51 protein-coding genes and 1 pseudogene (2 of these 52 only partly in view) are annotated in these 56,638 nt (G+C 60.3%); 26 read left to right on the top strand and 26 right to left on the bottom strand.

The window, feature by feature from the left end; translation table 11 throughout:
• The 7 genes and pseudogenes from pqqB to ACYZTY_RS15370 form a co-directional block, all read left to right on the top strand.
• Positions 1-666 carry the 3' portion of a pyrroloquinoline quinone biosynthesis protein PqqB gene (gene pqqB / locus ACYZTY_RS15400; protein WP_461954417.1) on the top strand. The gene continues 249 nt to the left of window position 1, outside the view, so 666 of the gene's 915 nt are visible here — the last part of the coding sequence; its start codon lies beyond the left edge, outside the window; its stop codon occupies positions 664-666.
• Between the two features lie 154 nt (positions 667-820).
• The gene (pqqC, locus tag ACYZTY_RS15395) at positions 821-1,573 is read left to right on the top strand and encodes a pyrroloquinoline-quinone synthase PqqC (RefSeq protein ID WP_461954416.1); all 753 of its coding nucleotides are present in this window, start codon (positions 821-823) and stop codon (positions 1,571-1,573) included.
• Positions 1,570-2,703: a pyrroloquinoline quinone biosynthesis protein PqqE gene (gene pqqE / locus ACYZTY_RS15390; protein ID WP_461954415.1), complete on the top strand. Its 1,134-nt coding sequence runs from the start codon at positions 1,570-1,572 to the stop codon at positions 2,701-2,703. Before pqqC ends, pqqE begins: the two co-directional genes overlap by 4 nt.
• 259 nt (positions 2,704-2,962) lie before the next feature.
• Positions 2,963-4,126 (top strand): alcohol dehydrogenase-like regulatory protein ErcA, encoded by a 1,164-nt coding sequence (gene ercA, locus ACYZTY_RS15385; RefSeq protein WP_461954414.1) that lies wholly within the window; start codon positions 2,963-2,965, stop codon positions 4,124-4,126.
• Positions 4,110-5,837, top strand: a complete 1,728-nt coding sequence (locus ACYZTY_RS15380; RefSeq protein WP_461954413.1) for a hybrid sensor histidine kinase/response regulator — start codon at positions 4,110-4,112, stop codon at positions 5,835-5,837. The genes ercA and ACYZTY_RS15380 overlap by 17 nt, the downstream gene beginning before the upstream one ends.
• 24 nt (positions 5,838-5,861) lie before the next feature.
• Positions 5,862-6,002: pseudogene (locus ACYZTY_RS15375) on the top strand (IS110 family transposase); the annotation flags it as partial.
• A 214-nt stretch (positions 6,003-6,216) separates the two neighbouring features.
• Complete coding sequence (locus ACYZTY_RS15370; RefSeq protein WP_084320882.1) at positions 6,217-6,837, top strand: TetR/AcrR family transcriptional regulator; 621 nt, start codon at positions 6,217-6,219, stop codon at positions 6,835-6,837.
• A 126-nt stretch (positions 6,838-6,963) separates the two neighbouring features.
• Here ACYZTY_RS15370 and preA read toward each other — a convergent pair whose 3' ends face one another.
• From preA to ACYZTY_RS15350, 4 genes are all read right to left on the bottom strand, one after another.
• Positions 6,964-8,238 (bottom strand): NAD-dependent dihydropyrimidine dehydrogenase subunit PreA, encoded by a 1,275-nt coding sequence (preA, locus tag ACYZTY_RS15365; protein WP_461954412.1) that lies wholly within the window; start codon positions 8,236-8,238, stop codon positions 6,964-6,966.
• Positions 8,239-9,606, bottom strand: coding sequence for an NAD(P)-dependent oxidoreductase (locus tag ACYZTY_RS15360; protein WP_461959328.1), 1,368 nt, complete (start codon positions 9,604-9,606; stop codon positions 8,239-8,241). It abuts the gene before it with no gap.
• A gap of 157 nt (positions 9,607-9,763) precedes the next feature.
• Positions 9,764-11,203 (bottom strand): dihydropyrimidinase, encoded by a 1,440-nt coding sequence (hydA, locus tag ACYZTY_RS15355; RefSeq protein WP_438662133.1) that lies wholly within the window; start codon positions 11,201-11,203, stop codon positions 9,764-9,766.
• Between the two features lie 402 nt (positions 11,204-11,605).
• Positions 11,606-11,758 carry a hypothetical protein gene (locus ACYZTY_RS15350; protein WP_461954411.1) on the bottom strand — a complete coding sequence of 51 codons (153 nt, stop codon included), beginning with the start codon at positions 11,756-11,758 and terminating at the stop codon, positions 11,606-11,608.
• Here ACYZTY_RS15350 and ACYZTY_RS15345 point away from each other — a divergent pair.
• The 5 genes from ACYZTY_RS15345 (at position 11,757) to ACYZTY_RS15325 (ending at position 17,986) form a co-directional block, all read left to right on the top strand.
• On the top strand, positions 11,757-13,241 hold the full coding sequence (locus ACYZTY_RS15345; RefSeq protein WP_461954410.1) for an NCS1 family nucleobase:cation symporter-1: 1,485 nt from the start codon (positions 11,757-11,759) through the stop codon (positions 13,239-13,241). The two genes, ACYZTY_RS15350 and ACYZTY_RS15345, sit on opposite strands and share 2 nt — an antisense overlap.
• A gap of 156 nt (positions 13,242-13,397) precedes the next feature.
• Positions 13,398-14,681, top strand: coding sequence for a Zn-dependent hydrolase (locus tag ACYZTY_RS15340; protein WP_461954409.1), 1,284 nt, complete (start codon positions 13,398-13,400; stop codon positions 14,679-14,681).
• A 321-nt stretch (positions 14,682-15,002) separates the two neighbouring features.
• The gene (locus ACYZTY_RS15335; RefSeq protein ID WP_461959227.1) at positions 15,003-16,499 is read left to right on the top strand and encodes a helix-turn-helix transcriptional regulator; all 1,497 of its coding nucleotides are present in this window, start codon (positions 15,003-15,005) and stop codon (positions 16,497-16,499) included.
• 195 nt (positions 16,500-16,694) lie between these two features.
• Positions 16,695-16,949, top strand: coding sequence for a DUF1652 domain-containing protein (locus ACYZTY_RS15330; RefSeq protein ID WP_461959226.1), 255 nt, complete (start codon positions 16,695-16,697; stop codon positions 16,947-16,949).
• 410 nt (positions 16,950-17,359) lie between these two features.
• Positions 17,360-17,986 (top strand): trimeric intracellular cation channel family protein, encoded by a 627-nt coding sequence (locus tag ACYZTY_RS15325; RefSeq protein WP_461959225.1) that lies wholly within the window; start codon positions 17,360-17,362, stop codon positions 17,984-17,986.
• A 3-nt stretch (positions 17,987-17,989) separates the two neighbouring features.
• Here the strand turns inward: ACYZTY_RS15325 and ACYZTY_RS15320 are convergent, their stop codons facing one another.
• Positions 17,990-19,105, bottom strand: coding sequence for a Gfo/Idh/MocA family protein (locus ACYZTY_RS15320; RefSeq protein WP_461959224.1), 1,116 nt, complete (start codon positions 19,103-19,105; stop codon positions 17,990-17,992).
• 307 nt (positions 19,106-19,412) lie between these two features.
• Here ACYZTY_RS15320 and ACYZTY_RS15315 point away from each other — a divergent pair, with 307 nt between their 5' ends.
• The gene (locus tag ACYZTY_RS15315; RefSeq protein ID WP_461959223.1) at positions 19,413-19,826 is read left to right on the top strand and encodes a hypothetical protein; all 414 of its coding nucleotides are present in this window, start codon (positions 19,413-19,415) and stop codon (positions 19,824-19,826) included.
• The gene (locus tag ACYZTY_RS15310; RefSeq protein WP_461959222.1) at positions 19,826-20,422 is read left to right on the top strand and encodes a hypothetical protein; all 597 of its coding nucleotides are present in this window, start codon (positions 19,826-19,828) and stop codon (positions 20,420-20,422) included. The genes ACYZTY_RS15315 and ACYZTY_RS15310 overlap by 1 nt, the downstream gene beginning before the upstream one ends.
• Positions 20,423-20,522: 100 nt before the next feature.
• On the opposite strand, the gene ACYZTY_RS15305 is transcribed toward ACYZTY_RS15310, so the two are convergent.
• Entirely contained in the window at positions 20,523-21,290 is a 768-nt protein-coding gene (locus ACYZTY_RS15305) for an SDR family oxidoreductase (RefSeq protein ID WP_219093920.1), read from the bottom strand.
• A 45-nt stretch (positions 21,291-21,335) separates the two neighbouring features.
• The gene (locus ACYZTY_RS15300; RefSeq protein WP_461959221.1) at positions 21,336-22,403 is read right to left on the bottom strand and encodes a phosphotransferase family protein; all 1,068 of its coding nucleotides are present in this window, start codon (positions 22,401-22,403) and stop codon (positions 21,336-21,338) included.
• Positions 22,404-22,592: 189 nt separating this feature from the next.
• Here ACYZTY_RS15300 and ACYZTY_RS15295 point away from each other — a divergent pair, with 189 nt between their 5' ends.
• The gene (locus tag ACYZTY_RS15295) at positions 22,593-22,988 is read left to right on the top strand and encodes a DUF4280 domain-containing protein (protein ID WP_461959220.1); all 396 of its coding nucleotides are present in this window, start codon (positions 22,593-22,595) and stop codon (positions 22,986-22,988) included.
• Positions 22,989-23,158: 170 nt separating this feature from the next.
• Here the strand turns inward: ACYZTY_RS15295 and ACYZTY_RS15290 are convergent, their stop codons facing one another.
• From ACYZTY_RS15290 to tssB, 11 genes are all read right to left on the bottom strand, one after another.
• The gene (locus ACYZTY_RS15290; RefSeq protein WP_461959219.1) at positions 23,159-23,701 is read right to left on the bottom strand and encodes a toxin-antitoxin system YwqK family antitoxin; all 543 of its coding nucleotides are present in this window, start codon (positions 23,699-23,701) and stop codon (positions 23,159-23,161) included.
• Positions 23,702-23,715: 14 nt separating this feature from the next.
• Positions 23,716-25,725, bottom strand: a complete 2,010-nt coding sequence (locus ACYZTY_RS15285; RefSeq protein ID WP_461959218.1) for a type VI secretion system Vgr family protein — start codon at positions 25,723-25,725, stop codon at positions 23,716-23,718.
• Positions 25,726-25,798: 73 nt separating this feature from the next.
• Entirely contained in the window at positions 25,799-26,125 is a 327-nt protein-coding gene (locus ACYZTY_RS15280) for a hypothetical protein (RefSeq protein WP_461959217.1), read from the bottom strand.
• Between the two features lie 207 nt (positions 26,126-26,332).
• A complete protein-coding gene (locus ACYZTY_RS15275) occupies positions 26,333-26,695 on the bottom strand; it encodes a hypothetical protein (protein WP_461959216.1) in 363 nt (120 codons plus the stop codon).
• A 69-nt stretch (positions 26,696-26,764) separates the two neighbouring features.
• On the bottom strand, positions 26,765-29,308 hold the full coding sequence (gene tssH, locus ACYZTY_RS15270) for a type VI secretion system ATPase TssH (RefSeq protein WP_461959215.1): 2,544 nt from the start codon (positions 29,306-29,308) through the stop codon (positions 26,765-26,767).
• A complete protein-coding gene (gene tssG, locus ACYZTY_RS15265) occupies positions 29,309-30,334 on the bottom strand; it encodes a type VI secretion system baseplate subunit TssG (RefSeq protein ID WP_461959214.1) in 1,026 nt (341 codons plus the stop codon). It lies immediately after the preceding gene.
• Positions 30,298-32,091 (bottom strand): type VI secretion system baseplate subunit TssF, encoded by a 1,794-nt coding sequence (gene tssF, locus ACYZTY_RS15260; protein ID WP_461959213.1) that lies wholly within the window; start codon positions 32,089-32,091, stop codon positions 30,298-30,300. The genes tssG and tssF overlap by 37 nt, the downstream gene beginning before the upstream one ends.
• Positions 32,075-32,518, bottom strand: a complete 444-nt coding sequence (tssE, locus tag ACYZTY_RS15255) for a type VI secretion system baseplate subunit TssE (RefSeq protein WP_461959212.1) — start codon at positions 32,516-32,518, stop codon at positions 32,075-32,077. The genes tssF and tssE overlap by 17 nt, the downstream gene beginning before the upstream one ends.
• Before the next feature lie 15 nt (positions 32,519-32,533).
• Positions 32,534-33,031, bottom strand: a complete 498-nt coding sequence (locus ACYZTY_RS15250) for an Hcp family type VI secretion system effector (RefSeq protein WP_461959211.1) — start codon at positions 33,029-33,031, stop codon at positions 32,534-32,536.
• Between the two features lie 77 nt (positions 33,032-33,108).
• Entirely contained in the window at positions 33,109-34,590 is a 1,482-nt protein-coding gene (gene tssC, locus ACYZTY_RS15245; protein ID WP_461959210.1) for a type VI secretion system contractile sheath large subunit, read from the bottom strand.
• Between the two features lie 28 nt (positions 34,591-34,618).
• Positions 34,619-35,173, bottom strand: coding sequence for a type VI secretion system contractile sheath small subunit (tssB, locus tag ACYZTY_RS15240; RefSeq protein ID WP_461959209.1), 555 nt, complete (start codon positions 35,171-35,173; stop codon positions 34,619-34,621).
• Between the two features lie 225 nt (positions 35,174-35,398).
• On the opposite strand from tssB, the gene ACYZTY_RS15235 reads away from it, so the two are divergent.
• The 5 genes from ACYZTY_RS15235 to tssA are packed head-to-tail and all read left to right on the top strand — an operon-like array spanning position 35,399 to position 42,920.
• The gene (locus ACYZTY_RS15235) at positions 35,399-35,848 is read left to right on the top strand and encodes a type VI secretion protein (RefSeq protein ID WP_461959208.1); all 450 of its coding nucleotides are present in this window, start codon (positions 35,399-35,401) and stop codon (positions 35,846-35,848) included.
• Between the two features lie 54 nt (positions 35,849-35,902).
• On the top strand, positions 35,903-37,234 hold the full coding sequence (tssK, locus tag ACYZTY_RS15230; protein ID WP_461959207.1) for a type VI secretion system baseplate subunit TssK: 1,332 nt from the start codon (positions 35,903-35,905) through the stop codon (positions 37,232-37,234).
• 18 nt (positions 37,235-37,252) lie between these two features.
• Complete coding sequence (locus ACYZTY_RS15225) at positions 37,253-38,020, top strand: DotU family type IV/VI secretion system protein (RefSeq protein WP_461959206.1); 768 nt, start codon at positions 37,253-37,255, stop codon at positions 38,018-38,020.
• Positions 38,017-41,835 carry a type VI secretion system protein gene (locus ACYZTY_RS15220; RefSeq protein ID WP_461959205.1) on the top strand — a complete coding sequence of 1,273 codons (3,819 nt, stop codon included), beginning with the start codon at positions 38,017-38,019 and terminating at the stop codon, positions 41,833-41,835. The genes ACYZTY_RS15225 and ACYZTY_RS15220 overlap by 4 nt, the downstream gene beginning before the upstream one ends.
• Positions 41,832-42,920, top strand: coding sequence for a type VI secretion system protein TssA (tssA, locus tag ACYZTY_RS15215; protein WP_461959204.1), 1,089 nt, complete (start codon positions 41,832-41,834; stop codon positions 42,918-42,920). The genes ACYZTY_RS15220 and tssA overlap by 4 nt, the downstream gene beginning before the upstream one ends.
• On the opposite strand, the gene ACYZTY_RS15210 is transcribed toward tssA, so the two are convergent.
• The 3 genes from ACYZTY_RS15210 to ACYZTY_RS15200 all read right to left on the bottom strand — a co-directional run bounded on the left by ACYZTY_RS15210 (position 42,921) and on the right by ACYZTY_RS15200 (position 45,040).
• Positions 42,921-43,889 (bottom strand): 2-hydroxyacid dehydrogenase, encoded by a 969-nt coding sequence (locus ACYZTY_RS15210; protein WP_461959203.1) that lies wholly within the window; start codon positions 43,887-43,889, stop codon positions 42,921-42,923. It abuts the gene before it with no gap.
• Positions 43,890-43,983: 94 nt separating this feature from the next.
• Positions 43,984-44,586: a TetR/AcrR family transcriptional regulator gene (locus tag ACYZTY_RS15205; RefSeq protein WP_461959202.1), complete on the bottom strand. Its 603-nt coding sequence runs from the start codon at positions 44,584-44,586 to the stop codon at positions 43,984-43,986.
• Positions 44,587-44,656: 70 nt separating this feature from the next.
• On the bottom strand, positions 44,657-45,040 hold the full coding sequence (locus ACYZTY_RS15200) for a tautomerase family protein (RefSeq protein WP_461959201.1): 384 nt from the start codon (positions 45,038-45,040) through the stop codon (positions 44,657-44,659).
• 267 nt (positions 45,041-45,307) lie between these two features.
• Here ACYZTY_RS15200 and ACYZTY_RS15195 point away from each other — a divergent pair, with 267 nt between their 5' ends.
• On the top strand, positions 45,308-46,588 hold the full coding sequence (locus ACYZTY_RS15195; RefSeq protein ID WP_461959200.1) for a serine/threonine transporter: 1,281 nt from the start codon (positions 45,308-45,310) through the stop codon (positions 46,586-46,588).
• A 181-nt stretch (positions 46,589-46,769) separates the two neighbouring features.
• Here the strand turns inward: ACYZTY_RS15195 and acnB are convergent, their stop codons facing one another.
• A complete protein-coding gene (acnB, locus tag ACYZTY_RS15190; RefSeq protein ID WP_461959327.1) occupies positions 46,770-49,379 on the bottom strand; it encodes a bifunctional aconitate hydratase 2/2-methylisocitrate dehydratase in 2,610 nt (869 codons plus the stop codon).
• A gap of 510 nt (positions 49,380-49,889) precedes the next feature.
• Between acnB and ACYZTY_RS15185 the strand changes: the two genes are divergently transcribed.
• A complete protein-coding gene (locus tag ACYZTY_RS15185) occupies positions 49,890-50,360 on the top strand; it encodes a DUF1289 domain-containing protein (RefSeq protein WP_131062789.1) in 471 nt (156 codons plus the stop codon).
• 126 nt (positions 50,361-50,486) lie between these two features.
• On the opposite strand, the gene ACYZTY_RS15180 is transcribed toward ACYZTY_RS15185, so the two are convergent.
• Complete coding sequence (locus ACYZTY_RS15180) at positions 50,487-51,350, bottom strand: universal stress protein (protein ID WP_461959199.1); 864 nt, start codon at positions 51,348-51,350, stop codon at positions 50,487-50,489.
• A 161-nt stretch (positions 51,351-51,511) separates the two neighbouring features.
• On the opposite strand from ACYZTY_RS15180, the gene ACYZTY_RS15175 reads away from it, so the two are divergent.
• The 3 genes from ACYZTY_RS15175 to ACYZTY_RS15165 all read left to right on the top strand — a co-directional run bounded on the left by ACYZTY_RS15175 (position 51,512) and on the right by ACYZTY_RS15165 (position 54,350).
• Positions 51,512-52,120, top strand: a complete 609-nt coding sequence (locus ACYZTY_RS15175) for a MiaE family protein (protein WP_201202602.1) — start codon at positions 51,512-51,514, stop codon at positions 52,118-52,120.
• A 235-nt stretch (positions 52,121-52,355) separates the two neighbouring features.
• Positions 52,356-53,063, top strand: a complete 708-nt coding sequence (locus ACYZTY_RS15170) for a response regulator (RefSeq protein ID WP_461959198.1) — start codon at positions 52,356-52,358, stop codon at positions 53,061-53,063.
• A complete protein-coding gene (locus tag ACYZTY_RS15165; RefSeq protein ID WP_461959197.1) occupies positions 53,064-54,350 on the top strand; it encodes an ATP-binding protein in 1,287 nt (428 codons plus the stop codon).
• A gap of 113 nt (positions 54,351-54,463) precedes the next feature.
• On the opposite strand, the gene ACYZTY_RS15160 is transcribed toward ACYZTY_RS15165, so the two are convergent.
• The 3 genes from ACYZTY_RS15160 to ACYZTY_RS15150 all read right to left on the bottom strand — a co-directional run bounded on the left by ACYZTY_RS15160 (position 54,464) and on the right by ACYZTY_RS15150 (position 56,294).
• Positions 54,464-55,252, bottom strand: a complete 789-nt coding sequence (locus tag ACYZTY_RS15160) for a MipA/OmpV family protein (RefSeq protein WP_461959196.1) — start codon at positions 55,250-55,252, stop codon at positions 54,464-54,466.
• A 102-nt stretch (positions 55,253-55,354) separates the two neighbouring features.
• Positions 55,355-55,843 (bottom strand): GFA family protein, encoded by a 489-nt coding sequence (locus tag ACYZTY_RS15155; RefSeq protein WP_461959195.1) that lies wholly within the window; start codon positions 55,841-55,843, stop codon positions 55,355-55,357.
• Between the two features lie 46 nt (positions 55,844-55,889).
• Entirely contained in the window at positions 55,890-56,294 is a 405-nt protein-coding gene (locus tag ACYZTY_RS15150) for a PaaI family thioesterase (protein WP_461959194.1), read from the bottom strand.
• Between the two features lie 263 nt (positions 56,295-56,557).
• Between ACYZTY_RS15150 and ACYZTY_RS15145 the strand changes: the two genes are divergently transcribed.
• Positions 56,558-56,638, top strand: the 5' portion of a protein-coding gene (locus tag ACYZTY_RS15145) for a LysR substrate-binding domain-containing protein (protein ID WP_461959193.1). It continues 804 nt past the right edge of the window; 81 of the gene's 885 nt are visible here — the first part of the coding sequence; it begins with the start codon at positions 56,558-56,560; its stop codon lies beyond the right edge, outside the window.

Raw genomic sequence — 56,638 nt, 5'->3', positions numbered from 1 at the left:
GTGGTGCTGCTGGACAGCCAGATCGACCATTGCACCGGCCTGTTGAGCCTGCGCGAAGGCTGCCCGCATTCGGTCTGGTGCACTGAACGCGTCCATCAGGACCTGAGCAGTGGTTTTCCCTTGTTCACCATGCTCGAGCATTGGAACGGCGGGTTGCAGTGGCAACCGGTGGGGCTGGACCGTGAACCGTTCAGCATCGCGGCCTGCGAGCATCTGCAATTTCGCGCGATTCCCCTGGTGAGCAACGCACCGCCGTACTCGCCCAATCGCGGCAATCCGCAGCCGGGCGACACCATCGGTTTGTTTATCGAAGACCTGCGCAATGGCGCCAGCGTGTTCTATGCCCCTGGCCTTGGGCAAGTCGACGACGAAGTCTTGAGCTGGATGCAGCGCGCCGATTGCCTTCTTCTGGACGGCACCTTGTGGCGCGACGATGAGATGCGCGTGTGCGAAGTCGGCCAGAGCCTTGGCAGCGAAATGGGGCACCTGCCGCAGAGTGGGCCTGGCGGGATGCTTGAGCTGCTGGAGGGGTTTAGCCGCCAGCGCAAGGTGCTGATCCACATTAACAACACCAATCCGATCCTCGATGAAGACTCGGCGGAGCGGGCGTTGCTGGAGCGGCGGGGTATTGAAGTGGCCTTTGATGGCATGAGTATTGAGCTGTAGCTCATGGCCCCTTCGCGGGCAAGCCTCGCTCCTACTAGGTTTCGCCGTACGCAGGAGTGGCGAACGACACAGAACCTGTAGGAGCGAGCGATGCGGCGACCCGACTTGCCCGCGAAGGCGTCAGACGTAACACCGCGAATCCCGGAGAACCCCAATGACTGACCAAGCCATGTCCCCCACCGAATTCGAAGCCGCCCTGCGCGCCAAAGGCGCCTATTACCACATCCACCACCCCTTCCACCAAGCCATGTACGCCGGCCGCGCCACCCGCGAGCAGATTCAGGGCTGGGTCGCCAATCGCTTCTATTACCAGGTGAACATCCCACTCAAGGATGCCGCGATCCTCGCCAACTGCCCGGACCGCGACGTGCGCCGTGAATGGCTGCAACGCATCCTCGACCACGACGGCGTCCCCGGCAGCGAGGGCGGCATCGAAGCCTGGCTGCGTCTGGGCGAAGCCGTGGGGTTGGACCGTGAACAAATCCTGTCTCAGGAATTGGTGCTACCCGGCGTACGTTTCGCCGTGGACGCCTACGTCAATTTCGCCCGTCGCGCCTGTTGGCAGGAAGCGGCCAGCAGTTCGCTCACCGAGCTGTTTGCGCCGCAGATCCACCAGTCCCGTCTCGACGCCTGGCCCGCTCATTACCCGTGGATCGACCCGGCCGGTTACGACTATTTCCGCACGCGCCTGAGCCAGGCGCGGCGCGATGTCGAGCATGGTTTGCGCATTACCCTGGCGCACTACGTCACGGTCGAAGGCCAGCAACGCATGCTGGAGATTCTGCAATTCAAGCTCGACGTGTTGTGGAGCATGCTCGACGCGATGAGCATGGCTTACGAGCTGGATCGCCCGCCGTATCACACCGTCACCACCGAGCCTGTCTGGCACCGGGGGATCGCCCTGTGAACCTGACCGAACAGCCACCCGGTCCGCCATTGTGGTTACTGGCAGAGCTGACGTATCGCTGCCCGTTGCAATGCCCGTATTGCTCCAACCCGCTGGATTTCGCCCAACAGGGCGAGGAGCTGAGCACCGAAGAGTGGATTCGGGTGTTCCAGGAAGCCAGAGAGATGGGCGCGGCGCAACTGGGTTTTTCCGGCGGAGAGCCGTTGGTTCGCCAGGACCTGGCCGAGCTGATCAAAGCCGCGCGGGACATGGGTTACTACACCAACCTCATCACCTCGGGGATCGGCCTGACCGAGCAAAAAGTCCGCGACTTCAAGGTCGCCGGGCTGGACCACATCCAGATCAGCTTTCAGGCCGCCGACGAGCAGGTCAACAACATGCTCGCCGGTTCGCGCAAAGCCTTCGCGCAGAAACTCGCGATGGCCCGGGCGGTGAAAGCCCAGGGTTACCCGATGGTGCTGAACTTCGTCACCCACCGGCATAACATCGACCAAATCGCGCAGATCATCGATCTGTGCCTGGAGCTGGAAGCAGATTTCGTTGAACTGGCCACGTGTCAGTTCTACGGCTGGGCCGAGCTCAACCGCGTCGGACTGTTGCCGACCCGCGAACAATTGCAGCGTGCCGAGCGCATCACCAACGAATACCGCGAGCGTCTTGAAGCCCAGGGCCATCCCTGCAAGCTGATCTTCGTCACCCCGGATTACTACGAAGAGCGCCCCAAGACCTGCATGAACGGCTGGGCCAACCTGTTTCTCGACATCACCCCGGACGGTACGGCGCTGCCGTGTCACAGCGCCCGCCAGCTACCGGTGGAATTTCCCAACGTACGCGAGCACAGCATCTCGCACATCTGGACTGAATCATTCGGCTTCAATCGCTTTCGTGGCGATGACTGGATGAAAGAACCGTGCCGCTCGTGCGATGAAAAGCACAAGGACCTGGGCGGGTGCCGCTGCCAGGCGTTCATGCTGACCGGCGATGCCGAAAATGCCGACCCGGTGTGCAGCAAGTCAGCGCACCACGGGGTGATCCTCAAGGCCCGCGACGAAGCGGACGCGCCGGGGCAAGGCATGGAACACCTGACCTTGCGTAATGAGAAGGCTTCACGGCTGATCTATCGCGGATGAGTCCAGGACGACACAAATCCCCTGTAGGAGTGAGCCTGCTCCGGGCGGCGTTCCGACGATAGCGGACTTCCAGTTAAAAATGATGCTGACTGACACTCCGTCATCGTCGGAACGCCGCCCGGAGCCGGCTCACTCCTACAGGGGATCTGCGGTGAATACAAAATCCCCAGGCGATGGCTACCCATTGGTCTGATTGCATTCACAGCCGGATGGGTTAGTGTGGCTCTTACCTTCCAAAACAATAAAAACAGGCTTTCCAATGAGCCAGAGTCTCAGCCAGCTGCGTAAATTCGTTTCGCCTGAAATCATCTTTGGTGCCGGATGCCGGCACAACGTCGGCAACTGCGCGAAGACCTTTGGTGCCCGCAAGGTTCTGGTGGTCAGCGACCCCGGTGTGATTGCCGCCGGTTGGGTCGCCGATGTCGAAGCCAGCCTGCAAGCCCAGGGCATCGATTACTTTTTGTATAGCGACGTTTCGCCCAACCCGCGGGTCGAGGAAGTCATGCTCGGCGCCGAGTTGTACAAGGAAAACCACTGCGATGTGATCGTCGCGGTCGGCGGTGGCAGCCCGATGGATTGCGGCAAAGGCATTGGTATCGTCGTCGCCCACGGACGCAACATCCTTGAATTCGAAGGCGTCGACACCATCCGCGTGCCCAGCCCGCCGTTGATCCTGATTCCGACCACCGCTGGCACTTCGGCAGATGTCTCGCAATTCGTGATCATTTCCAATCAGCAAGAACGCATGAAGTTCTCGATCGTCAGCAAGGCCGTGGTGCCGGACGTGTCGCTGATCGACCCGGAAACCACCCTGAGCATGGACCCGTTCCTGTCGGCCTGTACCGGCATCGACGCGCTGGTGCATGCCATCGAAGCGTTCGTCTCCACCGGTCACGGGCCGCTGACCGACCCGCATGCACTGGAAGCGATGCGCCTGATCAACGGCAACCTGGTGCAGATGATTGCCAACCCGACGGACATCGCCCTGCGCGAGAAGATCATGCTCGGCAGCATGCAGGCCGGCCTGGCGTTCTCCAACGCGATCCTCGGCGCGGTGCACGCGATGTCCCACAGCCTCGGTGGGTTCCTCGATTTACCCCACGGCTTGTGCAACGCGGTGCTGGTGGAACACGTGGTGGCGTTCAACTACAGCTCGGCGCCGGATCGCTTCAAGGTGATCGCCGAGACCTTCGGTATCGATTGCCGTGGCCTCAATCACCGGCAGATCTGCGGGCGCCTGGTCGAACACCTGATCGCCCTGAAACATGCGATCGGCTTCCACGAAACCCTCGGTTTGCACGGGGTCAGCACCGCAGACATTCCGTTCCTGTCGCAACACGCCATGCACGACCCGTGCATCCTCACCAACCCGCGCGAATCCAGCCAGCGTGATGTCGAGGTCGTCTATGGCGAAGCCCTCTGATGAGCAGCAACGCGCGCTCGCCGGGCTACTGGGATTAGGCAGTCACTCGGCGCGCAAGAGCCATTATCCGGAACTCTCCGCACGGCTGGACGAGCTGGAAGCCGAGCGCAATCGCTACAAGTGGCTGTTCGAAAACGCCGTGCACGGGATCTTCCAGGCCAGCCTCACGCAAGGCATGCGCGCCGCCAACCCGGCGCTGGCACGGATGCTCGGCTACCAGGACCCGCAAGAGGTGCTGTTTTCGTTGGCGGACCTGGCGAGTAACTTATTTGTCGGCGGTGCCGGGGAGCTGGAAAACATCGGCGAAATCCTCCGCCACCAAGGCAGCCTGCACGGTTATGAAACCCAGTTGCGGCGCAAGGACGGCAGCAGCCTTGATGTGTTGATGAACCTGCTGCTCAAGCCCGATCAGGAAGGATTGGTCGAGGGCTTTGTCGCCGACATCACCGAACGCAAACTCGCCCAGCAACGCCTGCAACAACTCAATGACGAACTGGAGCAGCGGGTGACTGCGCGCACCGATGAATTGCTGGAAGCCAACCGCAACCTGCAACAGCAGATCACCCAGCGCAAACAGATCGCAGAAGCCTTGCGCGACGCCCGGGATGCCGCCGAGGCTGCCAATCGCAGCAAGGACAAATACCTCGCTGCCGCCAGTCATGACCTGCTGCAGCCGCTCAACGCCGCGCGTTTGCTGATCTCGACCTTGCGCGAGCGCAAGTTGCCGGATGTCGAGCAGGTGTTGGTGGAGCGCACGCACCAGGCGCTGGAAGGGGCTGAAGATCTGCTCACCGATTTGCTGGATATTTCACGGCTCGATCAGGCCGCTGTCAAACCAGACGTCGCGTTGTACCGCCTCGACGAATTGCTCGCGCCGCTGGTCTCGGAGTTCCAGTCGGTGGCCGAGGCCGCCGGGCTGAACCTGCGGGTGCACATGGGCGATTACGCCATTCATACCGACTTGCGTTTGATGACGCGGATCCTGCGCAACTTCCTCAGCAATGCCTGCCGTTATACCGATGAGGGCAGCATTCTGCTGGCAGCCAGACGGCGTGGCGACATGCTGCGCCTGGAAGTGTGGGACACCGGGCGCGGGATCGCCGCGGACAGGCTGGAGTCGATCTTCCTGGAGTTCAACCAACTGGATGTCGGGCGCGCCGCTGACCGCAAGGGCGTGGGGCTGGGGTTGGCCATCGTTGAGCGGATCGCCAAGATCCTCAATTACCGGATCCAGGTTAAGTCGCGGCCGGGACGCGGTTCGGTGTTCAGCATCGACGTGCCGATTTCCCATGAGGTGCCGCTGCCGATCAGCCTGGCAGCGCCGCAACCCGGCACGGGTAATCCGTTGCCGGGCCGGCGCTTGCTGGTGCTGGACAACGAAGTGAGCATTCTTGAGAGCATGAGCGCGCTGCTCGGGCAGTGGGGCTGCGAGGTGGTCATTGCCACGGATGAGCACTCAGCGTTGGCAGCTTTGAAGGGGCGGGCGCCGGAACTGATTCTGGCGGACTATCACCTCGATCACGGGGTGGTGGGTTGTGATGTGGTGCGGCATTTGCGCGAGCATTTCCATCAGGCGATTCCAGCGGTGATCATCACCGCTGACCGCACCGACCAGTGCCGACGCTCGTTGCAGCGACTCGACGCGCCGCTGCTGAACAAACCGGTGAAACCCGGCAAATTGCGTGCGGTGCTGAGTCAGATGCTGGGCTAGTCAAGCTTGCGATAGTGCAGGCTGAAACCGTACTACGAGTCCAATTAGGCCAGAGGCTTGGCTAAAACCCAGGCCTTGGTCATTCTTGCCCGCAAGCTTTGCCGGGTGGCATTCGCACTCATGAAAAACCAGAGCGAATACCAGCCGAGTTCCCCTGCAACATAGAATCTCCCACAGGGAATCCGGTTTCAGCTCACGATCATCGGGGGCATGGTGCCCAGCAGGGAAACGGCCGCCACCGCCCCCATCCCTCAGAGGCAAGTTCGAAGAGGCGTCAGTTTGCCTGCGAGAACCTGGGTGCACGAAGTTTCGTTTTCCCTTGTCGCCGCGAGCTAGAGCGGATGCTAGTCTTGGCCAACGCTGTTGTCAGGGAGCCCTCATGGGCAATCACAAGATCGAGATTCGTCGCAGTAACGTCGAGAAGATTTTGCTGGGGGCCGAAAAGGTCTTCGCCGAAAAAGGTTTCGGTGGCACCGCCATGGCCGACATTGCCGCTGAAGTGCAACTGCCGCGCTCCAACCTGCATTACTACTTCAGCACCAAGACCGAGCTGTACAGCGCGGTGCTGTTCGATCTGCTGGAAGTCTGGAAGCAGGACGCGTTGTGCTTCGAGATGTTCGACGACCCGCGCGTGGTGCTCAGCAGTTACATCCGCGCCAAGATGAACCACTCCCGCAGCCGGCCTTATGGTTCAAAAGTCTGGGCCAACGAAATCATCCATGGCGCCCCCACATTGGGCGTGGCGCTGGACGCGAGCCTGTACGACTGGGCCAAGATGAAGGAAGCGAAAATCCGTCAGTGGGTGGACGACAAACGCATCCTGCCGGTGGAGCCTTCAAGCCTGTTGTACATGATCTGGGCGTCGACCCAGCATTACGCGGATTTTGATCATCAGGTGAACATTCTCAATGATCATCAGCCGCTGTCGGACATGCAGTTCGAGCGGGCGGTGCAGACGGTGACGAGTGTGATATTGCGGGGGATCGGGTTGGAGCCTTGATATCTCCGTGGTTGCTGCTGGCCTCATCGCGAGCAGGCTCACTCCCACATTGATCTCGGGTGCACACAGCATTTGTGTGCGACAACAATCCAATGTGGGAGTGAGCCTGCTCGCGATGGCGTCCGTTCAGACGGCGACATGATAGGGATTACGCGGATCATGATTCCAATCCAGAAACGGCTTCCCATTCTCCATCGGCACCATCTCAATGCAATCCTCCACCGGGCAGGTGATCTGGCACAAATTGCAGCCCACGCACTCATCATCGATCACTTCATACTTATGCGTCCCGTCCGCCTGCTTCAGGCTGGCGACGGCCTGGTGTGAAGTGTCTTCGCAAGCGATGTGGCAGCGTCCGCAACCAATGCACGCTTGCTGGTCAATCTTCGCAATCACCTGATAGTTGATGTCCAGGTACTTCCAGTCCGTGGTATTGCCCACCGCACGCCCGGAAAAATCTGACACGCTGGCGTAGCCTTGACTGTCCATCCAGCGTGACAACCCGTCCTTCATCTCCTCGACAATCCGGAAGCCATGCAGCATCGCCGCGGTGCACACCTGCACCGAGCCGCTGCCCAAGGCGATGAATTCCGCCGCATCGCGCCAACTGCCGATGCCGCCAATGCCGGAGATCGGCAGGCCTTGGGTCTGTGGGTCACGGGCGATTTCGGCGACCATGTTCAGTGCAATCGGCTTCACCGCCGAACCGCAATAACCGCCGTGGGTACTTTGGCTACCGACGGCGGGATTGGCGACCATGCGCTCCAGGTTGACGCTGGTGATCGAATTAATGGTGTTGATCAGCGACACCGCATCGGCCCCGCCGCGATGGGCCGCACGGGCGGCGACGCGGATGTCGGTAATGTTCGGCGTGAGCTTGACGATCACCGGCAGCGAGCAATACGTCTTGCACCAGCGGGTGACCTGCTCGACGTACTCCGGCACCTGGCCGACCGCCGCGCCCATGCCCCGTTCCGGCATGCCGTGCGGGCAGCCGAAGTTCAGCTCGATGCCGTCGGCGCCGGTGGCTTCCACCAGCGGCAGGATGAATTTCCATGATTCTTCGACGCAGGGCACCATCAGCGAAACGATCAGCGCACGGTCCGGCCAGTCCTTTTTGACCTGGGTGATTTCCCGCAGGTTGATCTCCAGCGAACGGTCGGTGATCAGCTCGATATTGTTGAAGCCCACCACTTCTCGGTTGGCACCGAAGAGCGCCGAGTAACGCGACGACACGTTGACCGCCGCCGGGTCTTCACCCAGGGTTTTCCAGACCACGCCGCCCCAGCCGGCCTCGAAGGCGCGGACCACGTTGTAGGCCTTGTCGGTCGGCGGCGCGGAGGCCAGCCAGAACGGGTTGGGGGATTTGATGCCGGCGAAGACAATCGAAAGATCGGCCATTTACGCAGCCTCCACGTTGAGCATCAGTTGAGCGTTGATGGCTTCGGCAGCTCGTTTGCCATGCTGCACGGCTTGCACGGTGAGGTCCTGATCGAGGCTGGTGCAGTCGCCGCCGGCATACACGCCGGGGATGCTGGTGCGCAGCTGTTCATCGACCTCGATTCGATCGCCCTGACGCTTGAGTTCGCGTGCCAGCGGATCGGCGAGGGCGCTTGCATCGAAGGCCTGGCCGATGGCTTTGAAAATCGCGTCGGCGGCCAGCTCGAAGGTTTCGCCAGTGCTTTGCAGGCGACCTTCTACCAGATGCGTGCGGGCGAAGCGCATGCCGCGCACGTTGCCCTGGTCGTTGAGCAGCACTTCTTCGGGCTGGGCCCACGTCAGCAAGCGCACTTGATTGGCCTTGGCGATGTCCTGTTCGTGGCGGGTGGCGCCCATTTCCTCGACACCACGGCGGTACACGAGATTCACATCGCGTGCCCCGAGGCGGGCCATTTGCACGGCCATGTCGATGGCCGTGTTGCCGGCGCCGAGGACGATGCAATGATCCGCCAGTGGCAGTTGGCTCAGGTCATCCGCCTGACGCAGTTCGCGGATGTAGTCGGTGGCAGCGAGCAGGCCGGGTGCGTCTTCGTGAGGCAAGCCGAGTTGTTTGCTTGCAGCCAGGCCGAGGCCTAGAAACACCGCGTCGAATTGCTGATGCAGTTCGCTGAGGGTCAGGTTCTCGCCGAGTTTCTGGCCGTGGCGGATTTCGATGCCGCCAATCGCCAGGAGAAAATCCAGTTCCTTCTGCGCGTAGTCGTCCACCAGTTTGTACTTGGCGATCCCGTATTCGTTGAGGCCGCCAGCCTTTTCCCGGGCCTCGAAAATCACCACGTCATGGCCATGCATTGCGCTGCGGTGAGCGCAGGACAACCCGGCCGGGCCGGCACCGACCACCGCAATGCGTTTGCCAGTGGTGGCGGCGCGCTGGAAGGGGTGTTCGCTGAAGTGCGCGTTGTCGACGGCGTAACGCTGCAACAGGCCGATCAATACCGGTGCGCATTCGTGATCGTTGTTGCGCACGCAGGCTTGCTGACAGAGGATTTCCGTCGGACACACCCGGGCGCAGCTGCCGCCGAGGATGTTCGCCGAGAGGATTTTCTGTGCGGCGCCCTGAACGTTTTCCTGATGGATATTGCGAATGAACGACGGAATATCGATCTCGCTCGGACAGGCATTCACGCACGGCGCGTCGTAGCAATACAGGCAGCGCGAGGCTTCCAGGTGCGCCTGACGGTCGTTGAGTGGCGGCGCAAGGTCGGTGAAGTGGCCGGCGAGGGCGGCTGCATTCTCATAGGGATGCGGGAGGTGGTTCAGGGTCTTGATCACGGTGTTGGCCTCACGGTTATTTGAGGTGATGCCTCTATCGGGCATTGGTATTTGTTCTGCCTGGGCCGGCCTCTTCGCGGGCAAGCCTCGCTCCTACTTTTGGAATGCGTTCCCCTGTAGGAGCGAGGCTTGCCCGCGAAGGCCGAAGGCCTCGATCTCAGCGTTTCACAGCCGTCGGCCTGTTCAACTCAGCCCGCTTGCTCAGCAAATCAAACACCGCCGGATACGCCGGCCGTTCGACATACCGCCCCGCACCACGCTCAGCCCGCAGATCACCATCGGCCCACACCACCCGACCCTGGCTCACGGTATGGCTCGGTACACCGCGTACGGTCTTGCCTTCGAAGATGTTGAAGTCGACCTGCTGGTGATGGGTCTTCGCCGAAATCGTCCTCGTTCCCTCCGGATCCCACAGGACGAGATCCGCATCCGCACCCACGCGAATCGCCCCTTTACGCGGGTAGAGATTGAAGATCTTCGCGGTATTGGTAGAGGTCAGCGCGACGAAGTGCTGCATCGACAAACGCCCGGTGTTGACCCCTTCATCCCAGAGCACGGCCATGCGGTCTTCGATACCGGCGGTGCCGTTGGGGATCTTGCTGAAGTCATCCCGGCCGGCAGCTTTTTGCTCGGCGCAGAAGCAGCAATGGTCGGTGGCGGTGGTGTGCAGGTTGCCCGACTGCAACCCGTGCCAAAGCGCCTCTTGATGGCCGCGAGGACGGAAGGGCGGGCTCATCACGTAACCGGCGGCGGTCTGCCAGTCCGGGTGTTGGTAGACGCTGTCGTCCAACAGTAAATGCCCGGCCAGCACTTCGCCGTAGACTTGCTGGCCCTTGCTGCGGGCATAGGTGATTTCGTCCAGCGCTTCCTTGGTCGAGACATGCACCAGGTACAGCGGCGTGCCGAGGGTTTCGGCAATGCGTATCGCCCGGCTCGCTGCTTCGCCTTCCACTTGAGAAGGCCGCGACAGCGGATGCGCTTCGGGGCCGGTCATGCCCTGGGCCATCAACTTGCGTTGCAGGTGATAGACCAGCTCACCGTTTTCCGCGTGCACGGTCGGCACCGCGCCGAGTTCCAGGCAACGTTCGAAGCTCGCCACCAAGGTGTCATCAGCTGCCATGATCGCGTTCTTGTACGCCATGAAATGCTTGAAGCTGTTGACCCCGTGCTGGCTGACCAGCTCCGCCATGTCCTCGCGAACCTGTTCGCTCCACCAGGTGATCGCGACGTGGAAACCGTAATCCGATGCCGATTTCTCAGCCCAGCCGCGCCATTGATGGAAAGCCTCCATCAAGGATTGCTGTGGATTGGGAATCACGAAATCGATGATCGACGTGGTGCCACCGGCAAGGCCCGCGGCGGTGCCACTGAAAAAGTCTTCGCTGGCCACGGTGCCCATGAAGGGCAGTTGCATGTGCGTGTGCGGGTCGATGCCGCCGGGCATCAGGTATTGGCCGCTGCCGTCGAGCACTTCGGCACCTGCGGGAACATCGAGATTTTCGCCGATGGCCTTAATCACGCCGTCGGCGCAATAGACGTCGGCGCGATAACTTTCATCATGGGTAATAACGGTGGCGCCACGGATCAACAGAGACATTCCGAGTTCCTCGCAGGCAATGACCGACTTATGTCGGTTCTAAATGTTTTATATGAAGCCGACGCAAACAGGTGTATTCCTGTCAGCACTGTCAGGAATAGAAGCTAGTCTGAGTTTATGGAATGAGCAAGAATATTTTTTATAAGCTTATGCATGTTTTAAAGCGTTGATTAATAACGATTAAAACTGAAAATCACCAAAATGGTGTGGCCTCGAACCATTTTGACGCACTTGACAGGTTCTAAAAATGAACGAGATTTCTTATGTGAAATCAGCTGCTTGAGGATGGTCTATGGTTGATGCGCAACTTTGAAAAAAAGTGCCATGCACCAGATTGAGCCCTGACTGTTTGGACAACTTGCCTGGCATTCGGCCTGAGCGAGCAAGCAAATAACCGGGGGCTTATCCGGGCTCTATATAAAAACTGATAAACATCAGTTGGTTGCGAAGTTTTTGTGGAACTGCCCGATGCGCAAACAGGGTGCCCGGCACGTTTATTGATGCCGCCAGCCTCTGATGAGCAAAAAATAATTCAAAGAACAGTGGAGCGGCCATGCAACAGATCAGATCGCAAGTGACCGAGCGCGACGGCTTGTTTGAGCTCGAAGCCGGCACCGACGTCCTCGACAGTCCCCGTTATAACCACGACATGGCACCGACCAAGGTGCGCGAACGAACCTGGAACAAATGGCACATCACCGCGTTGTGGGTTGGCATGGCGATCTGCGTGCCGACCTACACCCTCGGCGGCGTGCTCACCGCTTATTTCGGCCTGAGCGTCGGCGAAGCGCTGCTGGCGATTCTGTTCGCCAACATCATCGTTCTGATCCCGCTGACCCTGAACGCCTTTCCCGGCACCAAGTACGGCATTCCGTTTCCGGTGCTGCTGCGTTCATCCTTCGGCATTCTGGGCTCCAACATTCCGTGCCTGATCCGTGCGCTGGTGGCGTGTGGCTGGTTTGGCATTCAGACGATGTTCGGCGGACTGGCCATTCACCTGTTTCTCGGCTCGGTGTTCGACGGCTGGAAAGCGCTCGGCGGGACCGGTGAAGTGATCGGCTTCATGGTGTTCTGGGCCTTGAACCTGTGGGTGGTGATTCGCGGTGCAGACTCGATCAAATGGCTCGAAACCCTCTCCGCGCCATTGTTGGTGCTGGTGGGCGTGGGGCTGCTGGTGTGGGCCATGCCCAACGTATCGATGACCGAATTGATGGCGATCCCGCCCAAGCGTCCGGAAGGGGCCAGCGTGGTCAGTTACTTTGCCGCCGGGCTGACCGCCATGGTCGGGTTCTGGGCCACGTTGTCTCTGAACATTCCAGACTTCAGCCGCTATGCGAAAAGCCAGAAGGATCAGATCGTCGGGCAGATCATCGGCTTGCCCCTGACCATGTTTCTGTTTGCCTCGCTGGGCGTGGTGATGACGGCCGCCTCGGTCAAACTGGTGGGCGTCAGCGTCTCCGATCCGGTCACCCTGATCGGCCATATCCAGAGTCCGGTCTGGGTCGCATTGGCCATGGCGCTGATCATCATCGCCACGTTGTCCACCAACACCGCAGCCAACATCGTTTCGCCGACCAACGACTTCCAGAACGTCGCGCCCAAGCTCATCAACCGCACCACAGCGGTGTTGCTCACCGGCCTGGTCGGTCTGGCGCTGATGGCGCATGAGCTGTTGAAGAAACTTGGGTTGATCGTCTCGGATTTAAGCCTGGAGACGGTGTATTCCAACTGGTTGCTGGGCTATTCGAGCCTGTTGGGCCCGATCGCCGGGATCATGGTAGTGGACTATTTCCTGATCAAGAAACAGCAACTGGACCTGGCCGGGTTGTATCGCGATGACGTGTACCCGGCGTGGAACTGGTTTGGGTTTATTGCGTTTGGCGTGCCGGTGGCGTTGACACTGCTGTCGCTGGGCAGCGATGCGTTCAGCTGGTTCTACAGCTACGGCTGGTTCACCGGCTCGGCGTTGGGTGGCCTGATTTATTACGGGTTGTGCTCGATGCGGCCTGATCCATCAATCGCGAAATCTGCGGTGTGAGTACCGGCCCCTTCGCGGGCAAGCCTCGCTCCTACAAGGAGTACGCGAACCTGTAGGAGCGAGCGGTGCGGCGATCCGACTTGCCCGCGAAGGCGGCCTCAAATACAGCAAAAAATTGCCTGAAGAAATCCATAAGAACTGCCTGAGGAGATCATCATGAACGCTGCTGTAGACGTTCTGCAGTCCACCCATCAGCACATCAACCGCGACCGCTTGTGGCAGTCGCTCATGGACCTCGCCCAGCTCGGCGCCACGGTCAAGGGTGGCGTCTGCCGCTTGGCCCTGACCGATCTGGACCGCCAGGCCCGGGACATCTTCGTCAACTGGTGCGAAGAGGCCGGTTGCACCGTCAGCATCGACGCCGTCGGCAACATCTTCGCCCGCCGCCCCGGACGCAATCCGAACCTGCCACCGGTGATGACCGGTAGCCACATCGACACCCAACCCACCGGCGGCAAGTTCGACGGCTGCTTCGGTGTGCTGGCCGGCGTCGAAGTGCTGCGGACCCTCAACGACCTCGGCGTGGAAACCGAAGCGGCGCTGGAAGTGGTGGTCTGGACCAACGAAGAAGGCTCGCGTTTCGCTCCGTGCATGATGGGCTCCGGCGTGTTCGCGGAAAAATTCACCCTCGAAGAAACCCTGGCCAAGGTTGATGCCGCGGGCGTAACCGTTGGCGAAGCCCTGAATGCCATCGGCTACGCTGGCCCGCGTAAAGTCAGTGGCCACGCCGTCGGTGCCTATTTCGAGGCGCACATCGAGCAAGGCCCGATCCTCGAAGACGAACACAAAACCATCGGTGTGGTGATGGGCGCCCTCGGCCAGAAATGGTTCGACCTGAAACTGCACGGCGTCGAAGCCCACGCCGGCCCGACGCCGATGCACCTGCGCAAGGACGCCCTGGTCGGCGCTGCGGTGATCGTCGGTGCCGTCAACCGCGCCGCCCTCGGCCATCAACCTCACGCCTGCGGCACCGTCGGTTGCCTGCAAGCCTATCCCGGCTCACGCAACGTCATCCCCGGCGAAGTGCGCATGACCCTGGACTTCCGTCATCTGGAGCCGGTGCGGCTGGACTCGATGATCGCTGAAGTCCGCGAAGTCATCGAAACCACCTGCGAGGAACACGGCCTGACCTTCGAACTCACGCCAACCGCCGACTTCCCGCCGCTGTACTTCGACAAAGGCTGCGTCGAAGCGGTACGCGGCGCCGCCCAAGGCCTGGGGCTGTCGCACATGGACATCGTCAGCGGAGCAGGGCACGACGCGATCTTCCTCGCTGAACTCGGTCCGGCCGGGATGATCTTCGTGCCATGCGAAGGCGGCATCAGCCACAACGAAATCGAAAACGCCGCGCCGGATGATCTGGCGGCCGGGTGTGCGGTGTTGTTGCGGGCGATGCTGGCGGCGTCGGCGGCGATTGCCAGCGGCCAGTTGGCGGCTTGAAAGGCGTGACGTGCGCTGAAAGTATCAGCGCACGTCACAAACCCGGATCCTCAATCGTCATCCTTCACACCGTTCATAGCAGCTATCGAGCCTGCGAGACTGCGTTCGGCGACGCAGTCGTCGTAAATCCTGAATGCTGGATCCCCCTGATACACCGCAGTGCCGGATCCAGCGACGACTTCGTCGCCGAACGCAGCCTCGCAAGCTCGACAGCTGCTACATGTGCCCGGTCGCTGCACCTGCTTCGCACTATCCCACCCCCCTGCGGTCGTAATCTTCACAGGCGGCGCGTCACTGCGCCGCTGCACCCGTGGAGACCCAATGAGCCAGGACGTCCTGACCACCGAAACCAATCGCCGTCAGTTGCAGCAGATCATCGCCGGTTTGTCCGACGGGGTGATTCTGCTGGAGCTAGATCAGACGATCCTGTGGGCCAATGATGCCGCGCTGGCCATGCACGGCGTCAGTCGGATCGGCGAGTTGGGCGTCAATGCCAAGGAATACGCCAAGCGCTTTGCCTTGCGCTATCGCAATAATCACCCGTTGCCGCCAGAAAATTACCCGATCAGCCGCGTTGCCAAAGGCGAGATGTTCAGCGATGTGCTGGTTGAGGTGACGCCGGCCGATGACGAAGAGCGCACTTGGGTTCACAGCGTGCGCAGCCTGGTGCTGGCCGACAGCGCTGGCGAGCCGGAGTTGTTGGTGTTGATCATGGACGATGTCACGGAGTGGGCCAGTGCCGAGCAGCGTTTCGAAAAGACCTTCAATGCCAACCCGGCGCCGGCGGTGATCTGTCGTCTCAGTGACTTGCGTTACATCAAGGTCAATGCAGGCTTCCTGGAAATGACCGGCTATGCCCGCGATCAACTGATTGGGGTATCGACCTATGAGCTGGACATCCTTGAAGGTGCCGAAAAGAAAGACCTGGCGATCGAGCGCCTACGCGAGCACGCCACGATTCCGCAGATGCAGGCGGAGCTGAAAATGGCTGACGGCGGCAGCAAGCAGGTGATCGTCGCCGGGCAGCCGCTGGAGTTCAACGAGGAGGACTGCATGCTGTTTTCCTTCGTCGACATGGAGCCGCGGCACAAGGCCGAGGTGGCGCTGCGCCAAAGTGAGGAGCGGTTCGCCAAGGCGTTTCGCCTGACGCCGGTGCCGACATTGGTCTGCGATGCGCAGGATCAGGTGGTGATCGACGTCAACGAGGCCTTCCTGGATACCCTCGCGTATCCCAGTGAGGAAGTGCTGGGCAAGACCGTTGCAGAGATCGACTTTATCGATGACAAGGGCGCTCGCACCCGGCTGTTTGCGGCGCTGGAGAAGGCTGGAAGCCTGGATCGGATCGATGTCAGGATCCGCAGGAAAGACTCGACGTTGATTGACTGCACAGTGTCGGCCGACACCGTGAATATTCAGGACAAACCTTGCTACCTGCTGGTGTTGATGAACATCACCGAGCGCAAACGCACCGAGTTGGAGCTGGTGTCGGCGATCGAGGAGGTGATGAAGGACGCTTCGTGGTTCACCCGTACGCTGATCGAAAAACTCGCCAACGTGAAGAACATCAACTCGCCGCAATTGCCCAGCGTGTCCTTCACCGACCTGACCGCCCGCGAGCGCGATGTGCTCGGCCTGATCTGCGAAGGCCTTGCCGACAAGGAAATCGCGGCGCGCTTGAAACTGGCGCCCAATACGGTGCGCAACCATGTGTCGACGGTGTATTCCAAACTTGATGTGCACAGTCGCAGCGAGGCGATTGTGTGGGCACGGGAACGCGGTTTGTTCTCCAGCGAGTGGAGACCGAAGAGCCAGCGATAAGGTGCAAATGCACTAGCTAGGGCAGTGCAAATGGATGTTTTGGCGGACGGTGGCAATTCTTAGTCTGTAAGGGTGCGACACGGGTCTTGTGCCGGTGTTGCGTCCTCTACGAAACAGCTTAAGGAACAGTCACATGCTCGGCCAATTCAACAGGCTTTCAGTCGACAGGGTCAGCCGGCCCATGGGTGAATCGCGATGATTTATCTGACGCAATTGCGTGCGCAACTGGAACAGCACTTTTCCCCACTGGCTTGTGATTGCACTGTGTCGGGAGACAACTCGGTGACGGTGAAACTGTATCACCCGGTATCGGGGCAGGTGGATCTGGTGGTCAGTGGGTTGAGCGTCGCGAACCTAAGATCCCCGGAAGCGGTCATGACGTTGATCGAGGAGCTGCGTTATGAACTTGAGAGCAACAGATTGCACCGGCGGTCGGATACGGTTTCGTAGGAGCTGTCGTTTTTCCGGGTTGAAAAGGGGCAAAGTGCCTTGTTTGCTGGCATTGGCGGCTGGCTAGGCTATAAGAAATGCGAGGGTATTATTTTCTGTGACCAATCCGCGGCTTCGCGGTAGGTGTGTCGGGTCGCGGAAAGTGTCGATTACTTACCGCGGGACAGCCTATGAACAGTCTTGGGAAACGTGCTTTTTCGCCTCTGTCGCTCGCCTTTTGCGTAGCGATTCTCAGCGGTTGCGCCAGTCCGCCACCTCCGCCGCCTGCCGCACCACCGCCTATTCCGCAACGCACCTGCGAAACTACTGAGCAAACCGATGTGATGGGTGACGCGCGAGTGACCGAGGAAGTGACCCGGGAAACGACGCTGACCCGTTGCGTCACGCAGTAAGCCAGGGCGACTGCATCGTTGAAGCCCCGTGTTGAAAAAATCGTGTTGGTGGCCGACCTGGTCGGCACCGCGGTGTTTGCCGTTGAAGGCGCGATCAGCGCCATGCGCAGCAACCTCGACCTGCTTGGGGTGATGGTGATCGCTTTCATCGTCGCCTTGGGCGGAGGGGTCACCCGGGATCTGTTGATCGGCGCCACGCCACCCAATGCCGTCGCCGATTGGCGTTATCCGGCGCTGGCCTTTTTGATGGGTGGGGTCGCGTTTGTCTTGCATGAGCAGGTGCTGAGCTGGTCCGGTTCGACGTTGATCGTACTGGACGCCGCCGGGCTCGCGTTGTTCGCCGTGGCCGGGGCGCAAAAGGCGCTGAATTTTGGCATCTCGCCGTTTGTGTCGATGCTCATGGGCACCATTACCGGCGTGGGTGGCGGGGTGCTGCGCGACATCGTGCTGGCGCGGGTGCCGGTGGTGTTGCAGGCCGATCTGTATGCGAGTTCGGCCTTTGTCGGCGCCGCCGTGCTGATTATCGGACGCCGTTGCGGCGTACCGCCCGTCGCCTGCGCGTTGCTGGCGGGGGCGGCGTGCCTGGCGTTGCGATTGCTGTCGGTGAGTTACGGCTGGCAGTTGCCGAAAGTCATGGGCGCCTGAGCTTCAGACGTCCTCGATCCTGACCCAGCGTGACTCGTTGGCCGCCAAGCGGATCGCCGTCGCCAGACGTTCGACTTCCCACGCTTGCTCAAAGTCATTGCCACCTTGGGAAAGACCGGCCAGCGCCATCACCAGGTCATGCACTTCCAGCGTCTTGAGTTCGTTGTATCCCAACTGATGCCCCGCCGCCGGACTGAACGCCGCGTAACCCGGCAGATTCGGCCCCGCGAGCAGTCGCTGGAAGCCGTCCTGACCGGCGCGATACAGCCGCATCTCGTTCAAGCGTTCCTGATCGAATGCCAGCGTGCCTTCAGTGCCGCTGATCTCGAAGCTCAGGTGATTCTTGTAGCCATGCTTGAGCCAACTGCTGCTGAACGTACCTCGTGCGCCGTTGGCAAACCGCAGCAGCGCATGGACCTGATCGTCGACCGCAATGTGCCGTTGTTCCTGGCTGCCCGCCGTCGCAGGACGCTGCCGGTGTACGGTTTGGGTGTCGGCGCACACCGATTCGACATCGCCCACCAGATAGCGCGCCATCGCCAGCAAATGACTGCCCAGATCCGCCAGCGCACCGCCCGCGTGATCGGCATCGCAACGCCATGACCACGGCGAAGCAGGGTCGGCCATGAAGTCTTCGCTGAACTCACCCTGGAAACTGATGATCTGCCCCAGCTTGCCACTGACGATCAACTCCCGAGCCAGCCCGATCATCGGGTTGTGCTGATAGTTGTAACCCACCCGCGTCACCACACCCGCGTCTTTGGCGGCCTGCCGCATGGCGTTGGCTTGCTCCAGGTTCACCGCCAAAGGCTTCTCGCAATACACCGGTTTGCCAGCGGCTAGGGCAGCCATGGCCATGGGGTAGTGGAGGTGATTGGGGGTGGTGATGGCGATCAGATTGACCTTCGGATCATCGATCAGCTGTTGCCAGTCAGTGTGGGCGGTGTCGAAACCCCAGGCGTCGGCGCAGCGTTGCGCGCGGTGTGGATCGGCATCGGCGAGGGCGGCCAGTCTGAGCTTCAGCGGGAGCTCGAACACCGCGCTGACGTTGCGAAAGGCCAGGGCGTGGGCGCGGCCCATGAAACCTGTGCCGATGAGTCCGATACCGAGTTCGCGCATAGCAGGGGGCCTTTTGGAATTTTGTTTTTGGTAAGGTTATTTATGGAATATAAATTCACTTAACGCAATACGTGGAATAAAAATTCATTTTTGTGAGGGTCGGAAAGGACCACAGCGCTGTGCGCCGTTGCCTACAACTACGCCGGAATCCACTGGCTTGCGCCTCCTGGCATGGGTCTATATCGTTTTCTGGTGAGCAGATCAGCGACAAAATGCGGGCTTTGATGACGGGACATACACCGCAGACTATATTGGCCACTAACTAATCAAATTTGAGCAATGCAACGACGCTCGAATAGAGGTGGCCATGTCGAAGGATCTCGAGAAAACAACCTGTCTTTTCGTTGATGGTGATCGTCACGAAGCTAAGGCTGTGCGTGATTCTGCCGGATTTCAGCGCGGAGGCATCATCCGGCTATCAAGCGGCAAAATCATTAGCGGTCGGGCCAGTACTGCCAAAATAAACCCCGATAAGACATACGGACTTATCGCTGCAGCCGTTGCAAAAAGCGGATTAGGAGTAACGCTCGGTATGGATAGTGAAGGACTCAAAACGTCGGCTGAGGCCGGCTGGATCATGGTAGGTTCAAATGGAACCAAGATATCGGCCGCCACATGCGCCTCGGCGCGTATTGATGAATATGCAACTGAGATGCTTAAAGATCCGAACAAGGTTCGAGAGTTTTTCAAGCGTGTGAATGGGGAAGCCAAGGCTCGCTGATGTATTGCATTTCTCCTTCCTTCGTCCTTGGTTTTCATGGGTGTGAGCGAGACATTGGCGAGCGCGTACTGGCTGGCGAAGAGACGCTTCTTGATAGCACCAATGATTATGATTGGCTCGGCCGCGGCGCCTACTTTTTGGAAAACAACCCACAGCGCGCACTCAGTTTTGCGACTAACGCACAAAAGCGGCGCTCAATCAAAAATCCATTGGTGATTGGGGCTGTGATTGATTTGGGTCGTTGCCTGGATTTCACGACCGAGAGTGCATTACGCGAAATCCGTCAGACCTACCTCTGGCTTGAAGCCGCCTCAAAAGAAGAGGGCGGACAGCCCCTGAAGAAAAATAAGCCCTATCTACGTCGTCTGGATTGTCAGGTCATTGATGCGTTACATACTTTTCGGGAGCTTACGGAAGCACCTGCGTACGATTCTGTTCGTTCCCCCTTCTGGGAGGGAGAATGTCTTTATCCAGGTACGGATTTTATGCATGAAACGCATGTTCAGCTGGCGATCCGTAACGTGAAAAATATCAAAGGCTATTTTAGGGTTCTTGATTTGACTGGGAAGCCAGTTGAGTTCGTGCGTGATCAGTAGTTTCTGTAACTTGCACTAAATTGATTTTCAGGACGCTTAACGTTGGCGTGTACAAAAAAGGCAGCCCCAAGGCTGCCTTTTGTTCATCCGCAGAATTGAATCAGGACAAGAACCCGCCATCCACGTTCAACGAAACGCCGGTGGTGTAGCTCGACGCATCGCTGGCCAGATACAGCACAGCGCCGGCCATCTCGCTCGGATCGGCCACGCGCTTGAGCGGAATCTGCTGCAACGCGGTTTTCAGAATCGCATCGTTCTTCACCAGTGCCGAAGCGAACTTGGTGTCAGTCAGCCCAGGCAACAAGGCATTGCAGCGAATGCCGAACTGCGCGCACTCCTTGGCAAACACCTTGGTCATGTTGATCACAGCGGCCTTGGTCACCGAGTAGATGCCCTGGAAGATGCCCGGCGAGATGCCATTGATCGACGCGACGTTGATGATGCTGCCACCGCCGTTTTCGCGCATCAGTTTGCCGGCTTCGACCGACATGAAGAAGTAGCCGCGGATGTTGACGTCGACGGTTTTCTGGAAGGCGCTGAGGTCGGTGTCCAGTACGTTGCAGAACTGCGGGTTGGTCGCGGCGTTGTTGACCAGGATGTCCAGGCGCCCGAACTGTTCCTTGATGCCGGCGAAGACCTGGCTGATCTGTTCCATTTCACCGATGTGGCAAGCGACGGCGGTGGCTTTGCCGCCAGCGGCGATGATCGCGTCGGCCACGTGTTGGCAGCCGTCGAGCTTGCGGCTCGAGACGATGACGTGGGCGCCTTGCTGGGCCAGCAGTTTGGCGATGGCCTCACCGATGCCACGGCTGGCGCCGGAGACGAATGCGATCTTGCCGTCGAGGTCGAACAACTGAGTCTTGGACATGGGATTCTCTTATAAAAAGTCTTGTTATGGGGCCATGGACGCGGATCAAAGGCTGGATTTCTGGATGACTTGCAGGCTCATTTGTTCCAGCAGTTTGTTCATGTGAATGAACTGCGCGAAGCGTTTGTCCTGGGTCTGACCGTGGAAGAAGCGGTAGTAGATCTGCTGCACGATGCCGGCCAGGCGGAACAGGCCATAGGTGTAGTAGAAGTCGAAGTTGTCGATCTGGATACCGGAGCGCTCGGCGTAATAATCGACGAACTCGCGGCGTGTCAGCATGCCCGGGGCGTGGCTCGGTTGACGACGCATCAGTTGCACCGGCGCCGGGTCTGCGGCTTCGATCCAGTAGGCGAGGGTGTTGCCGAGGTCCATCAGCGGGTCGCCGAGGGTGGTGAGTTCCCAGTCGAGCACGCCGATGATTTGCATCGGGTTGTCCGGGTCGAGGATCACGTTGTCGAAGCGGTAGTCGTTGTGGACGATGCTGGAGGTCGGGTGATCGGCCGGCATCTTGTCGTTGAGCCAGGCCTTGACCGCTTCCCACTTCGGCGCGTCCGGAGTCAGGGCTTTTTCGTAGCGATCGCTCCAGCCTTTGATCTGCCGCGCCACATAGCCTGCGGGCTTGCCGAGGTCGCCCAGGCCATAGGCCTTGTAGTCGACCCGATGCAGTTCAACGAACTTGTCGATAAAGCTTTTGCACAGGGCTTCGGTTTGCGCTGAGTCCAGACCCAGTTCCGGCGGCAGTTCGGAGCGCAGGATGATCCCGTTGACCCGTTCCATCACATAGAACTCGGCGCCGATCACCGATTCATCGGTGCAGTGCACATAGGCTTTGGGGCAATACGGAAAACCGTCGCGCAGCTGATTGAGGATGCGAAATTCGCGGCCCATGTCGTGTGCGGACTTGGCTTTGTGGCCAAAGGGCGGGCGACGCAGGACAAATTCCTGCTCCGGGTATTCCAGCAGGTAAGTCAGGTTCGACGCACCGCCGGGAAACTGGCTGATCACAGGCAAGCCACTCAAGCCAGGAATGTGGGCCTTGAGGTACGGATCGATCAGGCTGGCATCGAGTTCTTCGCCGGTGCGGATACGGGTGGACTGGTCAGTAAGCGCCATGCTTATCCCTTCTGCTTATTTTGGAGGCCAGACATCATTGGCTAATCTAATGGTGCGCCGGGGTAGCCACAAGCGTGGCACGGTCTTATAGGTTAGCGTGTTGCTGGATAATCAGCGTTCCTGATGTGCGAGAACAGGCGCGGCGGTCTATGGTTCAGGGGGAGCGTGCTTCCAGGAAGGAGGTTTGAAATGGGCTGTCCGCAAGTCTGCGCCACCGCAACCCTGCAATGCAGTTTCGGTGCGGCGCCGGCCGTGCTCAATGTGTTGCCGGTGAACCGAACCCTGACCGGCGGGATGCCGGCGGCCAACATCATGGATCACATCCCGTTGGTCAACGTCATGCCCTTTGGCGTGTGCATGAGCATTGCCAACCCGATGGTCGCGGCCGCCACTGCCGCAGCGCTTGGCGTGCTGACACCGATGCCCTGCATCCCGGCCACCGCGACGCCCTGGATTCCCGGCGGCCCGCCGACCCTGTTGCTGGGCAATATGCCGGCCATCGATGCCAACAGCACCTTGATGTGCAACTGGGCCGGGGTGATCAAAATTGTCATGCCGGGGCAGATGCAGATGCTGATTCCCTGACCTGAAAAACACCGCCACCTTTGTAGCAGCTGGCGAAGCCTGCGTTCGGCTGCGAAGCAGTCGTGAATTCAGGCACCTTGGAGTGTCAGGTCAACCGAGCATGTAGGGATTGCGGCTGCTTCGCAGCCGAACGCAGGCTTCGCCAGCTGCTACAGGGAAAGCATCGCCAGTCACGCTTGAGCCGGATCCGTCCAGCGCCGAAACCACCAACGCACCCGCGAAATCGGCTTGCCTTTGGCATCCAGAGGCCGTCCATCGCTGGCAAATCCCTGTTCCGGCTCAACCAACTGGCCATTGAGATAACGCGCATCCACCGCCGGTTTACCGTTGGGATGAAAACGCTGATAACGCCCCTCGCGTACACCGTCGCGGTAGAACTCGGCCTCGGCCAGTTGCCCGTCGGGAAAGTAGTTGTTCGCTTCACCGTCCAGCAAGCCCCGGCGATAAGAGGCCTTGCGCTGCAACCAGCCCTCGGGCGCATAAAAGCTGGCCACGCCCTGCAGTTTGTCGTGCACATAAGGCAGTTGCGCCGAGACCTTGCCATTGGGGTGATACAACAAACTCGTGCCCTGCAATTCACCCTGGCTGTAATTCAGATCCGCCTGTGGCCGCCCGGCTTCCTTGATGTGCAGCGGACCTTCGAGTTGACCTTCAAGCAAGCGACCGTCCATATGACTGTCACCACGGTCCAGATCGACTTTGCTCGATGACATTGTCGTAAACCTCCTCAGTTGACCTTCACCAGGCCACCCTTGATGGTCAGCATGCCGCCGCCGTCCACGGTCTGCTCGGCGCCGCCCTTGTTCATCAGGCTGACCCCGGCATCGTTGGTCAGCGTGGTGCCGGCCTTATTGGTCAGAGAAGTCCCTGCCGTATTGCTCAGGGATGTACCTGCCTTCTGGCTGACCGACGTACTGGCCTCAGCCGTGAGGTCGGCACCGCTCTTGATGCTGAAACTGCCGCCACTCTGCAGGGTCAGGGTGCCGGTCACCTTGATCGTCAGGTTGCCGTCCACGGTCAGGCTGTAGTTGCCGGTAACCTTGTGTTCGTAGTTGCCGCCGGTGCTGTGAGTCTGGTCGGCACCGACCTTCACCGTGCGGCTGTCCTTCACGTCGAGACTGTCGCTACCAGTCTGGATGGTCACGCTGCGTTTGCCTTTCTCCAGCGTCACCGTCTCGTCGCCTTCTTTCACCGTGCGGGTGCGTGCGTTCTGCACCGTCAGGGTCTCGTCGTGGCCGACGGTGGCGGTGGTGTCGTTGAGCACGTTGATCTTGAAATCCTTCTGTGCCTGCAGAAACACCTCCTCGGCATCCTTCTTGTCCTCGAAGCGCAACTCGTTGAACCCGCCACCGCCCTTGGACGATTGGGTCTTGATCCCGGACTGGGTCTGGTTCGCCGGCAAGGCGTAGGGCAGGGCGTTGTCGCCGTTGTAGACGCAACCGGTCACCAGCGGCCGGTCCGGATCGCCATCGATAAAGGTCACGATCACTTCCTGGCCAATGCGCGGGATGAACTGCATGCCAAACCCCTTGCCGCTCCAGGGCAGCACCACCCGGACCCAGCAGGAGCTGGTTTCATCGTTTTTGCCATCACGGTCCCAGGGGAACTGCAACTTGATGCGGCCGTATTCGTCGGTCCAGATCTCTTCGCCGGACTTGCCGACGACGATGGCGGTTTGCGTGTGCATTCGCGGTTTTGCTGTGGTGCGTTGCGGCCGGAACGGGACGGCTTTGGGAATCGCTTCGAAGCGATTCTGATAACTCTCATGGCTGGCCTCGTGGGTGACCGCCGTCACCACCCAATCGATATTCAGCGTCGCGTCATCATGGCCGGCGAGAGTGAACCAATGCCCCGGCACCAGCCAGCGACAGTCACTCTCGCCGACAAACCGCTTCTCCTGACTACGCAGACCATCGACCCGCTGCTTGGTCAACGCATCGCCCCGCGCCTTGGCGTTGTAGCTGCCGGGATGCTCGTACACCGAGCGAGGCCCGGCGACGGCTTCGGCCTGGCTGTAGAGTGACGTGGTTGGTGTGGTGAACTCGTAATCCGTCGCCCGATACACCCCGGCCACCGCTTGCAAACACACGTGCCCGGAGCGAATGCCATGCAGCTCGCGCTCGCCCATGTGCTGGCCGATGTAATTCACTTTCGGCCCATTGGGGATTGGCGGGAATGCATCGTTGCTGTCCCCCAGCACCAGCGTGTGCTTGCCGTTTTCATGGGTGTAAAACCAGAAAATGCCGTCCTCTTCCAGCAGCCGGGAAACGAACGCGAAATCAGTTTCGCCGTACTGTATGCAGTACTCGCGAGGGCTGTAGCTGCCGGTGAGTTTCAACAGAAAATCGGTGAATCCGTGGGCCTTGAAAATCGTGGTGACGATGTCTGAGGTGGAGAGGTTCTGGAACACGCGGTTGTTGCTGGCCAGCGTCAGCCACCACAACCAGGGGCGCAGCACCAGTTGATAGCGCTCGGCGGTGGCGTCGGCGGGGAGTTGGCGGATTTCAGCGACCAGTGCGTCCAATGGGCGGACCGTGGCGTCGTTGTGCAAGGTAGCGGTGACATGCGTTGCGACGGCGGTAGTCAGGGTGAGAGAAGCGCCGTCGTTGAGGCCGTTTAAGGTGTGCGAGCCGAGCGCGTTGAGCGCTTCTTCACCGGACAGCGACTCAGGGTAAAGCGCCGACAGCGAGGCGGCGGTGAGGGAGAGGCTGGTGTTGCTGTCGGTGGTGCGGGGCATCGAATTGCCTCGGTGATAGTCAATTAACAGTTCATGCGGCGGTGTCCTTTAAATGAGCGGCATAAAGGCCTGACTAGTCTATTCGCGGATACATCTGACTGATCGTAAATCCCTCGTTAGTAGCCTCGGCTGAATTGGATAACCATGAAACGACAATCGTATAACCAACGACCGGAATATCCAGGCTGCCGCTGGCGCTGCCTGCTTGCAGGTAGGTTTGCAAGACTCCTTCGACATAAGCAGATATGGTTCCCAGGGATTGGTTGGCCGGGAAATAGGTCACCCCCAGGCGACGGCTTGGGGCGTTGTCGTCCCACGGTGTATTGGTCGCGTTATCAACCCAAATGTTTTGATCTGAAAAGTAGCTGGGGTAGGTGACCATCCCATAGGTGCCATCCATTCGAGCGCCAGGTGCCTGTGTTTCCGGATAAAAGAGACGCATCCGTCGCAGGACCCTATTTGGGTTGTTGAAATGCACGTTTCCATGCGCGCCTCTGACATGCTGTGAAAGTGTGAACGTCAACATTTTTAGAGTTCTCCAATGAATATAAAAAAGGGGATGGGTCCATCATTCAGAATGATCAACCCGTCCCCCGGCCTCGTAGAATCAACCCATCTGCCCAAGCACATTAATCAACGTCAGACTCGCTTGCGCTGCCTGAAATAACCGAAAGTCCGCGTTGTTTAAATGGGCTCTTACATCGTTAAATGCGTCATTGAACGGTGCCGTCTGTGCGGGACCCTGGAGCACAACCTGAGTGCCGTTGGCGTAAGTAAGACCGGTGACGTTGTTCCAGCCAAACGGGTTTGCGCCGCCGTTCTGGGTTATCCAGGTTTGCAGGTTGTTAAAGTAGGTCGTGAAGGCCGGAACCATCGGCCCCTGGTTTTGCGGGGTTGAGGCGGCCCAGAGTTCCAGATCAGTACGGCTGCTATTAATCCGAGCGGCCAGTTGTGCGGTTGTAAATGCCATATAAACACTCCTTGTTTTCACTACATTGGTTTGCACTGCCCTAAGAGCAGAGCGGGTTGCATCCTGTCTTCACTCCAACACCCACTCCGCCAACTTCCCTGTCACCTGGGTCATCAACACATTCTCGACATCCCGGGCGCCCGCCGCACTGCACTTGGCCAACACCGCCTGCACAATCCCGGCATCAAACTCAAACTGTTTACCCGTGGCCGCCTTATACCGCCCACGCAATTTCTCCAGCTTCGCCAACACAATCCCTTCCAGCGTCGCTTCATCCAGCGGCCGATAAGCGACCACGGTCATGCGTGCCAGAAACGCCGGGCGGAACGCTTGCAGCAGCACTTTGTGCAGTGCTTCGTTAAACGCATCGGTGCCGAGTTGCGCGACCGGTGTGTCGAGTAACAACTCCGCCCCGACATTGCTGGTGGCCAGCATCACGGTGTTTTTGAAGTCCACCACCAACCCGGTGCCGTCCTCCATCACGCCTTTGTCGAAGACGTTGTAAAAAGCTTCGAGCACATCCGGGTGGGCCTTTTCGATTTCGTCCAGCAACACCACCGAATAGGGTTTGCGCCGCACGGCTTCCGTCAGCACGCCACCGCTGCCGTAACCGACGTAGCCGGGTGGGGCGCCTTTGAGTTGGCTGACGGTGTGGGCTTCCTGGTATTCGGAAAGGTTGATGCTGATCAGGTTGCGTTCGCCGCCGTACAACGCGTCGGCCAACGCATAAGCGGTTTCGGTCTTTCCCACGCCAGTAGGGCCGACCAGCAGGAACACGCCGACCGGCTTCTGCGGGTCGGTGAGGCCGGCGCGGTAGGCCTGCAAGCGCTGGGCGATGGTGCCGAGGGCGATGCTTTGGCCCATCACTCGCTGGCCCATGCGCTGGCCGAGGGTGCGTACCGCGTGGGCTTCGTCGGCGAGCATCTTGCCCACGGGAATGCCGGTCCAGCCGGCGATCACGGCGGCGACAGTTTTCGTGTCGACCTGTTCCGGCACCAGCGGATCGTCCTGGCGAATGGCGTCCAGCCCGGCTTCCAGGCGCACCAGTTCGGCGGCCAGATGATCGATGCGGCTGTCGGTGGCTTCGTCCGGTTTGTCGCTGTCGGCGCGCTCGCTCAAGGCTAGCAGCTCGCGGCGGGTTTCCAGCAGTTCACGCACGGCGACCCGTTCTTCGTTCCAGCGCACTTCCAGTTCGCGGATGGCTTGCACGTTATCGGTGGATTCGGCTTCCAACAGGGTGATGCGCTCACGGTGGTCGAGCCCGGTGGCCTGTTCTCGACGCAGGCGTTCGACTTCGTCCTTGAGGCTGTTCTGGCGGTGGCGCAGGCTTTCCAGCGGTGGCGGCACGTCATGTTGGCCCAGGGCGACCCGGGCGCACGCGGTGTCGAGCACGCTGATGGCTTTGTCCGGTAACTGACGTCCGGAAATGTAGCGGTGGGAGAGTTTCACCGCTTCGTGGATGGCGGCGTCCAACACCTGCACACCGTGGTGCTGTTCGAGTTTGGCGGCGACTCCGCGGAGCATTTCCACGGCGGTAATTTCGTCCGGCTCCTCGACTTGCACCAGTTGAAAACGCCGGGCGAGGGCCGGGTCTTTCTCGAAGTATTTTTTGTACTCCAGCCACGTCGTAGCGGCGAGGGTGCGCAGCTCTCCACGGGCCAGCGCCGGTTTGAGCAGATTGGCCGCGTCGCTTCCGCCTTCTGCGCCGCCGGCGCCGATCAGGGTATGGGCTTCGTCGATGAACAAAATGATCGGTTTGTCCGCGCTGCGTACTGCGTCGATCACCCCTTTGAGGCGTTGTTCAAACTCGCCCTTGACCCCGGCGCCGGCCTGCAACAGTCCGAGGTCGAGTACTCGCAGGCTGACCTCCTGCAACGACGGAGGCACATCCCCGGCGGCAATGCGCAAGGCCAGGCCTTCGACCACCGCGGTCTTGCCGACACCCGGCGCGCCGACCAGGATCGGGTTGTTCTGCCGACGTCGCAGCAGGATGTCGATGCACTGACGAATCTCGCCGTCGCGCCCCACGATGGGATCGATGCGCCCGGCGTGGGCGTCGGCGGTCAGGTCCTGGGTGTATTGGTCCAGCACGGAATCCTGTTTTGGCGCTGCATGGCCTGCCACTGAGGGACGTGCGCCGCCGACGTGTTCGCGAGAGCTTTCGGTCCATTCCAGCAGGTTGCTGCGCAAGGCTTCCCGTGGAATTTTCAACAGCGACGAAGCACTGTTGAGCAGCAGGCTGCGGCGCTCGTCGCGGTCGATCAAGGCCAGCAGCAACAGCCCGGAACGAATACTGTCGAGCCCCAACACACTGGCTTGCACCACTGCATCTTCGAGCAGGCCGGTGGTGTGTGCCGAGAGTGCCGGCGTACGCGTGCTGCCGGATTTGAACAGGTCCAGCGCCTTGTTGATTTCCGCCGTCAGGGCATCGCGCTCCAGGCCGAAGCGCGGCAGCAGCCAAGCAAAGTCACCGCCCTCGATGTCCAGCAGTTCGAGGAGCAAGTGCTCGATCTCGACGAAATGATGACCTCGTTGCAGACAGCGTTGCGCCGCGCGCTCCAGGGCGCGGCGGTTGTCCGGGTTGAGGCGTCCGATCAGGCTGGCCAGTTCCATTCAGGTGATCTCCAGCTGACGAAGGCGGGTTTCGATCCGTTGCACGGCGAGGCTGGTCTGACGTTGCAAACCGCCGTTCCAGCTCAGCAGTGGGGGTGCTTCACGACCCATTTTCATCGGGCCGGCGCCGCGTACCAGCAACACCAGGGTGCAATCCAGGTCCGGGCCGAAATACAGCGCGCTGAGGCTGGCCAGCGCCGGGTGGGATTCGCCGTCCGGCAGGAACCTTGCGGCCTGGGCCGAAGACAGCGGGCCAAGGGTTAGCCTGAAGCCTGCGTGTTCATCCCAGACTCGGGTGCCAGCCACCGCTGTGCGACCCAATTGCAGGTTGCGGCCACCCGGGATCATGCGGCTGCGACTGGCGGGCGGAATCTCGCGCCAGGCGCCTTCATAGGCACTCAACTGCACGGGCAATTCGAACTGCTCGCGCACGATCGCGGCGAAACCGGCGAGGGAGCGACGCCCATCGGCAAACAGCGCGCTGCACGCCAGCACGGCTGAATCGGGTATGGCCTGACGTTCCTGCAAGGCTTTGGGCAGCAACCCGGTCAGCGCCCTCAATTGCGCGTGTACCGGGGACGCACCGGGCACGGTGAAGCCCACGGCGATCCGGTGTTTGCGCATCACCTTGTACAGCAGGCTCAGCAGCCGATGCTGGAACAGGTCGAGGAATTCGGCCGGTGCGTAGTCCTTGGCCCGAGCCCGTTGTTGCAGCCATTCCTGATAGGCGTAGGGCAGGGGGCCGTCAGGGCCGCCGAGGCCGAACACCGGCGTGCTGAGGATCGGTTGCTGGCCGGGTTCCTGGGTCAGGCTTTCGATTTCGCTGGCGGAAAACAGCGGCGTCAACGGCCCGCGCAGGCGCAGCGCTTCCGCTTGAGGGGCGGTGCCGCTGCCCAGGGATTCGGCCTGGGGATGTTCGCGCTCCAGCAGCAATAACGCCTGCAATAATTCGAAGGCCTGGGGATCACGTCGCAGCCGTTGGCTCAGGTTCAGAGGGACAGCGGCATGCCGGCTTGGGGTTGCCATGTCTTGACCTCCTTGTCTGATTGCACCAGCACCGTGCGCACGAAGCGGTTGGCCGTGGCATAGAGTGAAAAGAATTGCGCCAGCACCGCGGAAAACAACACCGCGCTGCTGCCGATGAAATACTCGGGATCCAGTTGCAGTTGCACCTCCAGGCCATTGCGCCAGCCGCGCCAGGCGTCTTCGCCGACATGGCCGATCACCCGCTCGCAACCCAGGCTCGACAAGCCCTCGATTTGCCGCCAGGCGCTGGCCTCGTCACGCAGGTTGTGCAATTGCAGGATTTCCTTGAGTGCCTCCAGCGCCTGCGGCCCCTCGACCAATGACAAATGATTGAGGGTCAGTTGCGACACCAGCCGCCAGCGCGATTCACCGTCCAGGCGCGGCAGACTCTGCGGGCTGGGCGGGTTGCGCAGACGCGCCCAGGCCACCGGCCCCGGACGTTCGAAGCCCAGCGGTGTACCGGCTGGCAGGCTCTGGGCCAAGTGTCGATTGGTGCAGAGCAGTTCAGCAGTGAGGCTGTATTCGATGGCCTCCGACAGCGGATCGAGTCGGGTGTCGACCAGGCTCACCAGCACGTCGGTGCCCAGACGATTGGGGGTCATGCCGCTGACCCGTCGCGCGTGCCAGTAGCACTGTTTATCGGCGCCACTGTGCTGACTGCCGTAATAGGCCGGCACCCGCTGCACACCCTGGCTGGAACTGGCGCGCATCGCCCGGATGCTGTGGATCTCGACGCTGTTTTCCCGATGGCTGTCGGCGACCAGGCGATATTCGCTGCGGGTGCCATCCGGGCGCAGGGGCTCCGAGGTGCGTGGAAACAGGTTGATCACCGGCGCGCAGCCCAGCGCGATGTCACTGGCCTGAAGGTGCAGACGGCTGGTGGGCGCGCGATCGAACACGATGTACAAAAAGAGCGTCTGGCTGTCGCTGGTGGCGCCGGCCAGTGGCAGGTCGAAGAAGTTGAATTTGTCCGGGAAGGCAAAATACTCGGCGAGCAGACGCATGCCCGGATGCACACCGTCTTCGTCCGGCAGCAGCACTTCGTCGCTGGCAAAACCGACGATCTGCGGCAGCCCCGTCAGCGCTTTGGGTACGCTGCCGGGCGGTCCGGCCAGTACTTTCACGGCATGGGCGCCGAGCAGGTCATAGAGGCAAGCGTTGATCATGGGCGAGGCGGTCAAGTGCACGCGCAACTGTTCGATGCCAAGCTCTGACCACTGGCTTTCACCGAGACAACGCAAGCTCAGGCGCAACGCCGAGCGCGCTTGAACAACGCCGGTCAGGGCCTGGGCTTCGTCGCTGCCCAGCAGCAGCGCTTCGTTGATTTCCACGGGCCACAGCCGAACTGCGGCGCTGGTGCGAAAGTGAATGCTTTCGCCTTTGCCGGTGGTGACGAACAGCGGTGTGTCCCGGGGCAGCGAATAGCCGCCGGCCAGGTTGCCTTTGCTCGGGTCAGGTTCGAACTGCACGATGGCGCAGGACGGAAGCGGGCGCATGGCCAACGGGTAAAGTTGTTCGAGCAACGCGTCGCTGAATTCGGCGTAGTCGTCATCCAGACGGCGTTGCAGGCGTGCGGCCAACAGTGCAAAACCTTCCAGCAGCCGTTCGACGTGCGGGTCCGGACATTCGCCGGGTGACAGCTCCAGGCGCCGGGCAACCTTGGGATAACGCTCGGCGAAAACGCTGCCGGCGTGGCGCAACCAGGTCAGCTCACGCTGGTAGTAGTCGAGCAGTTGCGGGTCAATCGAGTCGCTCATGACGCACCTCAAGGCCATCGCCGGCCCGCTCGATGACCAATGCCACGGGCCAGTGCTGCTGGCCGCTGCGTAATGCTCCAAGCAGGCGAATGCTCAGTTGCTGCGGATGGCCGGGGACTGGATTGACTTGAACCTCGTCCAGTTTCAGGCGCGGTTCGAAATGGGTGATGGCCTCGCGCACGTCCCGCGCCAACTGACGACGGTCATCGCTGCGCTGCTGTTGCAAGGCGGTCCAGTCAGCGATGCCGTAGTCGAGAATGCTCGGCGGGGAGGTCAACGGGCGAGGGCCGCGTCGGGTGTTGAACAGGCGCAGCAACTCCGTTTGTACCGAGTCGAGCAACCCCTGGCGGTCGAACACCTGCACAGTGTCGACCTCGCTTGAAGCGAGTCGCTCGAACAACGGTGGGAGTATGCCAGTACCTGCCATGGCCGACGCGTCCGCTTACTTGACGAGCTTGTTGGCAGCCATGTCCCAGGTCGAGGCGGCCGTGCCTTCCTTGGTGCCGTCGTCTTTCTGGGCAGTGAGCTCCCATTTTATTTTGGTGAAGTTCAGCGACACGGTTTCCACCGGTTTGCCGCCGGTGCCGCCACTGACGCTGACGTTGGACAGCACCACGTTGGTCAGGGTGTAGATGATGAACGGCATCAGCTGACCGCTGCCTTCAGCGGCGTTACGGCCGATGGTGATCTTGGCTTCCGGGATCGGTTTGCCGGCACAGCAATACTCGTTGAGGGACGGCGTGGAACTGTCGACGAATTTGGTCAGGGTGAACTCACCGATGTGCGGCTTGCCGGAGGTCCGTTCCGAGTTGCTGACATCGTTGGTGACCTGCATCGCCACGTTGTGGCTGTAGGACATGACTTCGATCTTGTCCTTGTAACCCTCGAGCAGACTGTCGCCTTTGATGTCGCCGCCGAGGTCGAGAATGATTGCATCCATCGCATGAAACTCCTGAAAGTAATCGTGCTAGATAAACGGAGAGCTCCCGCCGGGTTGGCCGACGGGAGAGAGGCCGGTCAGGCCGCTACCGGTGGCGGCAGAGTCGCGACCAGGCGGATCGAAGCGGTCAATTCTTCGAGCTGGAAGTGTGGCCGCAGGAACACCGTGGCCTTGTAGGCACCCGGCTTGCCGGCGACTTCGGTCACATCCACCCGGGCTTCACGCAACGGGTACTGCGCCTTGATCTCTTGCGGCGCGTTGTCGTTGATCAGCACGTAGTCGGCGATCCAGTTGTTGAGGTAGGTCTGCACGTTGTCGCGGGTCATGAAGCTGCCGACCTTGTCACGCATGATCACCTTCAGGTAGTGCGCGAAACGCGACGCGGCCAGCACGTACGGCAACATCGCCGAAATCCGTGCGTTGGCATTGGCCTCGTTGGTGTTGTAGAGCTTGGATTTGTTGGTGGTCTGCCCACCGAAGAACACCGCCACGTCGCTGTTTTTCTTGTGGCACAAGGCGATAAAGCCGAGGTCGTTGAGTTCTTTCTCGCGGCGGTCGGTAATCGCCACTTCGGTCGGGCATTTGAGCGACAGGTCGCCGGAGGTGGTGCGGAAGGTGTGAGCCGGTAAACCTTCGACCGCGCCACCGCCTTCAGCGCCACGAATCGCCGCGCACCAGCCGTATTTGGCGAAGGCTTCGGTGATGCGTTGCGACAAGGCCCAGGCGGCGTTACCCCACAGGTATTTGCCGTGGTCGCTGCCGTTGACGTCTTCGACGTAATTGATGCCTTCCACAGGGGAGGTGTCCGGGCCGTAGGGCAGGCGCAACAGAAAGTGCGGCAGCACCAGCGACACGTAGCGCGAATCTTCACTCTCGCGGAAGGAGCGCCATTTGATCAGTTCCTGACTCTCGAAGACTTTCGACAGATCCCGTGGCACCGCCAGCTCTGTGAAGCTGTTCATGTCGAACAGCCGTGGGCTGGCGGCGGCAATGAACGGCGCGTGGGCGGCCGCGGCGACGTTCGACAGTTTTTCCAGCAGGCCGATGTCCTGCGGGTGCCGGCCGAAGGTGTAGTCACCCACCAGCAGGCTGAACGGGTGGCCGCCGAAGGTGCCGTATTCTTCTTCGTAGATCTTTTTGAACAGCGCGCTCTGGTCGAACTCGACGGCTTTTTCCAGATCATTCTGCAGCTCTTTCTGCGTCACGTTGAGCAGGCGCAGTTTCAGCCGGGAACTGGTTTCGGTGTTTTGCACCAGCAGGTGCAGACCACGCCAGGAGGCTTCGAGTTTTTGCAGGTCCGGATGGTGCAACACCTCGTTGAGCTGAGCGCTGATCAGCTCGTCGATCTGGCTGATGCGGTCATTGATCATCGCCACGGTGTCCTTGTCGATGGCCATGCCTTCGTCGAGAACCTGGGTGGCGAATTCCGCGAGCATGTCGCGGGCGTAGTCCTGCTGGCTGTCGTCATGGGCCATGCGGCCTTCGGCGATGATGCGATCGAGCAGGGACAGGCTTTCCGTGGTGCTTTCACTGGTTTTGGAGGCGGCTGAAGCGGGCATGGCGACATCTCCCTAAATGAATGAGCGATCAGGCTTGCGGTTCGGCCGGTGCTTCGGCGTCGTCTGCAGGGGCAGCGCCAGAGGCAGCGGTTTCCGGACGGGCAGACTTGATCTCTTGCAGGCCCTCGGTGTTGGCGATGACGTCGCGCAACAGCTTGTCCAGATCATCATTGCCATCAAGCTTGGTCAGCAGATCGCGCAGTCGCTGGCGGGCTTCGAACAGGCGCCGCAACGGGGTCACTTGCTCGACCACCTTGACCGGGTCGAAATCGTCGATGTGCTTGAAGTTGAGCTCGATGTTGAGCTTGCTCTCGTCGCCGCTGAGGGTGTTGGTGACCTGCAAGGTGGCGCGGGGGCCGATCGAGGCGAGCACTTCGTTGAAGTTGTCGCGGTCAATCTCGGTAAAGCGCCGTTCGTTCAGTTTGGGGAGAGGTTCAAGGGGCTTGCCGGACAGGTCGGCGAGGATTCCGACGACCAACGGCAATTCTTTTTTCTCGATGGCGTTGCCGATTTCGACGTCGTAGGTGATTTGCACCCTGGGCGGGCGGACCCTGTCGAGCTTGTGCTGAGTACTTTCGGCCATGTTGGCTGACTCCGATGCATGAGCGGGCGCAATGCATCGGGAGGCCCGTTCATCGCTTTCCCTTGCTGGACCGTAGGTTAGAAAGGGTGGCAGATGGACCTGTCGTTCCTTTGACAAACCTTCCACATTCGGCTTGGGTGCCGAACTACCCAAGACGCTAGAACAGGTCTATAAAAAAGCAAGCAAAAACATTTTTGGACTGAATCGAGAAAAGGAAAATTCATTTTGGTTGCACGTTTTTTTGCCTTGGTCATGTTCCTGACCCTCGCTGGGTGTTCGTTGTTCGGGCCACGCGTGGACCTCGATAACCTGACGCTGGACGTCGCTCCACGAGCGAACGACGACACGCCGATTGCCGTGGATTTCATTGCGGTGAACGATCCGGATTTGCTCAAGCAGTTGTCGGGGATTACCGCGCGGCAGTGGTTTAACGAGCGTGAACAGTATCAACGCGACTACCGGCAACTGATGACGGTCTGGGGGCTTGAGCTGGTCCCCGGTCAGTTCATCGACAAACAACCCTTCCCGCTGGGGGGCAAGCGGGCGGCTGGACTTTTGGTCTTCGCCAGCTATAACACTCCCGGAGCACACCGGTTGCGGCTGGATGACCAGAGCAATGCCTGGCTCAAGTTCGACAGTCGCGAGATGACGCTGGTCAGTGACAACCCGAACTGAATACATGCCAGGCCGCCGGTTTGCGCGGCGACACTAGACGTCGAAGGGAATCGTATGAGCCTGTTACCTGACGCGGTTTGCTGGCATGAGGGCATGCAATTGCTGCCCCAGCATTTTCAGTTGCAAGGGTTGCGGGCCGAGGCGCTGGTCGCGCATTTTGCCCAGGCCTGCAATCCCTGGTTCTGGGGCGTGACCCGAATCGAATTCGACCCCGGCGCATTGAGTGCCGGGCTGGTGCGGTTAAGCCATTTGCAGGCAACGATGCCTGACGGTTTGCCGGTCAATGTGCAGGCCGGTGTCGGGCCGCTGCTGGAGCTTGATGTCAGCGAAGCAGTCAACGCCACGGACGATGCGACGGTCACCGTGTACCTGGCGGTCAGCCCGTTGTGGCGCGCCGGTCAGTTGTTGCCACTCAAGGGCCGGCTGCAATCGGTGGTCGGCGATGCGTTGCCGGATTTGACCAGCGGCGAGTACCCCGAATCGATCACGGTCTGGCGTCCGAACCCGCGGTTGTGCACGCAATTGAACAAGGCCGATTCCATTTGTCTGCCACTGCTGAAAATCCGCAAGGAGGGCGGTGGTTTTATCCCGCTGCCTTACACACCCCCCACGCCAACTCTGTTGCCGGAGTCCGTCATCGGCCGTCGGGTGGCGGGTTTGTGTGCCCGGGCGCGGGAGAAATGCATGTTCCTGGCGGGCCGCTTGCGTCAGGCGCAGCAGGCCGGCAATCAGGACGACGCGATGGAAATTCGTCGTCAGTTGACGGCGCTTTGGGCGCGGTTGCCGGAGGTTGAAGGCACGCTGAGCAGTCGCCAGGCCAACCCGCAAGCCCTGTATGGCGGGTTGCTCGGGCTGGCGGGCGCCTGGTCGGCGCTGGACCCATTGGCCGGAGTGCCGCCATTCGCCCCGCTGGATTTTCTGGAACTGCAACGCGGTTATGACGCGGTCCTCGACTGGCTGGAAAAGACCCTCGAATTGATCCGGGCCGGCTATCGCAGCCTGCCGTTTGCGCGCAGTGAACAGAGCTTTTCGATTCAACTGCCCGACGATCAACCAAGCCAGCGCCTGGTGATCGGTTTGCGCATGCCCAACGGTGTTGGCGAGCAAGCCGCGAGTGAATGGCTGAGCGGCGCGATCATCGCTTCGCAGCCGCATATCCCGTTGCTCAGTCGTCAGCGCATGAGCGGTTTGTCGCATCAGGTCATGGGCCGCAACGAGCAAGTGGCCTACAGCGTCGGTGACGATACGCGTTTGTTTGTGGTGACGGCCGAAGGCGAATGGTTCGACGGGCAATTGCCGTTGCTGATTGTCGCGCCGGCCTCAAAACCGGCGAGCAGCCCATGGCAAGTGGTGTTGTTTGTGGCCCAGGCGAGTGAAAGTGCCTGATCAAGGAAGGGGCGTCATATGTCTGAGGGGAATGCCGGTGCGGGTACACGGGGCCTCCACGATGCACCGTTGAGCAGTGCCTTTCGCGAGGCCTGGCTGCAATGGTCCGGGCAATGGAGCGAGTTGCCCAAGGACAGTGACGACGAGGCACTGGTGGAGGCGGTGGTCGACCTGTCGACGCAAATCTCGCAGCGCCTGTGGCGAACGGCGTTCGCCCGGGTCGGCGATGCAGCGACCGAACAGGTCAGGGCGCTGGTCTATGCCTTTGTCGCCCTGATCGATGAAACCCTGGTGTTTACCCCGTGGCCGGGACAGTCCGCGTGGCAGGAAAAACCCCTGGAGTCGAGGATGTACGCCAGTCGTCAGGCCGGTGAAAAGCTGCCGTTGGCGATCAAGACGTTGCTGGACGAGCAGGTTCCTGCCAACCGCGACCTCGCCAATGTCTATTTGCAGTGCCTGGTGTTGGGGTTCGAAGGGCGGCTGCGGGGCGAGCAGGGGCAGGCTCAACATGAAAAATTGCGCCTGGCGCTGTTCACCTTTGCCTGGCAGCACGAGGCGGATTATGCCGATGTCAGCGCCCGACTCACGCAACCTTCGGCCGTGCCGCCGTTGCAGTTACCGGTGCGCCAGTCGTTGCCCGATGGTTTTCGCCTGGGCCTGGGGATTCTCGCGATGGTCCTGTTGCTGACCGGTTTGGGGCAGTTGTTCTGGCGTGATATCCGCCAGGAACTCGAACCGGTGTTGCAGATGACCGATTCGGTTGCGGCATCGGAGCAAGACTCATGAGCACCCTGGAGATTATCGGCCTGGTCATCGCCGTGCTGCTGGTACTGGCCATTATCGCGGTGGCGGTCTGGTGGTTGCGTACCCAGAGCGGGGCGGCGGTCCGCAGTTTTTATGCCTCGGTGCGGCACATGGAGCAGGAGCAGGGTGCCCATGACCGCTACCAGATTCCCTGGTTGCTGATGCTCGGCAACGAAACCCAGGGCACGCAGTTATGCAGCCAGTGGCGCCTGCAACCGACAGACAAACCGGCCTGGTTCGGGCGCTGGTGGTCGGACCCCGAAGGCGCAGTGCTGGTGGTGCCACAGGCGTTGTTTCTGCCGGATGAAGGCATGAACCTGCAACGGGGCGGCTGGTGGCGCTTGTTGGGATTGATCTTGCGTTTGCGCAGCAGACGGCCGCTGGACGGGGTGATCTGGACCGTGCCGGTGAGTCGCCTGGGCAATGTCGAACAGGCCGCGAACCTCGGCCTGGCGGCTCGTCGGCGCTTTATCGATCTGTTGCAACGGTTCGGCCTGAGCCTGCCGGTGTACGTGGTCATTACCGGCATGGAAGAGTTGCCGGGTTTCCAGGAGTTGATAACGGCATTGCCGGACGAGACCCGCGAGCGGGTGCTGGGCTGGTCATCGCCGCATGGCCCCGATGCCGTCTGGCAATCGCAATGGAGTGATCAGGCGTTGGACCAGGTGAACCGTGCCTTGTCGGAATCGATCATCGAGATCGGTGCCTTGTCCGGCCATTTGAGTGGCGAGCTATACGGTTTGCCGGAACGTCTGGAAGCCTTGCGGCGCACTCTGCAAACCTTGCTGGAGCCGGTTTTCCAGGGTAATGCCCAAGGCGAGGCGCCGCGTTTTCGAGGGGTTTATTTCACCGCCAACCAGCCTGCGCAAGAGGCGCAAAACGGGTTCTCGGCCTACGACACCGGGTTGCAGCAGAGTGCGTTCGCCCGGCAGTTGTGGCAACGGCGGGTGGTCGCCGAGCGCGGGCTGGCACAGGTCGTGCCCCGGTTGTTGCGCCTGCGCCAGCGTTGGCAGCGCTTGACCGGTGCGGTGGCGCTGGTGGTCGGGGTGATCTGGGCCGTTGGCATGCTGTGGGTCTGGCAGGACTCGGTCAAGGACGCTCATGAACTGTCACGCCTGCTGCAAGGCGCGCAAAAGAATTACGTGGCGGTCACGGACGAGTCGCATCGGTTGGAGGCGACCCGGCGCAACGTCCAGGGCTTCTGGCGGGTGCTGGAGAAAGCGCCGCGCTGGAGCTTTACCTCGGTGGTGTTTCCCACGTCGTGGTTTTCGTCGCTGGACGTGCAGGTGGAGGATCAACTGCGCCTGACCGCACACAGTCATTTGTTGCGGCCGTTGCACGATCTCCTGAATGCAGAACTGTTACAACTCAAGGCCATTCGCAACACCGAGCGACGGGGCAACGTCGAAAACGAAGACCCGGCACAGTGGCAGAACTACGCCAAGGCCAAGGAGCTGGTGGAACGTGCGGTACGTCTTGAGCAACAGAACCAGTGGTTCAACCAGGCACTGAACAACCCCAAGGCGCCGCTCGAAGACCTGGCGTTGCTGAGCAACAACGCCTTGTCCCTGAACCTGAATGTCGGCACTTTGCGCCGTGCCGGTTTTTACAATCGAGTGTTGCTCGATAGCGATGGCGGCGACTTGAAACCGCTGGACCTGGCCATGGAGCGCTCGACCATCGAGGAAAACTTTTCCGGGTTGATGGAACGCTGGCTCGACCAGTATTTCCTCGCCGACAATTTCGTGCGCCAGGCCGGTTATCTCAAGTTGCACCTGGAGCGGCTGGAGGCCGGCAGTGGCAATTCCCTGACCGAGCTTGAGGACCTGCGGGCGCTGATCGACGACCTGCAAGCGCTGATCGGCCTGACCAATTCGGCGTGGAGTCGCGGCAAGGGCCAGGATCTGGTCCCGGGCTATCGCGAGATGATGGACAAGGTGCGCCAGAGCACTTTGCTCGGCCCGCAGGTGGAGCAACAACTGGATCAGCAAGCGTCGAAGTTGCAGCAGAGTTTTCGTGATCAGTGGATCGCCCAGGCCGGTGCCCGGGGCAATCTGCTGGTGCAACAAGGCAGCGGGCAACTGGTGTTGCAAGAGCATGTCAGCCAGTTGAACAACGCGGTGCAGGCCCTGTTCAAACGCGACTTCGTGGCCATTGCCTTGCGCGCGGACCAGTCTGAGGCCAGTGACATGCAAGGCCAGAACATCGATGGCGATGACCTCAACGGCGCGCTGAACTATTTCGCCAGTTACAAGAGTTACGCCGCCGAAGAACTGCCGCGCATCCCGCCGGATTATCGCGGTGCGTTGCTGCAGGCCGCCGAAGGTGCAGCGGCCAAGGCCATGTGGTTGAGCCTCAAGGATCACAATGATCAGACCCACGCCTACGGGGTGTTCAACGTGCAGGCGCCTCAGGCGGTGGCCTTGCAGAAAGCTTTTGTCGAGTTGCGCCGCAGCGACTTGGCGACGCGTTTGCAAAGTGCTTTGAACCGCCGTGCCATGAACCAGGTGGTCGACGGTCTGGGTGAAATCGTCGCCCAGCCGCTGTTCAGCGAACGCACGGCCATCAGCCAGTGGGACGGTTCGAAAAACCTCGGTCTGCAACTGTATGGCGCCAGCGATGTGCAGGATCTGAAGCTGAGCCTCAAGCAGCAATTCAACACCATGCTCGGCATCACCGAACGACGCACCTCGGCGCTGGAGTGGTTGAAAACCCAGCAGCAGAATCTCTCGGCGCTGGATTACGAGCGCGTAACGCAATTCAGCGCGCTCAACGATGAACTGCTCAAGTACAAGGAGCAGAATCCTGCCAGTTCTCCGGCCCAGATCGAGCAGTTGGTGAGCCGCGACTTCATCGAAATGGATGCCACGTCCTGCGGCCAGATCCTGCAAACCGCCAACCTGTCCGCCGGGCGCGGGACGTTGGCCCTGCGCGCACTGGATCTGCAACAAAGTGCCCTGCAACGCTGCCAGTACCTGCAACAGCGGCAGGCCTCGGCGGCGTGGAACGACCTCGCCAACTATTTCAATCAGTACCTGAGCGAGCGCTTTCCGTTTGCCAATGGCCTCCAGGCCTCCGACGCCGACCCTGCGCGGGTCCAGCATTTTCTCGAATTGATCGATAAGCGATTGCCGGTGGCCCAGGCCGGGTTGCAGCTCAGCCAGACGCCGGAACGACTGGCCGCCGAGGACTTTCTTAACCGCTTGAAGCAGGCCAGTACTTGGCTGGGCCCGCTGTTTGTGCGGGACAAGAGTGGGATCCTCGGCGTTGAAATGGACGTGCGCTGGCGCACTGATCGAGAGGAGGAGCGCGGTGCCGATCAAGTGATCGCCTGGGGCCTGGACGCCGGCAATCAACAGATCAGCTATCCCGGCGAGGCTCAGCCCAACCTGCGCTGGATGGTCGGTCAACCTGTGCGGCTGACCTTGCGTTGGGCCAGGAACGGCTACCAGCGCCCGGCCAACGATCCGTTGCAGCCAAGCCTGGTGGTGCGCGATCTTGAAGCCGGTTGGGAGTACAGCGGACCGTGGTCGTTGCTGCGTTTGATCCGTTCGCACCAGTCGGTGCAGCGCCAGCCGAACATGGATTACACGGATTTTGCGCTGACGTTGCGCTTGCCGGTGACGGCGCAGACCAGCACGGCGGAGCAGACGTTGATGTTTGTGCGCCTGTCGTTGATGACCCAGGGCTCGAAACTGCCGTTATCCATTGCACCGCTGCCCACCCGAGCACCGCGTTCACCGTTCATGGTGACCGGGGCGACCGCGAACCTGGTAAACAATGAGGAGGGGCTGTGAACATGCCGTCAAAACCCTTGCCGGAACTGATTGCCCGGTTGCTTGAACCGATCAGCGAGCAGGCGCCTTGTGGCGATGATTTGCGCTATGAACGTGAATTCGATCAAGCGCGCGAACTGCGTCGGGAAGACGACACCAGCTTGCCGACGGGCGTCTGGCAGTCGTCGATCAAACGGGCGCAATGGCCGGAGCTGGAAAAACTGACCACGACTTTGCTGCTGGAGCGCAGTAAAGACCTGATGCTCAGCGCCTGGCTGGGTGAGGCCTGGTTGCATCAGGACGGGCTGGAGGGGTTGCCGGGCAGTCTCGCGCTGATCGCCGGGTTATGTGAACGTTATCCCGAGCAGCTTCATCCTCAGGCTGAGGACGGTGATCAGTCATGGCGGGTGATCCCGCTTGAATGGCTGGCCCGGCGCTACAGTGAAGTGCTGCTGACCCGGGTGCCGTTGCTCGACCCGCGTAATGGTGGATTCGATGGCCTGTGTCTGGATGCCTGGCGGCGCTTGCAGCTGCAACAGGTGCTGGCCAACGACAGTAAGGCGGCGAAAGCCTCGGCGGAAACCGCGCGCAGTGAACAGAAAAAACTGACCGAGCAGATTCGCGCCACGCCCCTGTCGTTCTGGTTACGCAGCCAGGGCAATCTGCTGATGAGCCTGCAACATCTGCACCGGCTGGAAGACTGGAGCGATGCTTATCTCGGCACCCAAGCCCCGGGCTTCAAAGCCTTGCAGGATGTGATCGAGGCGTTATTGACGCTGGTTCAGGAGTTCATCGCCATGCACCCACGACAGTCAACCGAGGTGCCCGCCGAGGCGCTACCCGTGGCGCACTTCGTGGCGGCCAGTCCTGCCGAGTTGTCGTCAGCGCCTCAGGTGTTCCGTGAGCCGGCGAGTCGTGAAGAGGCGTATCGGCAATTGCTGTTGATTGCCGAGTACCTGGCGCGCACCGAACCCCACAGCCCCGTCCCGTATTTGATCAAGCGCGGGGTGGAGTGGGGCAACAAGCCCCTGAGCGAGCTGCTGGGCGAACTGATCTCGGCCGACGCCGAATCCCGGCGCCTGTGGACGCTGTTGGGCGTCCTTTAGTCAGCGAACGAGTACGGCGGTGACCGGCGCGGGTAACTCAATGGGCGTCAACACCCGCTGGCCGGTGAAGAACGCCACCAGATTTTTCCCCACCAGTTCAACGGTGCCCTGGGTCGCTTCCGGGGACAAACCCGCGACATGCGGCGTCAGGATCACGTTGGTCAGCGCCTTGAAGGCATCCGGCACGTGAGGTTCGGCATCGAACACATCCAGTGCGGCACCGGCAATACGTCGTTGTTCAAGCGCGCTGACCAGGTCTGCCGTGGCAATCACCGAGGCTCGGGCGATGTTCACGACGAACCCCTTGGGGCCCAAGGCATCGAGTACTTGTTTGTTGATCAGGTGTTTGGTGCCTATGCCACCAGGCGTGGCGACGACCAGAAAATCCGAGGCGCGTGCCAGTTCGGTCGGCGTCGAGCAGAAGGCATAAGGAACATCGCTGCGATGCTGACGGTTGTGATAACTCACGGTCATGTCGAAGCCTGCGGCGGCGCGTCTGGCGATGGCCATGCCGACGGCACCGAGGCCGAGAATCCCCAGGCGCTTGCCGGCCAGGGAAGGGCGCATGATCTTCGGCCACTCGCCGCGGCGTACGGCGGCGTCGCATCGGGGAATGTCGCGTACCAGCGCCAGCAACATCGCCATGGCATGGTCGGCAACTGAAGAGGCATTGACGCCAGCGCCGTTGGTGACGGTGATGTCCCGGTCGGCAGCGGCTTGCAGGTCGACGTGTTCGTAACCGGCGCCGATCACGCAGATGATCTTGAGGTTGGGCAGGGCGGCGATTTCATCGGCGTACAGGCCTAGTGGGCCGCGGGTCAATACCGCATCGATCTGAGCGCCATGCCGTGTAATGGCAGCGACGCGCTCGGCGGGCGTCGGGGCCAGAATCAGGTGAAAGCCCTGATGTTCGAGAATCGGCAGGTAGTCATTGATGGTTTCAACCAGTACCAGAACGGTTGCAGGCATGCTGGCCTCCTGTGGGTATTGAATGTCGGATCTCGAATGTTGCTTCAGAGTGCTGATTCCAGAGGAGTTTAGCAATGACCGGGAATCGCACACGCTATTGGTCAGATTGATTACCTTGCGAGGTCAGAAAATTCCGGGCGGCGTCGAGGATTTCATCGGATAACCCGTCCCCGCGGGTCGCGCGCGCGAGGGTCAGGGCGCCGACCATCAACGAGTAATCCACCAGGGCTTGTTGGCGATTGGCTTCGGGCTGATCAGCACCCATCAAGGGTGTAAGCATCTGCAACAAGGCTTCCAGCCCTTGGGTGTAGGTCTGGTGCAAACCGCTTTCGGCCGTCTCATGGCACATGTCCCCGGCAAACGCAGTCACCGGGCAGCTTTCGCCCGGATTGTCGCGATTGGCCGACGACAGGTAGGGCGCAATGATGCTCGTGCGGGCCGAGACGCTGTCGTCATTGGCGTCGATTTTCTGTTTCCAGCGTTCCATCGACTCAGTGAACGCCCGTGTGCAGGCTTCTTTCGCCAGCGCTTCCTTGGATTCGAAATGACCATAGAACCCGCCATGGGTCAGACCGGCCGCGCCCATCACATCGACGACGCTGATCCCGTGCAGGCCGCGCTCGCGAAACAATCGCGTGGCGGCTTCGACGATGATCTCGCGGTTGAGTTCGGCTTGTTTTCGGGAGACTCGAGGCATGGCGGCTCACAGGTGTTGAGGGTGTATGGATGACTGCATCTTAGGGGCAGTGGGTCGCGTGTCAGGCCGCTCAAAGGGCGTATTGAGCGATGCCGTTGCCAAACGACCAGTTCTCTTTCTTCACTTCCACCAGATTGATGAAGACGTCTTCCAGCCGCACCGCCAGTTCCGCGTTAAGGCTCTCGGCGATGGTTTTATAGAGGAGTTTCTTCTGCTCGACGGTGCGGCCTTCGCTCAGGGTGATCTGAATCACCACCAGGCTGTCGGTTCGACTGATGCCCAGGTAGCTGGGATCAAAGATGAAATGCTGTTCATCGTGCTCGGCGAGAATCTGGAAATTATCGTTTTCCGGCACGCCGATCGAGCTGTGCATGGCGGCGTAAATCAGCTGCCCGACACGTTTGGCGAAAGTGGGGTCTTGATGCTTTTTGATGTCGACGCGAACGAGTGGCATGGGAGGGCTCCGCAGTCAGGTTGCTGGTCAGCAGGCAGGGTTGAAAGTACCTGACGCTGATTCTTTATCAAATAGATTTTTTGAAACATCTATTTGATAAAGTACTCCGAAATCTGATCCGCACAACCACTCCTCAGCTAAGTCTTTGCTTCTGTTCATTAATCCCGGACAATCGCGCCCCTGTTTCGGCCAGGGCGCTGCCCGTCGGTATTTTTCCGACTCGTCCTGACCGGGTAGCAAATGACCGGAATGCGGAGATCCCACCGGATGAATGATCAGGCCAATAGCGTCGACGAACGCTATGTAGCGGCGACACCAGCGACTCTCACTCGCTGGAATCGCCATGACACCACCTGGATGCTGGGCCTGTTTGGCACGGCAATCGGAGCCGGTACCCTGTTTTTGCCGATCAACGCGGGCCTGGGCGGTTTCTGGCCGTTGCTGATCCTGGCGGTACTGGCGTTCCCCATGACCTTCTATGCGCACCGTGGCCTGACCCGTTTTGTGCTGTCCGGACGCGAAGGTGCGGACATCACCGAAGTGGTTGAAGAACACTTCGGCATCAAGGCCGGTGCGCTGATCACCTTGCTGTACTTCTTCGCGATCTTCCCGATCCTGCTGATCTACAGCGTGGCCCTGACCAATACCGTGGGCAGTTTCCTCGAGCATCAACTGCACATCATGCCGCCACCACGCGCCGTGCTCTCATTGGTGCTGATCCTCGGCCTGTTGGCCGTGGTGCGTTGCGGCGAGCAAATGATCGTCAAGGCCATGAGCCTGATGGTGTATCCGTTCATTGTTGCGCTGCTGTTCCTGGCGGTGTTCCTGATTCCGCACTGGAATGGCGGCATCCTGGCCACGGCTTCGACCCTGCCTGAACCGTCGGCGCTGCTGCACACGCTGTGGCTGGCGATTCCGGTGATGGTGTTCTCGTTCAACCACTCGCCGATCATCTCGGCATTCGCGGTGGACCAGAAGCGTCGTTACGGCGAACACGCTGAAGAACGCAGCTCGCAGATTTTGTCCCGCGCCCACGTCTTGATGGTGGTGATGGTGCTGTTCTTCGTCTTCAGCTGCGTACTGACCCTGTCACCGGCGCAGCTGGCGGAAGCCAAGGCACAGAACCTGTCGATCCTGTCGTACCTGGCCAACCACTTCAGCAACCCGACCATTGCCTTCGCGGCACCGCTGATTGCGTTCGTGGCCATTTCCAAATCGTTCCTGGGTCACTACATCGGCGCCAGCGAAGGCCTCAAAGGCCTGATCGTGAAAAGCGGAAAACGTCCGGCGCCCAAGACCCTGGACCGCATGACGGCCGCGTTCATGCTGGTGGTGTGCTGGATTGTCGCGACCCTGAACCCGAGCATCCTCGGCATGATCGAAACCCTCGGTGGCCCGGTCATCGCGGCGATCCTGTTCCTGATGCCGATGTACGCGATCCGTAAAGTGCCAGCGATGGCGCGTTTCCGTGGCCAAGCGTCCAACGTCTTCGTGACGGCGGTGGGTTTGGTGGCGATTTCGGCGTTGATCTACTCCCTGATGGCCTGACGCATCCCCCGTAGGAGCGAGGCTTGCCCGCGAAGAACGATGACGCGGTCTAGCAGTTTGTCCGCGTGATGGCCTTCGCGGGCAAGCCTCGCTCCTACGGGTTTTGTGCGGTGTTCGGATTCAGGCATAAAAAAACGCCGCTCATCTTACGATGGGCGGCGTTTTTTATTGCGTTGTAGCGTTAGGCTTGAACGACCGGGATGTTGGCGTTCGCAGCAGCTTCACGGAACTCGGCGATCTGGTCGAAGGACAGGTAGCGGTAGACATCGGCCGCCATGCTGTCGATCTTGCCAGCGTATTCCATGTACTCCTCAACGGTCGGCAGGCGACCCAGGATGGAAGCAACAGACGCCAACTCAGCCGAAGCCAGGTAGACGTTCGCGCCGTCACCCAGACGGTTCGGGAAGTTACGGGTCGACGTCGACACCACAGTGGAGTTCGGTTCTACACGTGCCTGGTTACCCATGCACAGCGAGCAGCCTGGCATTTCCATGCGTGCGCCGGCCTTGCCGTAGATGCCGTAGTAGCCTTCTTCGGTCAGCTGGTGAGCGTCCATTTTGGTCGGCGGCGACAGCCACAGACGGGTTGGAAGCTGACCTTTGACCTGTTCCAGCAACTTGCCGGCAGCGCGGAAGTGACCGATGTTGGTCATGCACGAACCGATGAACACTTCGTCGATCTTCTCGCCAGCAACGCTGGACAGCAGACGGGCGTCGTCCGGATCGTTTGGCGCGCAGAGCACAGGCTCCTTGATGTCGGCCAGGTCGATTTCGATGACTTCAGCGTATTCGGCGTCAGCATCGGCAACCATCAGCTCAGGGTTGGCAACCCAGGCTTCCATCGCTTGAGCGCGACGTTCCAGGGTACGCGCATCGCCGTAGCCTTCGCCGATCATCCAGCGCAGCAGGGTGATGTTGGAGTTCAGGTACTCGGTGATCGACTCTTTCGACAGCTTGATGGTGCAACCGGCAGCCGAACGTTCGGCCGAGGCATCGGACAGCTCGAAAGCCTGCTCGATGCTCAGGTCGTCCAGGCCTTCGATTTCCAGGATGCGGCCGGAGAACGCGTTCTTTTTGCCTTTCTTCTCGACGGTCAACAGGCCAGCCTGAATCGCGAAGTAAGGAATGGCGTGAACCAGGTCGCGCAGGGTGACGCCCGGTTGCATTTTGCCTTTGAAGCGCACCAGGATCGATTCCGGCATGTCCAGCGGCATAACGCCGGTGGCTGCGGCGAACGCTACCAGGCCGGAACCGGCCGGGAACGAAATGCCCATCGGGAAGCGGGTGTGCGAGTCACCACCGGTACCGACGGTGTCCGGCAGCAGCATGCGGTTCAGCCAGCTGTGGATGATGCCGTCGCCCGGACGCAGGGAAACGCCGCCGCGGGTCATGATGAAGTCTGGCAGGGTGTGGTGGGTGGTCACGTCGATCGGCTTTGGATAGGCCGCGGTGTGGCAGAAGGACTGCATTACCAGATCGGTCGAGAAGCCCAGGCACGCCAGGTCTTTCAGTTCGTCACGGGTCATAGGACCGGTGGTGTCCTGAGAGCCGACGGTGGTCATTTTCGGTTCGCAGTAAGTACCTGGACGAACGCCTTTGCCTTCTGGCAGGCCGCACGCCTTGCCGACCATTTTCTGTGCCAGGGTGAAGCCCTTGCCGGTGTCGACAGGTGCTTCAGGCAGTTTGAACAGATCGGTAGGGCCCAGGCCCAGTTCAGCACGAGCCTTGTCGGTCAAGCCGCGGCCGATGATCAGCGGGATACGACCGCCAGCACGGACTTCGTCCAACAGCACCGGGGTCTTCATTTCGAAGGTGGTCAGGACTTCGTCGGTGCCGTGTTTGCAGACTTTGCCAGCATGCGGGTACAGGTCGATCACGTCGCCCATGTGCATGTTGGAGACGTCGAATTCGATCGGCAGTGCGCCGGCATCTTCCATGGTGTTGTAGAAGATCGGAGCGATTTTGCTGCCGAAGCAGAAACCGCCGGCACGTTTGTTCGGAACGTTAGGAACGTCGTCGCCGAAGAACCACAGCACCGAGTTGGTGGCGGATTTACGCGAAGAACCGGTACCGACCACGTCACCGACGTAGGCGATCGGGAAACCGGAGTTGCGCATTTCTTCGATCTGCTTCATCGGGCCGGTAACGCCCTGGACGTCAGGCACGATGCCTTCACGGGCCATTTTCAGCATGGCGAGGGCGTGCAGCGGGATGTCCGGGCGGGACCAGGCGTCCGGAGCAGGGGACAGGTCATCGGTGTTGGTTTCGCCGGTGACCTTGAACACGCGCAGGCTGATCTTGTCGGCCAGGGTTGGGCGATTGCGGAACCACTCGCCGTCAGCCCAGGACTGGATCACGCCTTTGGCGTGTTCGTTGCCGTTGCGGGCTTTTTCCGCCACATCGTGGAACGCATCGAACATCAGCAGGGTGTGCTTCAGTTGAGCGGCAGCAACAGGGGCCAGTTCGGCGCTGTCAAGCAGGTCAACCAACGTCACGATGTTGTAGCCGCCCTGCATGGTGCCGAGCAGTTCAACAGCGCGTTTCTTGTCGATCAGAGGGGATGTTGCTTCGCCTTTAGCGAGGGCAGACAGGAAGCCAGCCTTTACATAGGCTGCTTCGTCCACGCCAGGCGGAATGCGATTGGTGATCAGGTCAACGAGGAAAGCTTCTTCGCCAGCCGGGGGATTCTTCAGCAGCTCGACCAGGCCTGCAGTTTGTTCGGCGTTTAGCGGCTGGGGAACGATACCCAGTGCTGCACGCTCTTCGATATGTTTGCGGTAGGCTTCAAGCACAGTTATTACCCTCATCAGTGGTCCCAAATGGGTGTCCGGGACGCTCATCCCGAAATTGCCGTACTCATGCGCTGCGTGGCGTTGTGGGCCACTTAGCCAGAATTACCGACAATTCCTTACAGAAGCTGCTTTCAAAGTTTTACGCCTGCAGAACGGGAGCTGATGAGGGTTGGCGATTGGCTTTTCCCCGCTGGAAAAACCCATCGCCAACACCGCTCTGAAGGAACGACTGTGCTCGTGACGCTTTGAAAACAGCTTCTAACGGACATTGGCGCCTTAAAAGGCTGGCTGATTCTACGGCAAAAAAAAATTAAAGGTAAGTCAGCGGCTATTGGACTTTGGTGGCGAGCCGCATTACCGGGCCGACGTGTGCGAAGCAAGGCGCGGGCATCCGTCACCGGTGTCACCAAAGCCCGACAGACCCTGTGCCCCTGCATTTTGAGGGGTGATGAATGCCGGACAAAGGGCTAACATGCCGACCTGTTCTGCTCTCCCGTGTTTTGCCTACCTATGCCCAATCAGACCATCAAGACCCCCTGCGTCGGCCTCTGCTCCACTGTTTACGGTGATCTGGTGTGTCGTGGCTGCAAGCGTTTCCACCATGAAGTGATCAACTGGAATGGTTACAACGAGGAGGAAAAGCGCGCGGTGTGGCTGCGTCTTGAGCAGCTGTTGTCCCAGGTGATGGCCAGCAAACTGGAGGTTTTCGATGCCCAGCGCCTGCGCTTGCAGCTGGAACAGCGCAAGATCCGCTTTGTGCCGCATCAGTCCGAGTATTGCTGGGCTTATCAGCTGATCGCCCGGGGTGCGCGGGTAATCAACAACCTGGAAGCCTACGGGATGGTATTGATGCCGGAGTTTCGCGACTGGAATCTGCCGGAATTGCGCGATGCCATTGATCGGGAATTCTTTTTGCTGTCTGAGGCGCATTACCAGCGCTATATCGCCCCCGGTTTCCTCAAAGACGCCTTCGGCGGGTAAACCTTAAAAGCTTCGCGGGCAAGCCTCGCTCCTACAGATTTATGTCGTGTCTAATACGTGCGACAAACACATAACTCGTAGGAGCGAGGCTTGCCCGCGAAGGCAATTTCACCGGCACCACACCTCTCAATGCTGAGTAACAATCTCCTCCAGATGATCCATGATCGTATCCGGCTTCAGCACCAGCACATCGCTCTCCACCGCATCCAGCACCACCTCCGCCGTATTCCCGATCAACGCCCCGGACAGCCCGGACCGTGCGACCGTACCAATGACGATCACCGCCGCCTGAAGCTTGTGCACCATGAACGGAATCAACACGTCCGCCGGGCCTTCGGCGATATGCAGGTGTTCATCATCGATATCGAATTCGGCCTGAAACGATTTGCACTGCTCGCGATAGCGCGCCTCGATGGTTTCGCTGAGCTGCAACGTCGGGTCGGCCGCCGACAACATCGGTGACGGATGGGCGCTGACCACGTGCAAACGAGCCTTGGCCAGGCTGGCGATGTCGTAGCCGTGATCGACGATGGCGGCGTGTAAGGTGCGGTGCTCATTCTCGGTATTGCCGACGTCGATCGCCGCCAGAATGACCCCGCCCGTCCACGGTTTTGAGGTTTTCACAAGCAGCACCGGCGTAGGGCAATAACGCAGCAATTTCCAGTCCGCCGGGGTCAGCAGGGCTTTTTTCAACGAGCTGTCGGGGTAATGCTGTTTGACCACCAACCCGCAGCCTTCAGCCTGCTGCACATCGACAATGGTTTCGTGCAGGCTTTCATTCCAGGCCTGCTCGGTAGTGACGCTATAGCCGTCCTCAATCAGGGCCGCCTTGAGCACGCCCAACATGCCGCTATGGTCATGCTTTCGATCGCACACCAGCAGATGCAGATGAGCCTGGGTCACGCCAGCAATCAGTTTGGCCCGTTTGAGCGCCAGGCTTTCCGAGTGTTCGGGTTCGATGACCACCAGGATGCTGCGAATGGCTTGCATGATCGGGATCTCCAGGAAGGTAAAAAATACCGCGTTGGACAACTATAGTTGTTCGCCGCCAACCCGGTACTTGATGCATATCAACGGTCGCGTCTGGTGGTCTGGCGGCAGGCCGGTATAATCGGCGCCCTTCGATTTATACCTTTTATTCCGTGAGCCCCATGATCCTTCCCGAAATTCACGAGTTCCTCGGCTGCCGCACCCCCGACGGCTGGGTCCAGGCAGCGCTTGCCGATCAGGAAACCCTGCTGATCGACCACAAGAACTGTGAGTTCAAGGCGGCCAGCACGGCGTTGAGCCTTATCGCCAAGTATCACTCCCACGTCGACCTGATCAACCTGATGTCGCGCCTGGCCCGGGAAGAGTTGGTGCACCACGAGCAGGTCATGCGCTTGATGAAAAAGCGCAAGATCGAGTTGCGTCAGCTGTCTGCCGGGCGTTACGCCTCGGGCCTGCGCAAAGTGGTGCGCAGCCACGAGCCGGTCAAGCTGGTGGACACCCTGGTGGTTGGCGCGTTTATCGAGGCCCGCAGTTGCGAGCGTTTCGAGGCGCTGGTGCCGCATCTGGACGAAGAACTGGGCAAGTTCTATTTCGGCTTGCTGAAAAGCGAAGCGCGGCATTTTCAGGGTTACCTGAAACTGGCTTACCAGTACGGTGATGCCAAGGACATTGCCCAGGTGATCGACCGGGTTCGCGCTGCCGAGCAGGAATTGATCGAGTCGCCGGACGTGGAGTTCCGTTTTCACAGTGGCGTCCCTGTCGCCGCATAACCCTGTAGGAGCACGGCTTGCCCGCGAAGGCGTCCTTGAGATCGCCTTCGCGGGCAAGCCTCGCGCCTACAAAAAAAGTCATGCTTTGATTCAACATTGTTAAAAACTCTTAAAAACATGAAACATCACCCAAAACCGGCCCCCGAGGCCGGTTTTTGCTGCCCGTCATCACCGTCCCGTCACCGATTGGCGCCATAATGCCGCCCACTTCACACAAGGGGAGCAGACGGTCGTTATGGATAACCTGGGTTTTGGCAAAGTATTGCTGGTGGAAGACGACGAGAAGCTCTCCGGGTTGATCGCGCATTTCCTGTCCCAACATGGCTTTGAGGTCCGGCAGGTATACCGCGGTGACCTTGCGTTGGCCGCATTCCTCGAATTCAAACCGAAAATTGTCGTGCTCGACCTGATGCTGCCGGGCCAGAGCGGCCTGCACGTATGTCGCGAGATCCGCAGCGTGTCCGACACGCCGATCGTCATCCTCACGGCCAAGGAAGATGACCTCGATCACATCCTCGGCCTGGAGTCTGGCGCCGACGACTACGTGATCAAACCGATCAAGCCGCCGGTGCTGCTGGCCCGACTGCGTGCGTTGCAACGGCGTCAGACCCCGGACAGCAGCGTGTGCAGCGCCCTGGAATTCGGCAGCCTGAGCATCGACCGCAGCTGCCGCGAAGTGCGGCTGGCGGGCGATGTCATTGAAATGACCACCATGGAATTCGAGCTGCTGTGGTTGCTGGCCAGCGCCGCCGGCAAGATTCTGTCCCGCGACGACATCCTCAACCGCATGCGCGGTATTGCCTTCGACGGGCTCAACCGCAGTGTCGACGTCTACATCAGCAAGTTGCGCGGCAAGCTCAAGGACAACCCGCGCGAACCGGTGTGCATCAAGACCATCTGGGGCAAGGGTTACTTGTTCAATCCGTTTGCGTGGGAGCTGTAAATGCTACGGTTATTTCTCGGGCTGTTTCTGGTGATGACGGTTGGCCTGGTACTGGGGCTGCAAACGGTCGAGCGCACGTTCGACGCGCTTCTCGCCGGTCAGATGCAGAGCTACAACCGCGAGGCGGTGAGGGGCCAGGCCTGGTCGCTGGTCGAGCAGTTACGTGATCTGGACGCTTCGGACCGGGACCGACAACTGGAAGCGGTGCGCCCCTACTATGGCTTGGGCCTGAGCTTGGTCGAGAGCGGACAACTGTCCCTGACCGATCAGGAGAAAGCCGAGTTGGCCCTGGGGCAGTTGGTGATTCGCGACAAGTACACGCAGTTCATCTCGCGCATCGACGACGGTTCTCAGCTACTCAGCATCAAGCAGCCGGCCGAGCCCAGTCTGATGCCGTTCTACATTGCGGCGGCGTATCTGATGATCGCGGTGATGATCGGTTTTGTGTTGATGTTCTGGGTCCGGCCGCATTGGCGAGACCTGGAGAAACTGCGCCTGGCGGCCGAGCGCTTCGGCGATAACGACTTGTCGTCGCGGATCCAGCTGTCCAAACGCTCGAACATTCGTGACTTGTCCGAACACTTCAACCTGATGGCGGCGCGCATCGAAGGCTTGATCGCCAATCAGCGCGAGCTGACCAACGCGGTGTCCCATGAATTACGCACGCCGATTGCGCGCTTGTCTTTCGAACTTGATCAGCTCAAACAACAGCCCGATCCGGCCCAGAACCGCGAGCTGATTGCCGACATGTACGCCGACCTCGGCGAGTTGGAGGAAATGGTTTCCGAGCTGCTGACCTACGCCAGTCTGGAGCGCGGCGCCACGGTCATCACTCGGGAAAACATTCAGGCCAACAGTTGGCTGGACAGTGTGGTGGGCAGCGTGGCGCTGGAGGCCGAGGCCGCCGGGGTGCAGTTGTTGATTGTCGAGTGTCAGGTCGATCAGGTGCGCCTCGAACCGCGCTTTATGGCCCGTGCGGTGATCAATCTGCTGCGCAATGCCATTCGTTATGCCGATGAGCGGGTGGAAGTGTCGCTGGTCCGTAGCGGTGACTGCTACGAAGTGCTGGTCAACGATGATGGCCCGGGTGTGCCGGTGGACGGGCGCGAGAAGATCTTCGAACCGTTCTCGCGCCTGGACGCCAGCCGTGATCGCCGTACCGGCGGATTTGGCCTGGGGCTGGCGTTGGTCCGGCGGGTGTCGCAATCCCATGGCGGGCAAGTGCAAGTGGCGGACTCGCCGTGGGGCGGGGCGTCGTTTCGCATGACGTGGGCGCATCTGGATTAATTGTGTCGTTCTCACTGACGCTATCGCGAGCAGGCTCACTCCTACATTTTGGAATGCATTCCAAATGTAGGAGTGAGCCTGCTCGCGATGGGGCAATCAGCAACCCAGCATTGTCAAAAGGTGTACGCCACCTGCCCACCCACCGAAGTCTGCATCCGCCGCTCGACTATCGGACTGTCCGCCGCATCACCCGCCAGATACTGCACGGCCAGCACCGTAGAAACGCTCCATTGTTCATTGATCGGCAACGACCAGTTCAACTCCGCCCCGCGACTCACTAGCCCACCGTGAGTGTCATGCGCCCTGAACTGACTGCGCGACGCCTGCGCCGCGCTTACGCCATACCAGGTGCGCACATAATTGCTGTCACCAAACTGACTGTTCAGACTGCCGACGACCTTGCCGTAGTCACCCTCATAGAATGGCGCGCTGATGCTCAGCTTCAGGCGATTCCAGGCTGAGCCGGTGTCGTGATCGTCATCATCCTTTTCCAGCGCATGCTCAAAACTGGCACCAAGAATGATTGGGCCCATGTGGTACGTCCCGTCCAGGCCCAGCACAGGGCGCGACTTGATCGAGCCCATGCCGTCCAGCTCATCCGAGCCTTTGAATCCGCTCTTGCGATCCTTGCGCACATCGCTCGCGCCGATGTACACGCTCAGGCCGAAGTCGTCTTCATCGAACGCCCAGCCCAACCCCTTTTCAGTGTCCAGAAAGATTCCATACGGGCTGACAACCTTGGCGCCCAGCAGTGGCGCGACCACGCGCTCGTCACTGCCGCTGTAACGCGGCACGCTGGCGGCACCGGCGCGTAAGGTGGAGTGCCAGTCTTCAGCGCGTAAAGAGTCGGCGGGAAGGAGCAGGCCAAGTGAAGTCAACGACAGACACAGCGAACGAAACATGGGAGTACCCGAAGGGAGATTGGATACGCCCATGCTAGGCGGCTGCCGGCCCCCAATCTTTGAGAGCTTTGTCGGGAAACTGTCAAAGACTGTGAAGCGGTTTTAGCGGCTCAAGCCCAGGCGTTCATGCCAGTCGGCAATCGACTCTTCGGGATAGACGTCGAACTGCTTGTCGCCGGGGCGCATGTCGACTTCCACCCATGGCGCTTTTGAGTCGAGCAACAAGTGCGTGTGTTCCGGCGGCACCGGCAGTGGGGTGTCGATGGCCGACGCAAACGGGTGAATCAGCTCCGGCCATTCGGGGCTATACACCCACAGGCCCGAGCCGCAGACCGAGCAGAAATGCCGGCCGAGGCTGCTGCGATGGGCGCGCTTGTCGCCTTCGTTCTTGAGTTGCGCATGGTAAACCGCGACGTGCTTGCGCCCACGGACCTTCAGGCTGGCGGCATCACCGGCAATGTTGATCGAGTAACCGCCACCGCCCTGAGTCTTGCGGCAGATCGAGCAATAGCAACGCTGATACGGGTAGGGGTGGGCGCTGTTCAGGCTGAACGACACAGCGCCGCAATGGCAGGAACCTTCGAGCTGCATGGGAACCTCCGACGAGGGTGGGGTTTACCCAAGACAGCCTAGACCGTCAGCGCCCCTCGACCGGCACCAGAATCGCATCGCCGGTTGCCACCAGTTTCAACTGGTCGCCAGTTTGCGCGAACAGCTCGGCGCGGGCGAAAACCTGCTTCTTGCCGGCCTTCACTACCCGACCTCGAGCGATGAACACTTCACCGACGGCGGGTGCCAGGCAGTTGACCGAAAAGTGCGAAGCCAGCACGTTGCCGGCGACCGTTCCGGCGGCGAATCCGCAGGCCGTGTCGAGCAGCGCGCCGATCAGGCCGGCGTGCAGAAAACCGGCATATTGCGCCATGTCGGTTTCGCGAAAAGCCATCGTCAGCTCGGCTTCGCCGCTCGCGGCAGCGGTCACTTCGAAACCGGCCCAGCGGTTGAAGGCTGAGGTTGAGTTGATCTGTTTAAGTGCGTTTAGCATGACGAATCCCTCCGGTTGAGCCACCAACATGCGCCGGGTTTTGGGGGAAGTCATGGTGGATAAGGGAGGGTGATGGGCCATTGGATTGGTGGTGAATGTGCCGCCGTCATCGCGAGCAGGCTCACTCCCACAGTTGAAATGCGGTCAACTGTGGGAGTGAGCCGGCTCCGGGCGTCGTTCCGACGATGAACGATAACGCGGTCTTACTAGACGCCCACCCATGGCCAAGGCAGCATGGCGACTTCATTAAAGGGGCTGAGACCATGCGACGACTACCCTCCCTGGCAGCACTCAGAACCTTCGAATGCGCCGCCCGTCACGCCCATTTCGGCCGGGCAGCCGCC

The organism is Pseudomonas sp. LB1P83 (assembly GCF_054897885.1).
This window is presented reverse-complemented; position numbering and strand designations above follow the sequence as displayed.

Excerpts from the sequence above, each read along its gene's own strand:
- pqqC (WP_461954416.1), top strand. The coding sequence starts at position 821 with ATGACTGACCAAGCCATGTCCCCCACCGAATTCGAAGCCGCCCTGCGC.
- ercA (WP_461954414.1), top strand. The coding sequence starts at position 2,963 with ATGAGCCAGAGTCTCAGCCAGCTGCGTAAATTCGTTTCGCCTGAAATC.
- ACYZTY_RS15380 (WP_461954413.1), top strand. The coding sequence starts at position 4,110 with ATGGCGAAGCCCTCTGATGAGCAGCAACGCGCGCTCGCCGGGCTACTG.
- ACYZTY_RS15370 (WP_084320882.1), top strand. The coding sequence starts at position 6,217 with ATGGGCAATCACAAGATCGAGATTCGTCGCAGTAACGTCGAGAAGATT.
- preA (WP_461954412.1), bottom strand. The coding sequence starts at position 8,238 with ATGGCCGATCTTTCGATTGTCTTCGCCGGCATCAAATCCCCCAACCCG.
- hydA (WP_438662133.1), bottom strand. The coding sequence starts at position 11,203 with ATGTCTCTGTTGATCCGTGGCGCCACCGTTATTACCCATGATGAAAGT.
- ACYZTY_RS15345 (WP_461954410.1), top strand. The coding sequence starts at position 11,757 with ATGCAACAGATCAGATCGCAAGTGACCGAGCGCGACGGCTTGTTTGAG.
- ACYZTY_RS15350 (WP_461954411.1), bottom strand. The coding sequence starts at position 11,758 with ATGGCCGCTCCACTGTTCTTTGAATTATTTTTTGCTCATCAGAGGCTG.
- ACYZTY_RS15340 (WP_461954409.1), top strand. The coding sequence starts at position 13,398 with ATGAACGCTGCTGTAGACGTTCTGCAGTCCACCCATCAGCACATCAAC.
- ACYZTY_RS15335 (WP_461959227.1), top strand. The coding sequence starts at position 15,003 with ATGAGCCAGGACGTCCTGACCACCGAAACCAATCGCCGTCAGTTGCAG.
- ACYZTY_RS15330 (WP_461959226.1), top strand. The coding sequence starts at position 16,695 with ATGATTTATCTGACGCAATTGCGTGCGCAACTGGAACAGCACTTTTCC.
- ACYZTY_RS15320 (WP_461959224.1), bottom strand. The coding sequence starts at position 19,105 with ATGCGCGAACTCGGTATCGGACTCATCGGCACAGGTTTCATGGGCCGC.
- ACYZTY_RS15315 (WP_461959223.1), top strand. The coding sequence starts at position 19,413 with ATGTCGAAGGATCTCGAGAAAACAACCTGTCTTTTCGTTGATGGTGAT.
- ACYZTY_RS15310 (WP_461959222.1), top strand. The coding sequence starts at position 19,826 with ATGTATTGCATTTCTCCTTCCTTCGTCCTTGGTTTTCATGGGTGTGAG.
- ACYZTY_RS15305 (WP_219093920.1), bottom strand. The coding sequence starts at position 21,290 with ATGTCCAAGACTCAGTTGTTCGACCTCGACGGCAAGATCGCATTCGTC.
- ACYZTY_RS15300 (WP_461959221.1), bottom strand. The coding sequence starts at position 22,403 with ATGGCGCTTACTGACCAGTCCACCCGTATCCGCACCGGCGAAGAACTC.
- ACYZTY_RS15295 (WP_461959220.1), top strand. The coding sequence starts at position 22,593 with ATGGGCTGTCCGCAAGTCTGCGCCACCGCAACCCTGCAATGCAGTTTC.
- ACYZTY_RS15290 (WP_461959219.1), bottom strand. The coding sequence starts at position 23,701 with ATGTCATCGAGCAAAGTCGATCTGGACCGTGGTGACAGTCATATGGAC.
- ACYZTY_RS15285 (WP_461959218.1), bottom strand. The coding sequence starts at position 25,725 with ATGCCCCGCACCACCGACAGCAACACCAGCCTCTCCCTCACCGCCGCC.
- ACYZTY_RS15280 (WP_461959217.1), bottom strand. The coding sequence starts at position 26,125 with ATGGATGGCACCTATGGGATGGTCACCTACCCCAGCTACTTTTCAGAT.
- ACYZTY_RS15275 (WP_461959216.1), bottom strand. The coding sequence starts at position 26,695 with ATGGCATTTACAACCGCACAACTGGCCGCTCGGATTAATAGCAGCCGT.
- tssH (WP_461959215.1), bottom strand. The coding sequence starts at position 29,308 with ATGGAACTGGCCAGCCTGATCGGACGCCTCAACCCGGACAACCGCCGC.
- tssG (WP_461959214.1), bottom strand. The coding sequence starts at position 30,334 with ATGGCAACCCCAAGCCGGCATGCCGCTGTCCCTCTGAACCTGAGCCAA.
- tssF (WP_461959213.1), bottom strand. The coding sequence starts at position 32,091 with ATGAGCGACTCGATTGACCCGCAACTGCTCGACTACTACCAGCGTGAG.
- tssE (WP_461959212.1), bottom strand. The coding sequence starts at position 32,518 with ATGGCAGGTACTGGCATACTCCCACCGTTGTTCGAGCGACTCGCTTCA.
- ACYZTY_RS15250 (WP_461959211.1), bottom strand. The coding sequence starts at position 33,031 with ATGGATGCAATCATTCTCGACCTCGGCGGCGACATCAAAGGCGACAGT.
- tssC (WP_461959210.1), bottom strand. The coding sequence starts at position 34,590 with ATGCCCGCTTCAGCCGCCTCCAAAACCAGTGAAAGCACCACGGAAAGC.
- tssB (WP_461959209.1), bottom strand. The coding sequence starts at position 35,173 with ATGGCCGAAAGTACTCAGCACAAGCTCGACAGGGTCCGCCCGCCCAGG.
- tssK (WP_461959207.1), top strand. The coding sequence starts at position 35,903 with ATGAGCCTGTTACCTGACGCGGTTTGCTGGCATGAGGGCATGCAATTG.
- ACYZTY_RS15225 (WP_461959206.1), top strand. The coding sequence starts at position 37,253 with ATGTCTGAGGGGAATGCCGGTGCGGGTACACGGGGCCTCCACGATGCA.
- ACYZTY_RS15220 (WP_461959205.1), top strand. The coding sequence starts at position 38,017 with ATGAGCACCCTGGAGATTATCGGCCTGGTCATCGCCGTGCTGCTGGTA.
- ACYZTY_RS15210 (WP_461959203.1), bottom strand. The coding sequence starts at position 43,889 with ATGCCTGCAACCGTTCTGGTACTGGTTGAAACCATCAATGACTACCTG.
- ACYZTY_RS15205 (WP_461959202.1), bottom strand. The coding sequence starts at position 44,586 with ATGCCTCGAGTCTCCCGAAAACAAGCCGAACTCAACCGCGAGATCATC.
- ACYZTY_RS15200 (WP_461959201.1), bottom strand. The coding sequence starts at position 45,040 with ATGCCACTCGTTCGCGTCGACATCAAAAAGCATCAAGACCCCACTTTC.
- ACYZTY_RS15195 (WP_461959200.1), top strand. The coding sequence starts at position 45,308 with ATGAATGATCAGGCCAATAGCGTCGACGAACGCTATGTAGCGGCGACA.
- ACYZTY_RS15185 (WP_131062789.1), top strand. The coding sequence starts at position 49,890 with ATGCCCAATCAGACCATCAAGACCCCCTGCGTCGGCCTCTGCTCCACT.
- ACYZTY_RS15180 (WP_461959199.1), bottom strand. The coding sequence starts at position 51,350 with ATGCAAGCCATTCGCAGCATCCTGGTGGTCATCGAACCCGAACACTCG.
- ACYZTY_RS15175 (WP_201202602.1), top strand. The coding sequence starts at position 51,512 with ATGATCCTTCCCGAAATTCACGAGTTCCTCGGCTGCCGCACCCCCGAC.
- ACYZTY_RS15170 (WP_461959198.1), top strand. The coding sequence starts at position 52,356 with ATGGATAACCTGGGTTTTGGCAAAGTATTGCTGGTGGAAGACGACGAG.
- ACYZTY_RS15165 (WP_461959197.1), top strand. The coding sequence starts at position 53,064 with ATGCTACGGTTATTTCTCGGGCTGTTTCTGGTGATGACGGTTGGCCTG.
- ACYZTY_RS15160 (WP_461959196.1), bottom strand. The coding sequence starts at position 55,252 with ATGTTTCGTTCGCTGTGTCTGTCGTTGACTTCACTTGGCCTGCTCCTT.
- ACYZTY_RS15155 (WP_461959195.1), bottom strand. The coding sequence starts at position 55,843 with ATGCAGCTCGAAGGTTCCTGCCATTGCGGCGCTGTGTCGTTCAGCCTG.
- ACYZTY_RS15150 (WP_461959194.1), bottom strand. The coding sequence starts at position 56,294 with ATGCTAAACGCACTTAAACAGATCAACTCAACCTCAGCCTTCAACCGC.